At 62.2% G+C, this 57,058-nt stretch carries 54 protein-coding genes (1 of these 54 cut by a window edge); 8 read left to right on the forward strand and 46 right to left on the reverse strand.

The genetic code is table 11. From position 1 onward, the window contains the following. Positions 1-3,619, forward strand: a 3,619-nt coding sequence (locus VLJ37_08855) for a sigma 54-interacting transcriptional regulator (GenBank protein HSA59778.1), incomplete at its 5' end; no start/stop codon positions are given. A 16-nt stretch (positions 3,620-3,635) separates the two neighbouring features. On the opposite strand, the gene VLJ37_08860 is transcribed toward VLJ37_08855, so the two are convergent. The 7 genes from VLJ37_08860 to VLJ37_08890 form a co-directional block, all read right to left on the reverse strand. Beyond that, positions 3,636-4,427 carry a hypothetical protein gene (locus tag VLJ37_08860; GenBank protein ID HSA59779.1) on the reverse strand — a complete coding sequence of 264 codons (792 nt, stop codon included), beginning with the start codon at positions 4,425-4,427 and terminating at the stop codon, positions 3,636-3,638. Beyond that, positions 4,424-5,287 (reverse strand): hypothetical protein, encoded by an 864-nt coding sequence (locus VLJ37_08865; protein ID HSA59780.1) that lies wholly within the window; start codon positions 5,285-5,287, stop codon positions 4,424-4,426. The genes VLJ37_08860 and VLJ37_08865 overlap by 4 nt, the downstream gene beginning before the upstream one ends. A 113-nt stretch (positions 5,288-5,400) precedes the next feature. Beyond that, on the reverse strand, positions 5,401-6,753 hold the full coding sequence (locus tag VLJ37_08870) for a hypothetical protein (GenBank protein HSA59781.1): 1,353 nt from the start codon (positions 6,751-6,753) through the stop codon (positions 5,401-5,403). Between the two features lie 167 nt (positions 6,754-6,920). Continuing rightward, on the reverse strand, positions 6,921-8,057 hold the full coding sequence (gene ispG, locus VLJ37_08875; protein HSA59782.1) for a (E)-4-hydroxy-3-methylbut-2-enyl-diphosphate synthase: 1,137 nt from the start codon (positions 8,055-8,057) through the stop codon (positions 6,921-6,923). Between the two features lie 37 nt (positions 8,058-8,094). Beyond that, positions 8,095-9,297 carry a hypothetical protein gene (locus VLJ37_08880; protein HSA59783.1) on the reverse strand — a complete coding sequence of 401 codons (1,203 nt, stop codon included), beginning with the start codon at positions 9,295-9,297 and terminating at the stop codon, positions 8,095-8,097. Positions 9,298-9,310: 13 nt separating this feature from the next. Further along, positions 9,311-9,919, reverse strand: a complete 609-nt coding sequence (locus tag VLJ37_08885) for a hypothetical protein (GenBank protein HSA59784.1) — start codon at positions 9,917-9,919, stop codon at positions 9,311-9,313. 48 nt (positions 9,920-9,967) lie between these two features. Then, positions 9,968-11,332, reverse strand: a complete 1,365-nt coding sequence (locus VLJ37_08890) for a hypothetical protein (GenBank protein ID HSA59785.1) — start codon at positions 11,330-11,332, stop codon at positions 9,968-9,970. Between the two features lie 90 nt (positions 11,333-11,422). On the opposite strand from VLJ37_08890, the gene ychF reads away from it, so the two are divergent. Beyond that, positions 11,423-12,517: a redox-regulated ATPase YchF gene (ychF, locus tag VLJ37_08895; protein ID HSA59786.1), complete on the forward strand. Its 1,095-nt coding sequence runs from the start codon at positions 11,423-11,425 to the stop codon at positions 12,515-12,517. On the opposite strand, the gene VLJ37_08900 is transcribed toward ychF, so the two are convergent. After that, positions 12,507-13,958 carry a hypothetical protein gene (locus VLJ37_08900; GenBank protein ID HSA59787.1) on the reverse strand — a complete coding sequence of 484 codons (1,452 nt, stop codon included), beginning with the start codon at positions 13,956-13,958 and terminating at the stop codon, positions 12,507-12,509. The two genes, ychF and VLJ37_08900, sit on opposite strands and share 11 nt — an antisense overlap. 119 nt (positions 13,959-14,077) lie before the next feature. On the opposite strand from VLJ37_08900, the gene VLJ37_08905 reads away from it, so the two are divergent. Continuing rightward, the gene (locus VLJ37_08905) at positions 14,078-15,280 is read left to right on the forward strand and encodes a response regulator (GenBank protein HSA59788.1); all 1,203 of its coding nucleotides are present in this window, start codon (positions 14,078-14,080) and stop codon (positions 15,278-15,280) included. On the opposite strand, the gene VLJ37_08910 is transcribed toward VLJ37_08905, so the two are convergent. The 8 genes from VLJ37_08910 to VLJ37_08945 are packed head-to-tail and all read right to left on the reverse strand — an operon-like array spanning position 15,277 to position 23,625. Next, on the reverse strand, positions 15,277-15,789 hold the full coding sequence (locus VLJ37_08910; protein HSA59789.1) for a hypothetical protein: 513 nt from the start codon (positions 15,787-15,789) through the stop codon (positions 15,277-15,279). The genes VLJ37_08905 and VLJ37_08910 overlap by 4 nt on opposite strands. 16 nt (positions 15,790-15,805) lie before the next feature. Then, positions 15,806-16,789 carry an oligopeptide/dipeptide ABC transporter ATP-binding protein gene (locus VLJ37_08915; protein ID HSA59790.1) on the reverse strand — a complete coding sequence of 328 codons (984 nt, stop codon included), beginning with the start codon at positions 16,787-16,789 and terminating at the stop codon, positions 15,806-15,808. Continuing rightward, complete coding sequence (locus VLJ37_08920) at positions 16,786-17,754, reverse strand: ABC transporter ATP-binding protein (protein HSA59791.1); 969 nt, start codon at positions 17,752-17,754, stop codon at positions 16,786-16,788. The genes VLJ37_08915 and VLJ37_08920 overlap by 4 nt, the downstream gene beginning before the upstream one ends. Then, a complete protein-coding gene (locus VLJ37_08925) occupies positions 17,754-18,590 on the reverse strand; it encodes an ABC transporter permease (protein ID HSA59792.1) in 837 nt (278 codons plus the stop codon). Before VLJ37_08925 ends, VLJ37_08920 begins: the two co-directional genes overlap by 1 nt. After that, entirely contained in the window at positions 18,587-19,591 is a 1,005-nt protein-coding gene (locus tag VLJ37_08930; GenBank protein ID HSA59793.1) for an ABC transporter permease, read from the reverse strand. The genes VLJ37_08925 and VLJ37_08930 overlap by 4 nt, the downstream gene beginning before the upstream one ends. Next, a complete protein-coding gene (locus VLJ37_08935; protein ID HSA59794.1) occupies positions 19,588-21,198 on the reverse strand; it encodes a peptide-binding protein in 1,611 nt (536 codons plus the stop codon). Before VLJ37_08935 ends, VLJ37_08930 begins: the two co-directional genes overlap by 4 nt. Further along, a complete protein-coding gene (locus VLJ37_08940; protein HSA59795.1) occupies positions 21,176-21,970 on the reverse strand; it encodes a hypothetical protein in 795 nt (264 codons plus the stop codon). The genes VLJ37_08935 and VLJ37_08940 overlap by 23 nt, the downstream gene beginning before the upstream one ends. Then, positions 21,967-23,625 carry a tetratricopeptide repeat protein gene (locus VLJ37_08945; GenBank protein ID HSA59796.1) on the reverse strand — a complete coding sequence of 553 codons (1,659 nt, stop codon included), beginning with the start codon at positions 23,623-23,625 and terminating at the stop codon, positions 21,967-21,969. Before VLJ37_08945 ends, VLJ37_08940 begins: the two co-directional genes overlap by 4 nt. A 60-nt stretch (positions 23,626-23,685) precedes the next feature. Between VLJ37_08945 and VLJ37_08950 the strand changes: the two genes are divergently transcribed. Continuing rightward, positions 23,686-24,663, forward strand: coding sequence for a biosynthetic peptidoglycan transglycosylase (locus VLJ37_08950; protein ID HSA59797.1), 978 nt, complete (start codon positions 23,686-23,688; stop codon positions 24,661-24,663). Here VLJ37_08950 and VLJ37_08955 read toward each other — a convergent pair. The 10 genes from VLJ37_08955 to rpsP all read right to left on the reverse strand — a co-directional run bounded on the left by VLJ37_08955 (position 24,620) and on the right by rpsP (position 31,952). After that, entirely contained in the window at positions 24,620-25,366 is a 747-nt protein-coding gene (locus tag VLJ37_08955; GenBank protein HSA59798.1) for a TlyA family RNA methyltransferase, read from the reverse strand. The two genes, VLJ37_08950 and VLJ37_08955, sit on opposite strands and share 44 nt — an antisense overlap. Beyond that, positions 25,363-26,568 (reverse strand): RuBisCO large subunit C-terminal-like domain-containing protein, encoded by a 1,206-nt coding sequence (locus tag VLJ37_08960; protein HSA59799.1) that lies wholly within the window; start codon positions 26,566-26,568, stop codon positions 25,363-25,365. Before VLJ37_08960 ends, VLJ37_08955 begins: the two co-directional genes overlap by 4 nt. Then, positions 26,565-26,990 carry a secondary thiamine-phosphate synthase enzyme YjbQ gene (locus VLJ37_08965; GenBank protein ID HSA59800.1) on the reverse strand — a complete coding sequence of 142 codons (426 nt, stop codon included), beginning with the start codon at positions 26,988-26,990 and terminating at the stop codon, positions 26,565-26,567. Before VLJ37_08965 ends, VLJ37_08960 begins: the two co-directional genes overlap by 4 nt. Further along, a complete protein-coding gene (locus tag VLJ37_08970) occupies positions 26,990-27,895 on the reverse strand; it encodes a farnesyl diphosphate synthase (GenBank protein HSA59801.1) in 906 nt (301 codons plus the stop codon). Before VLJ37_08970 ends, VLJ37_08965 begins: the two co-directional genes overlap by 1 nt. Further along, the gene (locus tag VLJ37_08975) at positions 27,892-28,116 is read right to left on the reverse strand and encodes an exodeoxyribonuclease VII small subunit (protein ID HSA59802.1); all 225 of its coding nucleotides are present in this window, start codon (positions 28,114-28,116) and stop codon (positions 27,892-27,894) included. The genes VLJ37_08970 and VLJ37_08975 overlap by 4 nt, the downstream gene beginning before the upstream one ends. Beyond that, positions 28,097-29,296, reverse strand: coding sequence for an exodeoxyribonuclease VII large subunit (gene xseA, locus VLJ37_08980; protein HSA59803.1), 1,200 nt, complete (start codon positions 29,294-29,296; stop codon positions 28,097-28,099). Before xseA ends, VLJ37_08975 begins: the two co-directional genes overlap by 20 nt. A gap of 9 nt (positions 29,297-29,305) precedes the next feature. Then, entirely contained in the window at positions 29,306-30,667 is a 1,362-nt protein-coding gene (locus VLJ37_08985; GenBank protein ID HSA59804.1) for a patatin-like phospholipase family protein, read from the reverse strand. A gap of 70 nt (positions 30,668-30,737) precedes the next feature. After that, a complete protein-coding gene (gene trmD / locus VLJ37_08990; protein HSA59805.1) occupies positions 30,738-31,421 on the reverse strand; it encodes a tRNA (guanosine(37)-N1)-methyltransferase TrmD in 684 nt (227 codons plus the stop codon). 8 nt (positions 31,422-31,429) lie between these two features. Beyond that, a complete protein-coding gene (locus VLJ37_08995; protein ID HSA59806.1) occupies positions 31,430-31,675 on the reverse strand; it encodes a KH domain-containing protein in 246 nt (81 codons plus the stop codon). A gap of 31 nt (positions 31,676-31,706) precedes the next feature. Then, positions 31,707-31,952, reverse strand: a complete 246-nt coding sequence (gene rpsP, locus VLJ37_09000; GenBank protein ID HSA59807.1) for a 30S ribosomal protein S16 — start codon at positions 31,950-31,952, stop codon at positions 31,707-31,709. A gap of 184 nt (positions 31,953-32,136) precedes the next feature. Between rpsP and VLJ37_09005 the strand changes: the two genes are divergently transcribed. Then, complete coding sequence (locus VLJ37_09005) at positions 32,137-33,048, forward strand: formyltetrahydrofolate deformylase (protein ID HSA59808.1); 912 nt, start codon at positions 32,137-32,139, stop codon at positions 33,046-33,048. A gap of 20 nt (positions 33,049-33,068) precedes the next feature. Here the strand turns inward: VLJ37_09005 and VLJ37_09010 are convergent, their stop codons facing one another. The 9 genes from VLJ37_09010 to VLJ37_09050 form a co-directional block, all read right to left on the reverse strand. Further along, entirely contained in the window at positions 33,069-33,722 is a 654-nt protein-coding gene (locus tag VLJ37_09010; GenBank protein ID HSA59809.1) for a hypothetical protein, read from the reverse strand. A gap of 12 nt (positions 33,723-33,734) precedes the next feature. Beyond that, positions 33,735-34,415, reverse strand: a complete 681-nt coding sequence (gene rsmI / locus VLJ37_09015; protein ID HSA59810.1) for a 16S rRNA (cytidine(1402)-2'-O)-methyltransferase — start codon at positions 34,413-34,415, stop codon at positions 33,735-33,737. After that, a complete protein-coding gene (locus tag VLJ37_09020; GenBank protein ID HSA59811.1) occupies positions 34,415-36,031 on the reverse strand; it encodes an NAD+ synthase in 1,617 nt (538 codons plus the stop codon). Before VLJ37_09020 ends, rsmI begins: the two co-directional genes overlap by 1 nt. Positions 36,032-36,096: 65 nt before the next feature. Continuing rightward, on the reverse strand, positions 36,097-37,086 hold the full coding sequence (locus tag VLJ37_09025) for a CaiB/BaiF CoA-transferase family protein (protein ID HSA59812.1): 990 nt from the start codon (positions 37,084-37,086) through the stop codon (positions 36,097-36,099). A gap of 1 nt (position 37,087) precedes the next feature. After that, positions 37,088-37,405 carry an SCP2 sterol-binding domain-containing protein gene (locus VLJ37_09030; protein ID HSA59813.1) on the reverse strand — a complete coding sequence of 106 codons (318 nt, stop codon included), beginning with the start codon at positions 37,403-37,405 and terminating at the stop codon, positions 37,088-37,090. After that, positions 37,402-37,674 carry a DUF2752 domain-containing protein gene (locus tag VLJ37_09035; protein ID HSA59814.1) on the reverse strand — a complete coding sequence of 91 codons (273 nt, stop codon included), beginning with the start codon at positions 37,672-37,674 and terminating at the stop codon, positions 37,402-37,404. The genes VLJ37_09030 and VLJ37_09035 overlap by 4 nt, the downstream gene beginning before the upstream one ends. A 57-nt stretch (positions 37,675-37,731) precedes the next feature. Further along, on the reverse strand, positions 37,732-38,112 hold the full coding sequence (locus VLJ37_09040) for a DUF4870 domain-containing protein (GenBank protein ID HSA59815.1): 381 nt from the start codon (positions 38,110-38,112) through the stop codon (positions 37,732-37,734). 23 nt (positions 38,113-38,135) lie between these two features. Next, on the reverse strand, positions 38,136-39,824 hold the full coding sequence (locus VLJ37_09045; protein HSA59816.1) for an AMP-dependent synthetase/ligase: 1,689 nt from the start codon (positions 39,822-39,824) through the stop codon (positions 38,136-38,138). Between the two features lie 59 nt (positions 39,825-39,883). Continuing rightward, positions 39,884-40,270, reverse strand: coding sequence for a YraN family protein (locus VLJ37_09050; GenBank protein HSA59817.1), 387 nt, complete (start codon positions 40,268-40,270; stop codon positions 39,884-39,886). A 54-nt stretch (positions 40,271-40,324) separates the two neighbouring features. Here VLJ37_09050 and rpmB point away from each other — a divergent pair, with 54 nt between their 5' ends. After that, on the forward strand, positions 40,325-40,516 hold the full coding sequence (rpmB, locus tag VLJ37_09055; protein HSA59818.1) for a 50S ribosomal protein L28: 192 nt from the start codon (positions 40,325-40,327) through the stop codon (positions 40,514-40,516). Between the two features lie 33 nt (positions 40,517-40,549). On the opposite strand, the gene VLJ37_09060 is transcribed toward rpmB, so the two are convergent. The 10 genes from VLJ37_09060 to VLJ37_09105 all read right to left on the reverse strand — a co-directional run bounded on the left by VLJ37_09060 (position 40,550) and on the right by VLJ37_09105 (position 52,143). Further along, a complete protein-coding gene (locus tag VLJ37_09060; GenBank protein ID HSA59819.1) occupies positions 40,550-42,718 on the reverse strand; it encodes a bifunctional (p)ppGpp synthetase/guanosine-3',5'-bis(diphosphate) 3'-pyrophosphohydrolase in 2,169 nt (722 codons plus the stop codon). After that, entirely contained in the window at positions 42,693-43,265 is a 573-nt protein-coding gene (gmk, locus tag VLJ37_09065) for a guanylate kinase (protein ID HSA59820.1), read from the reverse strand. The genes VLJ37_09060 and gmk overlap by 26 nt, the downstream gene beginning before the upstream one ends. Then, positions 43,255-44,109 carry a YicC/YloC family endoribonuclease gene (locus VLJ37_09070; GenBank protein ID HSA59821.1) on the reverse strand — a complete coding sequence of 285 codons (855 nt, stop codon included), beginning with the start codon at positions 44,107-44,109 and terminating at the stop codon, positions 43,255-43,257. The genes gmk and VLJ37_09070 overlap by 11 nt, the downstream gene beginning before the upstream one ends. Before the next feature lie 5 nt (positions 44,110-44,114). Further along, positions 44,115-44,771, reverse strand: a complete 657-nt coding sequence (locus VLJ37_09075) for an FHA domain-containing protein (GenBank protein HSA59822.1) — start codon at positions 44,769-44,771, stop codon at positions 44,115-44,117. A 39-nt stretch (positions 44,772-44,810) separates the two neighbouring features. Then, a complete protein-coding gene (locus VLJ37_09080) occupies positions 44,811-45,350 on the reverse strand; it encodes an OmpH family outer membrane protein (GenBank protein ID HSA59823.1) in 540 nt (179 codons plus the stop codon). A 73-nt stretch (positions 45,351-45,423) separates the two neighbouring features. Beyond that, on the reverse strand, positions 45,424-47,697 hold the full coding sequence (bamA, locus tag VLJ37_09085) for an outer membrane protein assembly factor BamA (protein HSA59824.1): 2,274 nt from the start codon (positions 47,695-47,697) through the stop codon (positions 45,424-45,426). Beyond that, positions 47,694-48,374, reverse strand: a complete 681-nt coding sequence (locus VLJ37_09090) for an ABC transporter ATP-binding protein (protein HSA59825.1) — start codon at positions 48,372-48,374, stop codon at positions 47,694-47,696. Before VLJ37_09090 ends, bamA begins: the two co-directional genes overlap by 4 nt. Before the next feature lie 2 nt (positions 48,375-48,376). After that, positions 48,377-49,591, reverse strand: coding sequence for an ABC transporter permease (locus VLJ37_09095; GenBank protein HSA59826.1), 1,215 nt, complete (start codon positions 49,589-49,591; stop codon positions 48,377-48,379). A gap of 6 nt (positions 49,592-49,597) precedes the next feature. Continuing rightward, positions 49,598-50,791 (reverse strand): FtsX-like permease family protein, encoded by a 1,194-nt coding sequence (locus VLJ37_09100; protein HSA59827.1) that lies wholly within the window; start codon positions 50,789-50,791, stop codon positions 49,598-49,600. Then, the gene (locus VLJ37_09105; protein ID HSA59828.1) at positions 50,791-52,143 is read right to left on the reverse strand and encodes a lysine--tRNA ligase; all 1,353 of its coding nucleotides are present in this window, start codon (positions 52,141-52,143) and stop codon (positions 50,791-50,793) included. The genes VLJ37_09100 and VLJ37_09105 overlap by 1 nt, the downstream gene beginning before the upstream one ends. A 183-nt stretch (positions 52,144-52,326) precedes the next feature. Between VLJ37_09105 and VLJ37_09110 the strand changes: the two genes are divergently transcribed. Continuing rightward, entirely contained in the window at positions 52,327-54,273 is a 1,947-nt protein-coding gene (locus VLJ37_09110; protein ID HSA59829.1) for a long-chain fatty acid--CoA ligase, read from the forward strand. A 17-nt stretch (positions 54,274-54,290) separates the two neighbouring features. Here the strand turns inward: VLJ37_09110 and VLJ37_09115 are convergent, their stop codons facing one another. Next, positions 54,291-55,310, reverse strand: coding sequence for a cytochrome c peroxidase (locus VLJ37_09115; protein ID HSA59830.1), 1,020 nt, complete (start codon positions 55,308-55,310; stop codon positions 54,291-54,293). Positions 55,311-55,463: 153 nt separating this feature from the next. Here VLJ37_09115 and VLJ37_09120 point away from each other — a divergent pair, with 153 nt between their 5' ends. Then, a protein-coding gene (locus VLJ37_09120) for an FAD-binding protein (protein HSA59831.1) crosses the window boundary here: on the forward strand, positions 55,464-57,058 show its 5' portion. 925 nt of this gene lie beyond the right edge of the window; only the first 1,595 of its 2,520 coding nucleotides appear in the window; its start codon is at positions 55,464-55,466; its stop codon lies beyond the right edge, outside the window.

Here is a 57,058-nt window from a genome sequence, read left to right on the forward strand (position 1 = left end):
GTCGGAGACGTTCGACGCCTGGAAGGGCCGCGAAGCGCCGGAGGCGTGCGTGATTCACTTGGCGGACCTCCACGAATGGCCCGCCGCCCTCCTTCCGCTCCTTCAGATCGAGGTCCATCGCGCCGCGCGCCGGGGCCGCCCCCTCTTCTTCCTGGCCGAATTCGACTCGGACCTCCTCCAAAATCCACTGAAGACCGTCGCCTTCGATGAGATCCGCCTCGCGGACTTCTCGGCCGCGCAGACCCGCGACTTGATCCGCGCGGCCACGGCCGATTTGGACAGGCCCGTTCCCGAGGCCGTCGCCCAAGACATCGCCTCAGGCTCCGGGGGCCGCCCCCTGCTGGCGTTGGAACAGCTCCGATCCTACCTCGTCGATCCCGGCCGGCCCTTTCACGCCTCCAAGGACATGGCGCAAGCCGCCGCCGTCCGCGTCGAGGAGATCCCGCCCGCGTCGCGCGCCCTCTTCGCCCGTCTCGTCACGCACCCCGAGCCGGCGGAGACGGCGGATCTCGGCGTCACGTCGCCGGCGGGGCCGGAATGGGACCTGCAGGAAAGGGGCCTGGCGACGGCCAAGGCGGGGCGTCTCGCGCTGACGCACCCGGCCCTGCGCGAGGCCTACGCCGCGGCCCTCGAAACCTCCGAAAGGACGGAGGCCCACCGCGCGTGGCTTCGGATCCTTCTCAAGCAATATGGAGACAAGCCGGTCATCGCCGCGGAGGCGGCGCTCATCACCCATCATGCCCTGGGCTGCGGCGAGGACTCCGTCGCCTACGCCTGGGGCCTGGAGGCGATGGATTACCACGCGGGACGCGGCAACGCCGCACGCGCCCTCCGGCTCTCCGACGAACTCCTTCGCCGCGCCAAGGACGACGTCCAGACCTACACCCTGGAGGCCTACCGGGCCCCGCTCTTCTACCGCCTGGGCAGGTTCCAAGACGCGCTCGCGTCCTACGACCGTTGGTACGCCTTGAAGCCGGACGACGGAACCGGTGTGGAGACCGTCAAACACCTCCTCTTTACGGGGCAGACGCTCTCGGCCTGGGGCCGTCCTGACGAGGCGCGCGCGCGGCTGAATTCCTGCCTCGAGGCGGGCGACGGCCTCAGGCACGTCCGGCACCGGCCGTATCATGCGCGCGCCCACATCGCCCTGGCCACGCTCGACGAGAAATCCCATCAAGAGGAGAGGGCGAAGGAGCACCTGCAGGCGGCCATCCCCCTCGCCGAAGGCCAGCCCCTCCTGCTCGCGGAGATCGAGCAGAAGCTCGGGCAGAGGGCCCATGCCGAGAATCGCCTCGACGAGGCCGTCCGGCACCTCGAGCGTTCCCGGACCGAATGCCGCGAGGCGGGAAACCCGCAGGTCGAGGCCATCACCGTGAACGTCATGGCCATGATCGACCGGGAGCGCGGCCGGCTGAAGATGGCGTTGGAAACGATCGGGGAGGCGATCGCCCTCGCGGAAAAGGGCGGCGAGATCCTCCAAATCGCCCGGTACCGGCAGAACCGGGCCCTGATCCGGATGAATCTGGCCCTCTACGGACCCGCCCTCGAGGAGATGGAGGACGTCCAAGACGTCTTCGAGGCCTTGGGGGAGGATCAGGACCGCCGGCAGGCCCGACTCCACCGCGAGGAACTGAGCCGCCTGCTGGGCGAGACGGAGCGCACGGAAAAGGACCCGCCGTTCTCATCGGAGGAAGGACGGAGGATTGCGCAGGCCCTTGCTGCCTGGAACGGCCGCGAGCCCTCCGAATCCGACCTGGCCGGACTCCTCGAGGCCGTGGAAGGCCTGGAGGCCCCCGAGGAGCGCATCGGCCTGCTGGAAGCCGCCTCGAACGACGTCTCTCGCCGGGGATGGGAAGGACTGGCGCAACTGTTCCGGCACGCGGCGGGCGCCGAACTGAAAAAGATTCACGACAACCTACCGGAGGAACTCCAAATGGACTTCGAAAACAAACGAGACGTCAAGACCCTCGATGCCGCCTTGAGCGGCCTCTTCAAGGCCAAGGCGGATCCGGGGCGGTCGATCCCCGATGCGCGCTTCCGCCAATTCTGCGAGATCAACCGGAAGATCGCCCTTCAGAACGATCTGAAACGGATCCTGGACGAGGTCATCGACGCCGCAATCCAGATCAGCGGGGCGGAACGGGGCTTCGTCCTCTTGAAAAACCCCAAATCGAAGGCCGCCCCCCTGCCCGGCTTCGAGGTCAAGGCCGCCCGGAATTTGAACCAGAAGGCGATCGAGGCCGGCGATTTCGAGTTGTCCCTTTCCCTCGTCAAACAGGCCCTGGACCGGGGCACGCACGTCCTGACCGACGACGCCCTCGCCGACCCCCGGTTTCAGGAAAAGAAGAGCGTGATGGACTACCGGCTCCGGTCGGTCCTCGTGCTCCCTCTCGAGCAGGAGGGCTCGGTCTTCGGAGTGATCTATCTCGACCACCGCTATCAACCGGACCGGTTTTCGGAGGAGGACCTAAGCCTTCTGCTCGCCCTCGCCTCCCAGGCCTCCATCGCCGTCCAAAAGGCCCGGATGATCGAGGAGCTCACCGCCTCCCGCGACCGGCTCGCCGGCCAGGTGAAGGAGCAGGAGGTGAAGATCGAGCACCTCTCGGAGGCCCTCACCCAGAAGAGGGAAAACCTCCGCTACGGCTACGAAGAAATCATCGGCCGTTCGCCTCCGATGATGACGGTCTTCAAGCTCCTCGACAACGTCACGGAAACGACGATCCCCGTCTGGATCCACGGGGAATCGGGCACGGGCAAGGAGCTCATCGCCCGTTCGCTTCACTTCAACAGCCCGCGCAAAAACGGCCCGTTCGTCGCGGAGAACGTGAGCGCCATTCCCGAAACGCTCCTGGAGAGCGAGCTCTTCGGCCACAAGAAGGGCTCCTTCACGCACGCCGACCGCGACCGGGTCGGACTCTTCGAACAGGCCAGCGGCGGGACTCTCTTTTTGGACGAAGTCGCCGACATGTCGCTCGCCATGCAGGCCAAGCTCCTGCGCGTCCTGCAAGAGGGGGAGGTCCGGCCCGTCGGATCTTCCAAGACGGTGAAGATCAACGTCCGTCTCGTCACGGCCTCCAACAAGGATCTCCGCCGGCTCGTGAGCGAGGGCAAATTCCGCCAGGACCTCTTTTTCCGGATCAACGGGCTGACCATCGACCTGCCGCCGCTCCGGACGCGAAAGGACGACATCCCCCTCCTCGCCCGCCACATCCTCAAAAAGGTGTCGAAGGAATTCAACCTCCCGGCGAGCGAGCTCTCGGACAAGGCGACCCAGATCCTCATGAAGCACGACTGGCCGGGCAACGTCCGGGAACTGGAGGCGGCGCTGCGCAACGCCCTCCTCTTCGCCAAGGGGCGTCCCATCGCGGCGGAACACTTGAATCTCCAGCCACGGCCGGTGGGGTCCTACGGGTCGTCATCCCCAGCTCCACGCGAAGCCCCGGCAACGGAGGAAGATATGGCTCACCGGCAACTGGTCGTGGAGACGTTGCGGCGCCACCAGTTGAACAAGGAAGAGGCGGCGAAGGACCTGAAAGTCAGTCTCAGGACCCTCTACACGTGGATGGAAAAACACGGCATCCCGAAGAAGAAGGCGATGCTGGCGAGGTATGTGGGTTAGAGAACGAGGGCCCGCCTCATTCCCTTGTCCTCGCGTCAATCGCCCCTCTCTCGGGTTTCACCGGCCCCATCATCATCCGGACATCGAAACAGTCGGGCGGGACCGCGGGGCCGACATCGATCAAGCCGTCTTCGACCTCGGCCCCTCCCGAAGGCAACGGGACGACCTCCGACGGGAGCTCCTGACCCAGATTGGGGGCGACCGAGATCCCATCAAGATAATAATGAAGATCGGCCGGGTCCGAGGTCAGGAAGGTGAAATCGACATAATCAAAGAGGGGCTCTTGCGGCGTCTTCACGCCTTCTTGCTCCTGCGGCGACTGCTGGAAGCCGATCACCAGGATATGGTACCCCGTATCGGACGCGTCCTTCTTATAATAGACGTGAAGTTCGTACATTCTTGCCTGAAAGGCGGCGTACCTTCTCTTTTTGATGTGCCCCCAGACATGGACACTCGTCTTGCCGCCCGGCATCCTGCAGTCCCGGGAGATCTCCCCCTCGAGAAACGGGAAGTAGGCGTTCGGCACTTCATGGATCGGCGCCGCCGTTCCGGCCGGCATGGGATTCGGGCCGGAAGAAGCGACAACAGGTGAGGGATTGTTCGGCAAGGCGTCCGCCGAGCGGTCTTCCGCCGCGTCCGCCGAGCCGTCTCCCTGAGACGTATCTCCCGCCTTCGCATCGCCCGCCGCCCCCATGACGGCTGTACCGGGAACGATCCCTCCCCTTTGGGCGCCCTGCGGGAGGCAGGCGGTCCATAAGGAGCAGCAAAAGAGCAAGAAGAGCGACTTATTCCTGAAGTTCGTTTTCATCGGCCCATCATTTCCATCTTCGGCTCGAAGCAAGACGGGAGCGGATCGGGGCCGGTGGTATCCGCCAGCCTGTTGAGGAGCTTGTGAGGCTGATGGAGGTCGAGGCCATCCGTGCATTCCAGGCTTTGACAGGATTGTGGGCTCGGGCTGGGTTGATATCCGTACCAGCCGAACGCGACAAACCGCAGCGAATCGGCATCCGAGGTGGCCACGTCCGTATCGAAATAGACGACAGGCTCGGAGTTTTGCGGGTCGACCACGGGAGCCCGGGCCACGAGGCCCGGTTTGCCCTCAGGTCTGGGCGGCGAGCTGAGAAAAGGAAGATCCTTGTAGTAAAGGGCGTCCGATCCCCGAGCGTAAATCAAGCGCAGGTGAGTCCCCATCGGAACTATGAGGGACTTGCTCGCTTGCTCGGCGTCGATGGTCGCGGGATCAATATTGAATCCAATGATCATGCCGGCGCGTCCGCGCAGGTGCACCACCTGGATGCCCGCAGGGGTCGCGCACGTGGCCGTCTTTTCGCCGGTCACGAGAGTCAATTGATTCCCCGTCGGATCATGGGTGGGCACCGCGTCCCCTGCCTGCATGGGCGACAGGACGCTTTCATAGGTAATCGATCCCCTAGGTCCTGACGACGCATCCGCGAATTTCCCCGAGGGGGACGGTCCTTCGACGCCGGGTTCCTCAACATCCCCTCCCCCGGAATCCGGGGCCCCGCCATCGGCCGACCGGACGTCCGCATTCGCCGGCCCCAGGACCCCGCCCCCCGCAGGGGCACCCGTGGGCACCGCCTGAGGCAGGCAGGCCGCCCCGGACAGGACAAAAAAGGCTGTTAAAACAAGCCTTAAGACGGTTTCCATCCTTGCGTTCATTTTAGCCTACCCTGAGCGGAGTTCCTATTTTCTATTTTCGGCGGATGACCCGTCGCAAGTTACCGATTTTCTTCTATTGTCCACGGTCGTGGACGGTCCCCTCAGTCGGTCCCTGGGGACAGGCTAGGCACCCTCGACCTCCGGTAGAGATTCTGAATCTCTTTCATCGGACCGGGCAAAGCCCGCCAAATGGTTTCGGCGGGCCGGAGGGGTTGTTTCAGAATACGCGACTCGGGACAGAGGGAGACCGAGCTGATCCTCTTGAGGGCGGCGGAATCTTCCGCATCGGTCAGGAAGAGATTCCCGTCATCGTCCAAGGCGAGACCCATGGGCCTGGCAAGGATCGCATCCAGCGGCGGCAACCTCCCGTCTTCGACGGCCCGGGTGCCCCCTCCGGCGATGGTGGAGATGCGTCCGTTCTTGTCGATCTTTCGAATGAGACCGTTCCCCGTGTCGGCGATAAAGACGTTGCCGTAACCGTCGGCGGCGACATCCGACGGACCCGACAGGGCCGCGTCCACAGCCGGACCCCCGTCGCCTGAATATCCCGTGACGCCCGTGCCGGCCACCGTGGTCATCACGCCGTCCGTGTCCACCTTGCGGACCCGATCCCCGAAGAATTCGGCGATGTAGAGGTTTCCATCCGGGTCGAGGGCCAGCCCCCCGCCCAGGTCCAGCCCGATGGACCTGGCCACGATTCCGCCGGCGGCCGAGGTCGTCCCATCCGACACGATTGTCGACGTATTTCCCGATGAGTCGATTTTCAAGATGCGGCACGGGACGTGAAGGGGAAGAGATGACGACTCATGAGAAGGCGCCTCATACCTCACGTCGCAGACGGAGACGAAAAGGTCCCCCGACTTGTCCGCCACCAAGTCGACGGCCGCCGGTATGTTGTGGACCGAGGCGTCGGTCGTGTCGAATTCCTTGACGTCCCGTGCAAGGATCGGGACACCCTTGGCGACCACGGCGCCGACCGCAGAGGCGCCCCATTTCAGGATTTCATAGCCGCCCTTGATGTGATAGCCGCCGCCCGGGAGGGGGGTTCTGTCGAAGATCAGGCCGGTCATGTAAAGATAACCCGCCGCACCGTTGGCGATGCCGATCGAAACGGGCGCCGTGTCAAAATTCCCGACGTAGAAGGGTGTGATCTTCTCGCCGCCGTTCGCCTTGCCGCCCGCGGCGTCCGGTCTCGCCGCGTAGACGGATTCGTTTTCATAATCGCTGAAGGACACCGTTCCCCCGGAATCCACGGCAATCCCCATCGGAAACGGGTTTTCGAGACCCAACTGTTCCACTCCCACGACCTCCGATACGGAGCATGTCTTGGCCGCGTTCATCTTGAGAGAGGCCGCGCCGAAGACGTTTCTTGGGACCACTTTCCTCGATTCGGCGCCGAGAGATGCAGACCCAAAAACGGCGATCGCGAGAGCAAAAACGGCCTTCTTCTTCATAGAGCCCCCATTCGAAATGATCTGAGCTGCAAAGCATATACCAGGGGAGATTCTAGGGTTGAGTGCAATAATCTTGAATTATTCCATCCGGTTCCAGATTTATCTATTCTTAAAAATCGCTTGGAAAGCCCTCTCAAAATGAGAATTTTATCATTTTGAGTCTGCGATCATGAACGGGACTTTTGTGTGATGAGGGCATCCAGCTCGGTCTTGAGGCGGGGGAGGATGTCTTCGTAGGAGTACTTGCCGAGTTCCTCTTCCTTCTTCTTCAGATTGACGAAGGTCGGGGCGCACCAAAGCCCCAGGTCGGCGTCGTCGGTCTCGCCGGGGCCGTTCACGCGGCAGCCCATGACGGCGATCGTCACCTGATATTCCTTCGCGTACTGGGCCATCTCCTTCACCTTCATCGCGAGCTCCACGAACTTTTCGTTCTCGACGCGCGAACAAGACGGACAGGAGATGATGTTCAGCTTCTTTTCTCCAAAGTCCGGCACGGAGCGGAAGCGGCCTTCCTCGATGTCCTTGAGGATCGCCCTTCCAACGGCGATCTCCTCGCCCTTGTCGTCGAAGGGCACGGTGAGGGAGACGCGAAGCGTATCACCGATGCCGCGGGAGACCAGTTGTTCGAAGGCGATCCGCGTCTTGATGATCCCCTCGGGCGGCAGCCCCGCTTCCGTGACCCCCAGATGGAGGGGGACGTCCGGCCGCATCTCGTGAAAGCGGCGGTTGATATCGATCACCTTCTTGGGATCGGAATCCTTCAGGGAAACGAGGTAGTTCTTAAAACCCAGGTCGTCCAAGATCTGGCAATGCTCGGCGGCCGAATGCAGGATGGCCTCCTCGTCGTTGTCCCCGAACTTCTCCTGCCATTCCGGATCGATCGACCCGCAGTTCACGCCCACGCGCAGGGCGCATCCGTGCTTGGACGCCTGCTCGGCGATCCAGGCCACCTTGTCGCGCTTGCTCTTCTGCCGTTCGTGATGATGCAGATGTCCGGGGTTGTAACGGATCTTTTGGACGATGGGCGCGAGCTTCTCGGCCAGGCGGTAGCTCTCCTGGAGGTCGACGACCAGCGGCTTGTCGGTCTCGCCCCGAAGTTTCCGGAGGGCGTCCACGTCCTTGTCGCTGTCGATCGCGATGCGGATCAAATCGGCGCCGGCCTTTTCCAGAATGCGGATCTGCCGGAGGGTCCCCTCCAGGTCCTGGGTGCGCGTGGCCGCCATGCTCTGGACGGCGATCGGGTTCCTTCCGCCGATCTTGACGCGGCCGACGGTGATTTCGCGGGTTTTTCGCTCGGGTAACACGGTTCAGAAGCTAGCGGCTATGCCGGGAAAAGGCAAGTCATCGCACCAACGAGCACCCGCCGGCCGACGACCCGACGCCCCCGCCGGACCCGGGCGCGCAGTCCTCGCCCGCCTGGCAATCCACGTTCACCTCGGCCCCGGCCGATTCCGTAAAGGTGTCCGTGGACGTGAACGAGGCGAACTGGGGCGGCGCGGGCTCGCCGGAACTGCCGCGGCAGGGCGTGTAGCCGGAGGCCCCGGTCGCCGACACGTCGATGGGTTCGAAGTCGATCGTGTACGTCGCGCCCGGCGTCAGGCCCAAGATGACGAATTCGCCGTTGGCGGTGCCCGGCGGGTCGAAGTCGCCGGAGAGGGCCGAAATCGCGTCGTTTTTGGGATCCGCGACGTTCCGGGCGACCAGGTTCGCGCACTGGAGCTCCGCGCTCCCGCTCGCGTTGAAGACCGTGCCCGTGATCGACCAGGTGGTCGAAGCGAAGTTCGAGGCGGGATAAAGCTGGGCGAGCCCCGCGCGGTCGTCCTTTTCGGGCGTCTTGAAATTGGCCCCGTTGCCGATGAGGAAGCGCGGATACATGGTCGTGATGAGGTTGTCGTTGGAGGAGTCGCTGTCGGTCGCTTCCTCAAGATTGACCTGCGAATGGTCCAGCCCCAGGAAGTGCCCCATCTCGTGCACGATAAACGAGGTAAAGTCGTCGTCCGTGAAACTCAAACCGGCCGACCCGCAGCCGGGCTGGATTTCCACTCCGTTCAGGCAGGCGGCGTTGAAGACCGCCTCGCCTTTGATCGCATTGCCGGAAGCGGGGTCCGATCCGATGATGGAGGCGAAACCCAAGGTGGTGAACTTCGCCGCGGCGCCGAAGAAGTCGGAGACGATCGCGCCGTCCTCGTCGATCACGAGCGGATTGGTTCCGTCGCCGAGCGGACCGCCGGGGCAGGCCGAAGCGTCGAAGACAAAGTCGCAGACGTTCGAGTCATCCACCGACCCGCCCAGGTCGCGCAAATCAAATGAGACGTTCGCCTCGGAAATGCCGTCCCACTGGGAGAGGGCCTCGTCGACCAGGGGCTCCACGTTCTTGCCGCGCACGTCCAGATCCGACTCGAGGTCCACGCGCACGGGCATGGCCGGCCACTTGACCGCGCGTCCCGAGTCGGTCACGTTCCGCGGGCCGATGGCCCAGGAAGAGATAGAGAGGGAAAGCAGAACAACCACCAAGAACGCCACCATCCGTCGTTGCGCCGTCATACAGAGATCCCCTTTATTGAGATGCCAGTTTCTTCACGAGAGAGATGAAATCGGAATAAGGAAGTTCGCCGCCGTTGACCGACATCATCTTGCGGTCCGCGGCCGTCAAGGACATCGTCTTCAGGCGGGGGCTTTTATCGGCTCCGATGAAGAGCCCTCGATTGCCCGCCCCATTGGCGACGGTCTTGAGGCCCGCCTTGTCCGTCACCGCGAATTTGCCCTGGGCGAGTCCCACGGGGGCGGTGATCCCGGAATCCCCCGCGGCGCTCAGAAAAACGATCGCCTCTTCGCCGACTTGGTATTGCGGAAGGTCGCGCTCCAGCCCCTGGATCTTAACGCCCTCCTTCATGCCGAAGTCCTCGCCCCCGTCGACCGTCCCCAATTGGCGGAACGTGACCGTCTTGGAGGGTTCGCCCTTGAGCGTGTCGATCACGTCGAAGGTGACCTTCTGAACCCTTTGTCCCTTGAAATCGGCGTCCGCGTCGATGCTGACGCAGCGGCCGACGAAGACTTTTTCCGACAGGGCGGTCAATTGTTCGAGATTAAGCTGGAGCACGGTCAGGCCCGAGGCCGAGCCCGAGACGAAGAGCCCCGCCACGGCCAACCAAAGGAATTTCTTCATGAAGACCTCCGAATGACCGGGTCATGTTAAGGAAGGGCCGCCGCGAAGTCAATCAACCCATCGAACCAGCGCGCATCCCCCGCCGCTTCCGCCGTCAGCCCCGCCGGTCGACCCGCCCGTCGCCGTACCGCCTCCCGTCGTTCCGGCCGCCACGGACTCCGGATGGTAGCGCGCCAGGGCAAAGTCCTCCTGCCCTCCGACGTCCGCGTAGCCTCCGACGACGATGAATCCGTCCGTTTGGATCGCGACCGCCGTCGCCGCGTCCGAGCCGCCGTCGAAATCCGTCGTCACAAGCCCGCCCTCTTGAAAGGAAACATCCAGAGCCCCGCCGGACGCGTAACGCGCCAGTCCGAAATCCGCTTGCGAGTAGCCGGCCGCCAGGATGCGGCCCCCGGCGTCGACGGCAACGGCGTGCGCTGAATCCCCATGGCTGGCGGCAAAACCCGTCAGAACGCGTCCTGCGGAACCGAAGCCGGCATCCAAACCCCCGTCCGCGTCGAACCGGGCCAGCGCGAACTCCTTGACCAAGTTCACGTCCGCGTCACCCGCCAGCAGGATCTTTCCATCGGGCTGCACCACCATGGCGAAGGCGGATTCAATGAGGCCACCGAAGGTCAATGTCACCTTGCCGTCCAAGCCCAGAGGATCGAAGCTCGTGTCGAGGCCCCCGTTGGGCTGGTAGCGGGCCACGGCGAAATCGAAGTTGGAAAATCCGGCGACGACGATCTTCTGGTCGGCGGGTTGAATGGCGACGGAGGACGCACCGTCCTCGCTTCCTGCGGAAAAATTGGTGATGACCCGGCCGTCGAGGTCGAAATTCAGGTCCGGCTTGCCGTCCGGCTGGTACCGCGCCACGGCAAAGTCCGGGTCCGACATCGCCGCCTGGGTGAAGCCGACGACGACGATGTTCAGATCCGCCTGCAAGGCGATGCCGCTGGCAAAGTCGGCCCCTCCGAAATCCGTCGTCACCTTGCCGGTCAGGTTGAAGGACGTGTCGGGTGCGCCGTTGGAGAGGAACCGCGCCAGGGCGAAGTCGGAACTTGCGGCGCCCAAGCTTGAGCCCGCCGCCAGGATCTTTCCATCGGGCTGGAGGACGACGGCATCCGCCTCGTCCCGGCCGCCGAAATCGAGGGACGTCTTGCCGCCGCTCCCGAAGGTCGCATCGAGCGATCCATCCGGGTTGTAGCGAGCCAGGGCAAAATCGGTATTGCCGCTGAGGCTCGCGAACCCGACCGCGACGATCTTTCCATCCGGTTGGAGGGCGATGGCATTGATATGATCGGCGCCGCCGCTGAGATCGGTCGTCGCCTTGCCGCCGCTCCCGAACGAGGCATCGAGGTCACCCGCAACGACCTGGGCGAAAGAAACCGCCGGGACAAGAAGGAGAATCGCGGCGAATAGCCCCGTTTTCACGTCGGCATCATGACTCTTTCACGCGCTTCGAGCAATGACCTTGTGTTCCTTCGAAAATATCCTGTAATCATTTGAATACGGAGACTTGAAATGGGCTTTCAATGCGGCATCGTCGGGCTTCCCAACGTCGGCAAGTCCACCATCTTCAACGCCTTGACCGCCGCGGGCGCGGCGGCGGCGAACTATCCGTTCTGCACGATCGAACCGAATATCGGCGTCGTCGCATTGCCCGATGAGCGCCTGGACAAGATCGCGGCGATCTTCAAGCCCGAAAAGGTCGTCCCGACCTCCGTCGAGTTCGTCGACATCGCAGGTCTCGTCAAAGGCGCGTCGAAGGGAGAGGGGCTCGGGAACCAGTTCCTCGGCCACATCCGGAGCGTGGACGCCATCGCGCACGTCGTCCGTTGTTTTGACGACCCCGACGTCGTGCACGTCCACGGCGGCGTCGATCCGCTGCGCGACATCGAGGTCATCGACACGGAACTCGCTCTCGCCGACCTGGATTCCGTCACCAAGGCGATTGCCAAGGTCGAGAAAAGGGCCAAGGCCGGAGACGCGGACTCCGTCCGTCTCCTGGAGATCTACAAAAAGCTCGAAAAACACCTGAACGAGGGCAAGCCGGCCCGGTCACTCGGCCTGACTGAAGAGGACAAGGCCCTGGTGAAGGACCTCTTCTTATTGACGAACAAGCCTGTCCTTTACGTCGCGAACGTGGCCGAATCCGAGATCAAGAAGTCCTCCCCCGCCATCGATGTCTTGAAGGCCCACGCCGCCAAGGAGGGCGCCGAGTTGGTGGTCTTGAGCGGCAAGATCGAGGCGGAGATCGCCGAACTGTCGCTGGACGAGAGAAAGGCCTTTCTCCAGGATCTGGGCCTGAAGGAGTCCGGTCTCGATCAGATGGCGCGCGCCGGCTACAAACTCCTGGGCCTCGCCACCTACTTCACGGCGGGCCCCAAGGAGGTCCGAGCCTGGACGATCCCTCATGGCACCAAGGCCCCGCAGGCGGCCGGCGTCATCCATTCGGATTTCGAGAAGGGGTTCATCCGCGCCGAGTGCTACCACTACGAGGACCTGATCGCCCTGGGCTCCGAAGCGAAGGTGAAAGAGGCCGGCAAGATGCGGCTCGAGGGCAAGGATTACGTCGTGAAGGACGGGGACGTGCTGTTCTTCCGCTTCAACGTTTGACCAAGATCTCCTGCCAGAGGATCCATTCCCAAACGATCTCGACCGCCTCGCCCAAGGTGGTGAGCGACACGTTGTCCTTCGTGGCCTCCCACGACTTGTAGCGGCATTTTTTCAGGAGCCGTTCTTTGAACGCGGCGACATCCTCCGCGGAGGCTCGGGGGTCCAGGGCGTATCCCCTGAACCGCGCGGCCTCGAGGAAGGTCTCCCAGAGATCCTTCCCAAAATTCGCCTCGTCCGACAGCGGCCCCGCGGCCACCCCGGCCTCCCGGGAGTAAGAGAGGCCCTGGTAGCGCTTGGCGGCGCCCGCCGCCTCGTCCAGCATCGCCTTCGCCGGCGGACACGGGCGTTCCTTCCGGATGAAGATCATTTCGACGCAAATGCCGCTGACCAGCGCGGTCATGGGATCCGACATCGACCGGTGAAGGAGGGAATGGTTCTCCCGCAAATACCGGATCTCGTCGCCTCTCGGCGTCTCGGACACGAAACCCAGGAAGAGGTCCCGCGACTCGACGAAAAACGCCTCACCTCCGGGGACCAGGGAGTCGACGATCTGCTCCCAGACCCTCCTCTGGTCGACCGCGTGCGAGCTTCCGAAAAAGGAGAGAGCGAGGTCGTAGCCCTGGGGCAGCCGGTGGGTGTCGAGGTTCCCCAAGTAAACGGACGAGAAGGCCGGCCGGTTCTCCGGGGGAATCACGTCCGTCAATGAAAACGTGTCGATCGCGACCCTTTCGCCGAACAGGGCCTTGAGCTCCGCCTCCATCCGGCCGTATCCGGGTCCGATCGTCAGGATCCTCAACGGTTGCGAGCGATCGGGGGCCGCCGAGGAGAGACGCTCCCTCACCTTCTCTTCGATTCCGCCGAAAGGCGTGGCTCTTGAGAAACCGGAACACTCCTTCAAACCCCGGCCGAGGAGGTAAGGCGCGTCGATGGTCAGGCGCCCATGATCGAAATCGGAGATGCGCCTTTCCATCTTCCGGATCAGGCGGTCCGGCGTCAGTTCGAGAACGGCATTGCGAACGCCAGGACCTTGAGGCTCCGGCGGGCCTAGAAAGGCGAAGAAAGAGGCCCCGCGGAGGAGACCGACGGTGGGGATCCTTTCCAGGAGGACACGCCGCATTTCGAGTGGCCTTCCGGGAAGGTTCCAGAAGAATTGGACGTCGTTCTCCTGATAGACCGCGAGGGCCGGGACGATTCCAGGCGTGTCGGTCAGGACACAGGCCCCGTGACGCTCGACGACCCGCAGCTGGTGAAAGATCCTGCCGTCCGCGCTCAAAAAAAGACTGCCCCCAAGGGGCGGGTCAAACCGCGCAAGATCGGCCAGCCACAGATTCTCCGCCCCGCTGGTGACATGAAAAAGACGGGCCCCCTCGAGAAGGCTGGCCGCGTCCAAAATCGCACCGGAGGCCGGGATTCGCTGGATCAGTGAGCAGAGACCAGTCATCGACCCGTTACTTCGCACCGGGCATCGAAAGGTTGCCCCGAACTTCGAGCGACGGTGGCGGACCTGAGACGATACAATTCGAGGCAACTTTTTTGCCCGGGTGGCGAAGCCAATGGACAATGAATCCCCTCACTTCCCTCATCGGCCGGCTTCCCACCTCCGTCCCCTGCGTCCTACCTTCCCATTACACGGCGGGCGCCGACGTCCAGATCTGGAATCTCGGGTCCGCGCAGGAGATCCACCTGGCACGCATGCCGGAATCGCCGGTCGAGATCGCCTCCGCCCTCGGTCCTGACAAGCTGTTTTTGAGCGGGGACGGACGGAACTTTCACCAGCTCCGGGTGAGCTTGGCGGCACCGCAAGCCCTCTTGACGGCAACCCCCCGTTTCATCCCCATGGCCTTCACGGCCGAAAGTTCGGGGATGAGGCTTCTCTGCAATCTCCCCGACGACAGCGAGCGATTGGTGGACCTGGTCGCGTCGCATTGGCGGCCGGGGCATTTCCTTCAGGACGCCGCATTTTATCTCTTTTCGGAGGACGAGGAGACGCCGGCCCTCGAAGGGGCCCTCCGGCGCTGGTGGGCTGGGAACGTGGAGGAAACTTCTCCCGGCCGCGAAACGGTCGACGCGGCGGCCTTCACCGCGTTCGTCCGTGGACTGGGCCATATCGTCAACAACGCAAACGCGGTCATTGCCTCCCATGCCGAATACCTCATGGCCCGGGAAAATGCCGACGAGGGCTTGCTGGCCATCCGATCCGCATCCCACCGCATCACGAGGCTGATCCACAGGCTCCAACAAAGGTTCCACGGGGACGCGGTCGTGATTCCCGATCCCCTGACGGTCCTGAAGGAATACGAAGTCCTGGAGGAGATCCTGCGCGAGTGGGCCGTGGAGGCCGCGAAACCCGCCGCCCCCGTGCCGGCGATGTCGTCCCCGGCCGTGTCGACCTCCCTCCTCGTCATCGAGGACGATGAGGATTTGGGCGACATCCAGGTCCTCTCCTTGGAAACCCGCGGGTTCCCCGACGTCCGTCTCGCGCGGACGCCGACGGAGGCCATGAGAATTTTCGACGCGAACCCGGCCCTGACGGCCGTCCTAAGCGATTACAATCTTCAGGCGGACCGGACGGGTCTGGACCTGGCGCGGGAGATGCGCAGGAAACGCCCCGGAGTGAAGATCCTCATCGCCACGGGCGAGGCGGACAACGTGAAGGCCCTGATGTCGGAGGACGAATGCAACGAGATCGAGATCCTCCGCAAGCCGACCGATGAAGACGATCTGGAGGACCGCCTTCGCCGCCTTCTGGGCCTTAAAAGCTAATACTCCTTCTCGAGAATGAACTCCTGCTGCCAGGCCGCATTGTAGTAGTGGATTTCGCGGAAGTACTCGAGGTTGGCCTTTTGGGGAATCAGCAGATCGAAGGTCACGCTGTAGTTGATCGGGACGATCTCCGGGTAATCGATCAAGGCCCTCATCTTGTCCGGGATCTCGCGCCACAGGACGGGGTCTTTGACCCTGAGCGTGTTGAACGCCGCGTAGCGCTGGCCCTTCTCTCCCACCACGACCCATTTGTCCCTCTTCGCGTCCATGATCACGTTCCTCAAGGACATGTTCTTCACGATGACGGGGAGGAGCTTGTAGCCGGCGATCAGGCCGTCGAGCCGTGGATCGTAGTTCGCGTCGATGGAAAGCGAAAACGAGGTCAGGACCCGCCCCGCCACTCCCTCCACCTTGGGGGGCTTTTTGGGTTTGGCCGACCGGATGGGAAAACAAGCGGCGCATGCGAGAAGTACCGAAACGGCGGCGATCAGGCGGATTGACTTGGCCATAGTTTGTCCTCGCTCCCTAGATTGTGTTGATCTTTTCCACAAGATGACACGCCGCCCAATGATTTTTTTTCCACTCTTTGAGTTCAGGCTCCTCGGTCTTGCACCGCGCCTCCGCGAACGGGCACCGGGTATGAAAAGAACACCCCGGCGGAGGGTTCATGGGCGACGGGATTTCTCCCGGTAAAACGATGTGTTTGGCCTTCCGGCGCCGTGGATCCGGCACGGGCACTGCGGCGATCAAGGCCTGCGAGTAGGGATGCAACGGACGGTCCATCGCCTCGCGCGGACCGGTTTCGACGATCTTGCCCAGATACATCACGGCGACCCGGTGGCTTAAGTATTTCACCATCTTGAGGTCGTGCGAGATGAAGAGATAGCTCATGCCGTACTTCTGCTGGAGGTCTTGGAGCAGGTTCACGATCTGCGCGGACACGGAGACGTCCAGCGCCGAGACGGGCTCATCGGCGACGATGAGCCTCGGTTTCAAGGCGATCGCACGCGCGATGCCGATCCTCTGCCGCTGGCCGCCCGAAAACTCGTGCGGGTAGCGGTCGTAGGCGTCCCGCGCTAGGCCCACTTGCTCGAAGAGGTCGCCGACGCGGGACCGTTTGTCCCGGCGCGAGACCTGCCGGTGGATCACCAAGGGCTCGGCGACGATCTCTCCCGCCTTCATGCGCGGATTCAGGGAGGAGTAAGGGTCCTGAAAGATCATCTGGATCTTCCGCCTGTGGGGGCGCAGCCCCCTTCCTTTAAGCTTCGCGATGTCTATTTGCTCGAATACGATCCCTCCGGCATCCGGCTCGATGAGACGCGCCACCATCCGCGCGACGGTTGTTTTTCCGCAGCCGGATTCCCCCACGAGCCCCAGGGTCTCGCCCGCCCCGATGGAAAAACTCACCCCGGAAACCGCATGAACAAAGGCCTTCGCGCGCGAAAAAACGCCGCCCCTCACGGGAAAGAGCTTGATCAGGCCGACCGTCTTCAAGAGTTCCTGGCTCATGACCCCCCGTAGGGATAAAAGCAGCGCGCCCCGTTTTCCAAGGGCGGCTCCTCCGACCGGCACCGCGCCTGGACCCGTTCGCAACGGTCTTGATAGGCGCAGCCCCGCGGCAATCTCGAAAGGTCGGGGACCGAACCCGGGATCGTCTGCAGCCGCCCCTTCGTCTCCAGCGTGGGCAAGGCATGGAGCAGGGCCCTGGTATAAGGATGGCGTGGCTTGGCGAAGAGATCCGCGGTCGCCCCCTCCTCCACCACGCGGCCGGCGTACATGACGGCCACGCGATCCACCGTCTCGGCGATGATCCCCAGGTCGTGCGTGATCAGGATGACCGCCATCCCGAGCCGTTCCCGCAATTCCCGCAGGAGATCCAAGACCTGGGCCTGGATCGTCACGTCCAGGGCCGTCGTCGGCTCGTCCGCGATCAGCAGCGCGGGCCGGCACGAGAGCGCCATGGCGATCATCGCCCGCTGGCGCATGCCGCCCGAGAGCTCGTGCGGATAGGCCCGGGCCGCGCGCTCGGGGTCCGGCACGCGCACGAGCGAAAGGGACTCGAAGACCTTGTCCCGCCGCTCGGCCTTGGAAAGACCTTTTTGATGAAGCGCCACCGCCTCCTCGATCTGGTCGCCGATCGTAAAGACGGGGTTCAGGCTCGTCATGGGCTCTTGAAAGATCATCGCAATCACGCCGCCGCGGACGTCGCGCAAATTTTCGACGGGCAGGGACAAGAGGTCGGCCGCCTCCCCCTTCTGCCGCAGAAGGACCTTTCCCCCCACGATCCGTCCCGGTTCGGAGACGAGCCGGAGCACGGACATCGCCGTCACCGACTTGCCGCTCCCCGACTCGCCGACGATCCCGAGCGTCCCGCCTTCCGGAACCTCGAGGCTCACGCCGTCGACCGCCTTCACCACGCCGGCGGACGTGAAGAAGTGGGTCTTCAGGCCTTCGATTTTCAATAACGCATTCATCAAATCTTCATCCGCGGATCGATCGCGTCCCGCAAGCCTTCTCCTACCAAATTGTAGGCGGTAATGCTTATGAAAATGGCGAGCCCGGGGAAAAACGCCAGCCACCAGGCGATGTCCATGAAGTCCCGCGACTGCGAGAGGATCTCGCCCCAGGACGGCGTCGGCGGCTGGACGCCGAACCCCAAAAACGACAGGCTCGATTCGATAAGAATCGACGACGCGACGCCGAAGGTGGCCGAGACGAAGACGGGCGCCAGGCTGTTGGGCAGGATGTGGCGGAAGATGATCCGGGCGTTCCCCGCCCCGACGATCTTGCCCGCCATCACGAAGTCCTGCTTCCTCAGTTTGAGAAACTCGCCCCGCACGAGGCGGGCGATGCCCGGCCAGCTCGTGAGCCCGATCACGATCATGATGTTGACGAGCGACGGACCGATGAACGCGAGCACGGCGAGGATGAGGAAAAAGGTCGGAAAGCAGATCATGACCTCGATGGCGCGCGAAACGACGACGTCCACCCAGCCTCCGAAGTAACCCGCCAAGGCCCCCAAGAGGACGCCGATGGCGACGTAGAGGGCGACGGAGATCAGCCCCACCGTCAGCGAGATGCGGGTGCCGAAAACCATCCGGGCCCAGATATCCCTCCCCTCCTCGTCCGTGCCCAGCCAGTGGGCCGCGGAGGGCGGCTTGAGAATCGAGCCCAGGTCGTAGGCGGTCGGGGAATGGGCGCTGAGGTGGGGCGCGAGGGCCGCGACGGCGAAGAGAACGAGGACGAACGCGAGGCCCGCGACGGCCATCCTGTTTTTGGAGAACTGCTGCCAGATGAATCTAAGGTTCATATTTTTTCGAAGCTGATCCTCGGATCCACGAACACATATAAAATATCGCTGATCAGGAGACTCACGAGCGTCAGGAGCGCCTCGATCGCCGCGATCGCCATCACGGTCGGATAATCGCGGGACAAGACCGCCTCGAAGCCCAGATTGCCCATGCCCGGGATCGAAAAGATCTGCTCCACGATGACGCTCCCGCCGATCATCGCGGGGAGGAGCGTGCCCACCAGCGTGATGAACGGGATGAGGGCGTTCCGGAGGGCGTGCTTGAAGACGACCGTCCGCTCCGGAACCCCCTTGGCGCGCGCCGTCCGGATGTAGTCCTGGCGGATCACCTCCAGGATCTGGGCCCGGGAGAACCGCGAGAGAAAGGCGAGCCCCCCATACGTCAAGACGGTCACCGGAAGGACGAGGTGCCAGACCACGTCCCCGATCCGGCCCCACCACGGGAGCTGTCCGTGCCCGATGGCGGTGAGCCCCACGATGGGGAAGAGATCCAGGTAATCGCCTCCGCCCAAATAAATGATGAGAAGCATGGCGACCCAGAAGGACGGGAGCGAGTACAGGAGAAAAAGACCGAGCGTCATCACGCGGTCCCAAAGGCTCGACGGATGCAAGGCGGAGTAGATCCCCAACGGGACCGAGATGAGATAGACGATGAGGATCGAGAGGACGTTCAGAAGGAGCGTCACGGGCAGGGCGTCCTTGATCTTGTCCAGGACCGGCCGGTGGTCCTTGTAGGAGTCCCCGAAGTCGAGCGTCACGATCCGCTTGAGCCAGCGCCCGTACTGGACGTGGAACGGCTGGTCGAGGCCGTAGAGTTTTTTCGTCGCCTCGATGACCTCCCGCGACACCGACTCCGCCTTGATCCCCTCCCCGCCCAGCTGCTGGATCTTGAGGGAGACGGGATTGCCGGGCGCGAGCTGGATGATGAGGAACGTGACGAGCGTGATCCCCAGGAAGGTCGGGATGATGAGCAAGAACCGTTTAAGAAGATAAGTCGTCATGGCTCGGCGACAAACCCCTTATTCACCTTCCACTCCAGCGTGTCCATCCCCGCCGGGTAGACCTTCACGTTTTCGAAACGCTTGTGCAGGGCCACGAGGTTCGGGCTGCTGAAGAGAAAGGTGTAGGGCTGGGACTCCGCGATGATCGCGTGGAGGCGCCGGTACATCGCCTCCCGCTTGTCCCGGTCGAACTCGACCCGGCCCTCCTCGATCAGGCGGTCCGCTTCTTCGTTTTGGAACCCCACGAAGTTGGACCCCTTCTCCGTCTGGGTGGAATGCCAGACTTGATAAGGGTCCTGGTCGATGCCGAAGGTCCAGGAGAGGGTCACCGCGTCGAACTGACGATCGTCCAGGTTCTTGATGAACACGGCCCATTCGATCTTTCGGATCTCCATGTCGATCCCGACCTTCTTCAGGTCTTCCTTCAAGATGCTCGCGAGCCGCTCGGCGAACCGCCGCCCGGAGGGGATCAGGAACTCGAACCGGAACGCCCTGCCGTCCTTGTCCAGAAGTCCGTCCCCGTCGGTGTCTTTCCATCCGGCCCCGGCGAGGAGTTTTCTCGCGGCCTCCGGATCATAAGGAAGGGGCGAAATGGCCTGGTCGTAGGATTTCGACTCAAAATAAAAAGGGCCGGAGACGACGCGGCCCAGCCCGAAATTGAGCTCCTCCAAAATGGCGTACCGGTTGACCAGCATCGTCATCGCCTTTCGGACGCGCGCGTCGGAAAAGAACGGGCGCCGCATGTTCCAGCCGATGAAGCTGTAGCTCGGCGTATAGAACTGGTACTTGTTGAAGAGCTTCTTGAAATGCGGCGTGTCCGTCTGCCTCACCCACTGGATGGGCCGGAGTCCCGCGAAGTCGAGCTCGCCCTTCTTCAAGATCTGCAGGGCCACCGTGTCTTCGGCGACGATCTCGAAGCTGATCTTCTTGATGTCCGGCACTTTCGCGATTTCCGGGCCCACGGAACGGCCCCAATATTCCTCGTTCCGCTCGAGAACGATCTTCTTGCCGGTCTCCCAGGAGACGAATTTGTAAGGGCCGTTGCCCACCGGGGCGCGATTCAGATGATGTTTGTTAAAGTCCTCGCCGTTGTCGAAGAGATGCTTGGGAACGATCGGAATCCCGCCGGAGAATTCGAGGGCCAGAAAATACGGCTTCTTGTAGGTGAAGCGGACCGTGAGGTCGTCGATCTTCTCGACCTTTTCGAGGTCCTGGTAATAGACGCGCAGGTGCGGGGCGTCGACCTTCGGGTCCATGATGCGTTCGTAGGAGTAGACGACGTCGTCCGCTGTGACCGGATGACCGTCCTGCCAACGGATGCCGGGCCTGATGTAGAACGTAAACTTGAGCTTGTCGGGCGAGACCTCCCAGCGCTCGGCCATCTTGGGCTTCCACTCGAGCGTCTGGTTGTCGCGCTCGATCAGCGAGTCGTAGAGGAAGCCCTCGATCCGCGAGGCGTAGGCGTCGGTCGAGGTGATGGGGTTCAGCAGGTCCGGCTCGGCGCCCAGGTGCCAGACGAGGGTCTCGGGGTCCTTGGGCACCGTCACGGCACAGGCGCCGAAGCCGATCAGGATGACAAAAATGTTAATCCGAAACAGGTTCCGCATCTTTGGGTATCTTCAATTCAAACAGTTTCGCGTCGATCTTCGGATTGATCTCGATCTCCTTGAAACCGACCTCGATCCGGGCCTTGGGAGCGCCCGCCGCCGTCTCCCAGAACCGCGCGGTCATCCGGTCGGCGAACCAGAACGGGCGGTCCTCATGCACATAGGCCGTAAACGCCACGCGGTAAACGGGCCGGTCCCGCCCGTCCGTCACCGTGTACTCGAGGGGGAGGCAACTGCCGTCCTGACACTCCACGATGGCCGTCAGGCCGCCGCCCGTGACGACGTAGCGCCCGCCCTTCCCCATGCGGACGATCAACCCATCATCGCCGCCTCCGAGCGGCACTTCACCGAGGAGGATTCCGACGACCGTCTCCGGAGGAAGACCCACCAGAAGATAACGTCCGAAGGTCTCGGGTGTGGCCGCGCCCTCGAAGTAACGCCGGTCCACGGGCCAAACGATCCTCAGCGTCCGGCCGTCGGTGGCCATCTGCGACTGATACAGCCCGAAGTCGGCCAATCCGTCGATCCGCAACCGGTCCGGTCCCTGCACCGCAAAGGCCGTCTCGCCGCGCGTTCCAAAAAGCGCAGACCCGTAGCGAACCGTCGCCAAGCCCCTGAGCGAATGGAGCGACTCGTTCCGCTCGCGCAGGGAGGCCAGGACCCGGGTGCGAACGTCTTCGGACACGGGTCCGCCGCGCGGGACGGCGCCGCGCGTGCCCGCGCATCCGCTCCAGCAGAGGACCAGCAGCGGCAGCCACGCCCAGCGCTTCACGCGCCCAGCCCCGAAATCTTTTGCCTCACCCTTTCCAGTTCCTTCGCCGCCTCCGCGTCGTCCTTTCCCTTCTTTTGAAGGAGGGCCGCAGCCTCCCGAAAATACTTGAGCGCCTTGCCGCGATCGCCCTTCTTCAACCAGACGTCTCCCAGGTGTTCGGTGATGGTCGGTTCATTCGGCACCATCCCGTAGGCCCGCTGGATGGCGGAAAGCGCCAGCTCCCACTCCCCGCGGCGGAAATGCACCCAGCCCAGACTGTCGGTGATGAATCCGTCGCCCGGTTTGAGCGCGACGGCCTTTTTCAAGAGCTCCAGGGCCTCGTCCAGGTTCTCGCCCCGGTCGGCGTAGGAGTAGCCCAGGTAGTTCAGGGCGCTGGCGTTCTGCGGGTTGAGCTTCAACACTTCGCGCATCGCGCTCACCATGTCGGGAAAGCGGCCGGCCTTGTCGTAAGCCATCCCCAGGTTGTACCAGAGGGACTCCTTCTCCGGGCTCTTCTTCAGGCCGCGGCGGAGGACGTCGATCGCGGGGCCGTATTCCCCCCGGTCGCGGTGGATCTCCGCCAGGTACTCGTAGAACGGCCCGACGGCGGGCTTCCGCCGGATGGCGTCCTCCATGATCTCCTGGGCGCCCGCGGCGTCGCCCTTGCGGAGCTTCAAGAAGGCCATGTGCAACCGGGCGTCCTTGTAGAAGGTCGAAGCCGGCAGGATTTTTTCGAACTCCGCCCTCGCCTCGTCGTCGTGCTTGAGGTTCTCCTCGATGACGCCCATGTAATAGATGATGCGCTCGTCGCCGGGATATTCGCGGAGCACGTCCCGGAATTTCTCGACGGCGCGATCGTACTGTTTCTGCTCGTAGTAAATGATGGCAGTCTTGAGCTTCAAGTTGGCGTCGCCGGGCGCGAGCGATTCGAGCCGGCCGAAGGTTTCCAGCGCCTTTTTCTCGTCCTTCCTCTCGACGTAAATCTCCGCCAGGGCGGAAAGGGCCTTGACGTTGGACGGGTCGATCTCGATCACACGCTCATAGGCGGCGACGGCTTTCGCCGCGTTCTTGATGAAGTTCTGATAGAGCCATGCCTCGTAAAAGACGGGCAGGACGTTGTCCGCGTCCTGTCTCTGCCAGGACTGGGTGAGGCTCAGGGCCGCGCCCGGTTGTTTGTCGGCCACGTAGGTCTCGATCAGCAGCACGTTGGCCTCCTCCGAGGGAGGCAACACGGGATCCGGGCGGAGGGCCTTCTTGTAGGCGCTGATGGCCTCCGCGCGCCGGTCTTGGGATTGGCAAATCTTGCCGAGCAGGACGTTGGCGTCCCGGTCGTCCGGGTCGAACGCCAGCGACTGCCGGACGTCCTCTTCGGCCTTCTTCAAGTCCCCCAGGGCGGCCTCGAGAAAGGCCTTCTTGTACCAAAGCCGGGGCGAGTCGGGGTCCTTTTCGATGGACTCTTCGACGTAGGCGAGCGCCTTGGCGGGACGGTTCCGCCGGGTCTCCATCTCCGCGAGGAGGTAATAATAGGACGCGTCCCTGCCCTTGGGGGCGGCGGCCTCCTTGCGCGATCCCCTCGGGCCGGTCGACGCGCAGCCCGACACGGCGCCGGTCGCCAAGATCGCCAAGATCGCAAAGACCGCCGCGCGGCGTCGCGCTTTGAGAACGAAATCCCCCACCGCCGCAAAGTAACCATAAAAACGGATGATGACAACGACGGTTTGAGCTAGACAAACGGGGTGACGCTCAGGCGGCTCCGGAACGCGGCCCTCCTTTTCGCCGTCCTCGGCGCGGTGATCTTCCCGCTCTGGCTCTGGCTCGCGTCACCCGATCCGTCGGCCCTGGTCCACGCCGATCCCGAAACGACGGGCTTCATCCGGCAACGATGCCCCCAGGGTGGCCCCGGTTGCTCGCCGCGCTGGACGCCCCTCAAGGACATGTCTCCATTCATCCCCCAGGCCGTCGTGCTGGCCGAGGACATCCGGTTCTTCCGCCACGGAGGGCTGGATCTCCAGAACCTCTGGACCGCCTTGACGATCAACTGGAGGAAAGGAACCGTCGTCTGGGGCGGGAGCACCATCACGCAACAGTTGGCGAAGAACCTTTACCTGGGCCCCGAAAAAACGGCGGCGCGGAAGTTCCGGGAGATCGTCCTGACGCTCAAACTCGAAAGAAGCCTCTCGAAGGACCGGATTCTGGAGATCTACCTGAACGTCGCTCAATGGGGTCCCTCGCTCTTCGGGATCGCGAACGCCTCGGAACGTTATTTCGGCAAGACCCCGGCGGAACTGGGACCGCTGGAGGCGAGCTACCTGGCCTCCATCCTCCCCAACCCCGAACACGCCGAGGAGCCGGCCTGGAGGGATAAATTCAGGGAGGCGGGAGTCCGCCTTTTCGACACGCTCTTCAACGACCATCTCTCTTCGATCCGGGAACCACGCCGGCGGGAAACCTGCCGGGACCGTCTGGCGGCGGCAGACGCTCAGCAGCTGGATTACTTGATCGCCAAGGCTTTTGACCGATTCCCCCGGGCCTTAAGGAAGGACGGCGGGGAGGCGATCCCCTTCGAGACTTTTTCCAAGATTCTCTCGCCCGACGAATGGGCGTTGGCGCAGGGCCTTCTCCGCCCCGAAGACCGCGTGTCCGGCGACAGGGCCCTCCTGGCCCTGGTGGTCATCCGTCAGAACGGCCACTGTGCGGACGCCCCAGAAGAATGAGGCATTCGCGATTTCCCTTGGCCCCCTCGATGGGCGACCAGACGCGGCCGGCGGGCGCGAGGCCCAGGGAGGATGCCTCCTTTTCCACCTTCGCCACGGCCTTTTCGCGCAGCTCCTCCGAGCGGACGACGCCCTTCCCCGCCTCTTGGGGCGAGAGCTCGAACTGGGGTTTGACCAGGGCAACGATCCGGCCGCCGACCTTCAGACTCGCCCTGGCCTTGGGCAAGATCTTGGAGAGCGAGATGAACGAGACGTCAATCACGGCCAGATCGACGGGCTCCGGAATGAGCGAAGGGTCGATGTGGCGGAAATTCGTCCTCTCGAAAAGGACGACGCGCGGATCGCGGCGGATCTTGTCGTGGATCTGCCCGTAACCGACGTCGACGGCGTAGACCCTTTTCGCCCCGCGCTGGAGGAGGCAGTCCGTAAACCCGCCGGTCGAGGCGCCGACGTCGAGGCAAACGAGCCCCGAGGCGTCGATCGCGAATTCCTTCAGGGCGTGATCGAGCTTCAAGCCCCCGCGGCCGACGAAGGGGAGTTTCTGCTTCACCTCGATCGCTTCGTCCTCGGAAAGAAGCTGGCCGGATTTTTCGATGCGTCCCCTGGGGGAAGAGACCTCGCCGGCAAGGATCAGGGCCTGGGCCTCATTGCGTGAACCCGCCAATCCCTTCTTCACCAGAAGCTGATCGGCGCGAATCTTCATTTTTTGATCTTGGACCAGGCCTCGCGGAGCGCCGCGGCCCCCGCCGCGGGTCCCTGCGGGTGGCCAAAGACGCCGCGGCCGCAGATGAAGCCGAAGTCAGCGTGGCCGATCTTGGAAAATACCTTCGGCAACGTCTCGGGGGTATCGCTCCCCCCCGGGATCGGGAGGGCCGGAAGGATCGGTCCCCAGGGCTTGAGGCAGGCCTCGATGTTGGCCAGGACCTCCCCGTCCGCGCATCCCATCCTCTCGCCGAAACCCGCGAGGCCGATGATGTCGGCCCCTGCGATCCTTTGAAGCTTGGCCGCAACGAGCGAGCTGACGCCGAAGTTCGGTACCCGCGAAAAGACAGCGGTGCCGGTGAAATGGCTCATGACCGGGACCCTGGCGATCCGCCGTAGGGCCCGCAGGGCGCTGACGCCGGTCATGATCGCGTTGATCATCACCGCGTTGGCCCCGCTTTCGACCGCCTCGTCATGGAGGCGCCAGATGGAATCGACCTCGTCGGTGATGTTGGCGATGTAGATCTTCTTTTCCCCCGTCTCCTTCTCGGCCCGGACCCTCGCCTCGGAGGTCCGGCGCACCCGTTCGGACAGAGGCGACCAGTCCGCGTCCGCGAGCATCTCGTCGTCCTTGGCGATGTCGAGCCCGCCCTTCCAACCCTGATAGGCGATTTCGGCGAATCCGGAGGGCTTGAGCCCGATGTTGGGCTTGACCACGCCGACGAAAAAAGGCCGGCCGGACGCGCCGGACATCCGGCGGAGTCCCGGAAGACCGAACTGCGGGCCTTCAAATTGCTTCAGGAACGACTCCGGGAATTCGAAGTCCGTCCATTTGATGAAGTGAATCCCGGGGCAGTAAAAAGGCCCCTCCCCCGCGGCCGCGGAGAGGAAATTGGGGATGCGGGGACCAAAATTGCGGTGGGGGTGGGCGATGGTGACCTCGTAGGATTTCGCCGTAGCGGCGTCAGGCCTGACGCCCCCACATTCGGTCAACGAGACCACCTTCGCCCCGTGCAACGCCCGAAAATCCTCGTCCCTCCCCGGCCTCGCCCATTGGGCCGTGCTTTGCTCGCAGCACAGGCTGGCGGCGGCGAGCCTGGGGTCGACGCCGGTTTCGAAGACGTATTTGAGAAGGACGTAGTCCTCGAGTTTCAGATCGCGGCGCTCGGCGAAGAATCCGGGGATGTCGCTCTCGGAGATCATGCGGAAAAGACCGTGAGGTGGATTTTGCGCGTGGGCCGGGGCCCGTCGAGCTCGACGGCGAAAACGGACTGCCACGTGCCGAGCTGGAGCTCGCCGCCGGCGATCACGAGCGTCAACTCGCTGGGAATCACGAGCGACAGCAAATGGCTGTGCGCGTTCGGCCGGCCGTCGACCGCGTGCCGGTTGTGCTCGTAGTCGGCCTGGGCGGGGACGAGTTTTTCCAGGAATCGGATCATGTCCCTCTCCAAAAACTCGCACTTTTCGTTGATCACGACGCCCATCGTCGTGTGCCGGCTGGCCGCGATCAAGAGCCCGTCCCGGACGCCACTTTCGGCGGTGAATCGGCGGACCGCCTCCGTCAGATCATGGATCTGCAGGGGGCGTTCGCTTTTGAGGGTGATGGCGGTTTGCTTCAGGGGCATCACGACTTCCGGTTGACGATGAAACGGGCCAACTCGCGCAAGGGGTCGGCCCGCTGATCGAATCCCTTCAAGGCATCGACGGCCTTCTGCATGGCCTCTTGGGCGAGACGCTTGGATTCGGGGAGTCCCAACATCGACGGATACGTCGACTTCTCCTTCCGGGCGTCGCCGCCGGTCGCCTTGCCCATCTCCTCGGCCCCGCCCTCGACGTCCAGGATGTCGTCCGCGATCTGAAAGGCGAGACCGACGTTTTCACCGTAGGCCCGCATGGCGGCCAGCTTCGCGGCGTCTGCTCCGGCCAGCTTGGCCCCGGACGTGACCGACACCAAAATCAGGCAACCGGTCTTGTGACGGTGCACCGTCTCAAGCTCCTGGCGGCTGATCTTCTTCTTCTCGGACTCAAGGTCCAGGACCTGGCCGCCCGCCATGCCCCGCGCCCCGGAGGCCTCGGCGATGTCCCCCGAGATCTCCAGGAGCACCGCGGGATCGGCACCCCCGGCGGACGCCCGGGCGATCATCAGAAAGGCTTCGGTCAGCAGCGAATCGCCGGCCAGGATCGCCATGGCCTCGCCGAAGACCTTGTGGTTGGTCGGCCTCCCGCGGCGCAGGTCGTCGTTGTCCATCGCCGGCAAGTCGTCGTGGATGAGCGAGTAGGTGTGAATGAGTTCCAACGCGGAGGCGACCGCAAGGGCCGCGGGATCGTCGGCCGGCCCTCCGCAGGCCTCGTGGGCGGCCAGGCAGAGAACGGGACGGACGCGTTTTCCTCCGGCGAGAAGGCTGTACCTCATGGCCTCGTAAACGTGCCCGAACTTGGGCTGATCGTCCGCCGAGAGCCTAAAATGCGCGTCCATAAAGGCATCGGTCTTCTTCCGCTTCTCATCCATGTAGGCCTTCAAGGCGATCACTCTTCCACCTCGAAATCCTTGGTCTTCCCGTCCTTCGTGAGGATTTCGACCTTCTTTTGGGCCTCGTTCAAACGCCTTTCGCACGACTTGACGAGCGCCATGCCCTCTTCAAAGACCTTGAGCGAATCCTCCAAGGGCAGATCGCCGTCCTCAAGCTTCTGGACCAGGTCCTCGAGCCTCTGGAGGGACGCCTCGAACTTTTCAGGTTTTGCCGTTGCCACGAGGCCGGGACGCTACTGCAGACAGATCGCCCTCGTAAAGGCGGATTTTGAGGCGGTCGCCGTCCCGGACCTCCCCGGCGCGGCGCAGCGGATGCGAGCCCCCCTCGGGTGTCACCACCGCGTACCCGCGCTCCAAGATCGCCAGGGGATTGAGCGAGGCCAGGTGCTTCTGAACGCCCTTGAGCCCCTCCCGCGCCATCTCAATCCGGTGCTCCACGAGGCCCGTCAGGCGCTCCCGCGAATGGTCGAGCCGCAGGAGAAGCTCGGCGAGCCGCCGGCCGGGGTCGCGGAAGAAGGCCTCCCATCTCTTGAGATGCAGCCTCAAGTTTTCGATCGTCTGGTCGATCGACTGCCTGAGGCGCCGGCCTTTCGCTTCCAGCCCCTCCAAGAGGTCTTCCTTGACGGGCACCGCGAGTTCCGCCGCCGCGGAGGGCGTCGGGGCGCGCATGTCCGCCGTGAAATCGGCGATGGTGAAGTCCGTCTCGTGGCCGACGGCGGAGATGACGGGAATGGGACACTCCGCGATCGCCCTCGCGACGGCCTCCTCATTAAACGCCCACAAATCCTCCATGGACCCGCCCCCGCGGGCGACGATCAGGACGTCCACGTCCCCTCGCGCCCCCATCCGGCGGACGGCCGCGGCGATTTCGGACGCCGCCCCGTCTCCTTGAACGGAAACCGGGTCGAGAAGGATCCGGACGTTGGGACACCGGCGCGTCAGGACGTGGATCATGTCGCGGATGACCGCTCCCGTGGGCGACGTGACGATGCCGATCCTCGAAGGCAGAAACGGGATCGGCCTCTTGCGGGCCTCGTCGAAGAGGCCTTCGTCTTCGAGCTTCTTCTTCAACTGTTCGAAGGCGAGCTGAAGGGCACCCGCGCCCTTCGGCTCCAGGTGGTCGAGAATGACTTGATACTCGCCGCGAGGCTCATAGACGCTGACCCGGCCGAAGGCGAGCACGTGCAGGCCGTTTTCGGGGCGGAACTTGAGTTTCAGGTTCGACCCGCGGAACATCACGGCGCGGATCTGCGATTGCTCGTCTTTCAGGCTGAAATAGAAGTGCCCGGAGGAGGCGGGCTTGAAATTGGAGATCTCCCCCTCGATCCAGACGTCGGAGAATTGATCCTCGAGGAGGGCCTTGATGCCCCGCGTGATCTCGGAAACGGAATAGACTTGCATGACTCGACTTTAAGCGACGAGACGGAGACGGCGCTTGGGCGGCCGCTCCTTCTCCAGAACGCCCATGATCATGGCGTCGTCGGAGGTCGACTTCGTCATCTGGGAGAAGTCCTGGTCCACAACGTCCCTCGTCATCTGGATGCCGTAACTCGCCATGATCCTCGAGACCTCGTCAAAGCGCCCCTCGATCGTGTTCTTGACGGAGGCGAATCCGTGCCGCGCCGCGCGGGCGCGGTTCCAGAAGGAAAACGGGTTCATCTCGAAAAAGGTCGAGTCGTCTTCCTTGGGCTCGATCAGGATGATGTCGCCCTTGAAGCTGCGATCCAGGATCATTTGATCGATGAAATACCGGATGCGCGTGTGGAAGATCGTCCGGAAGACCTGGTTGAAGATCATGAGAAGCCCGCTGTCCGAGATCCGCCGGTTCTTGGTCACGTACTTGTCCTCCTCGCGAAGGTATTCGAAGACCAGCCGGTTCGAGTACGGGCGGAAAGGGTTGTAGCAGACGACGAGATCGGCGCCCTTGCGGATGGCCAAGTCCATATTGGTCGTCCGTTTGACCGCCCCGTCGATGTAGTCGACTCCCTTGATGCGCGCGGGCTTGTAAAGCATGGGCAGGGCCGAGGAGGCTTGAACCGCCTGTGAGATCGTCACGTCGTTCATCTCGTCCGGCCCCATGATGACGCGATCCGCGGTATCCAGATCCGTCGTGATAATGTAGAGAGACTTGCCCCGCACGCGCTTCAAGACCTTGAAATTATTCGTCAGATGGTTCCGCTCGAAATTCTTGCGGACGTACTTCTCGAGGCTGTTGCCGTTGAAAAGGCCGGTCGGAAAGGCCTCCGTGATGGAAGGCATGGCGCGCTTGGAATAGATGATCTTGGCCATGGGGCTCACGAAGTGCTCGAAGTTGGAGTAGTTCGGCTCCGAGCAGAAACGCAGAAAACCTTCCTTGAGCGGCTGCCAGAGCCGCGGCAGGGCCGCGATCGAATCGTACAAGATGCCGGGGATGTAGGTCGCCCGACGGTAGAGGTACGAGAGGGGCCGCTCCAGGAATTCGAAAAAATTCGGCCAATACACGTGGAAGGGCGAGAGCTGTTCGAAGTGTTCGGACGTCCCGTCGAGGATCTTAAGGATCTCCTCGGGGCTGACGCCGGAGGCGAGATGGGCGTTGATGAAGGCGCCGGCCGAGACGCCGACGTAGGTGTCAAAGTCCGTCACCTTGCGGTTGACGAGGAAGTCGTTCAGGGCCTTGAGACCGCCGACCTTGAAGGTGCCGCCGGTGATGGCGCCGCCCGCGAGCACGAGGGCGACCTTCGCGTGGGGCTTCTTGCGGGTCAGATCGCTCTTTTGGATGATCGTAATGCCCAAGAAACACCTCCCGCGTTATGTCCCAAAGCGAAACACACGATGACGCACCATGTAAAGGGGAAAAGCTCAGCTATTTTTTGAGAAGGTCCGGCCGTTTTTTCCGAGTGCGCTCAAGGGCCATCTCGCGTCTCCATGCCTCGATCTTGGCGTGATCGCCGGACAGGAGGACCTCCGGGACCTTGTGACCCCGGAATTCAGGAGGACGCGTGTATTGGGGATATTCCAACAACGACGCGGAAAACGATTCGTTCTTGAGGGATCCTTCCTCCCCCAGGACTCCGGGGATCAGCCGGGACACGGCATCCACGAAGACCATCGCCGCGAACTCGCCGCCGGTCAGAATGTAGTCCCCGATGGACACCTCCTCGTCGATGAAATGTTCGATGACACGCTCGTCAACGCCTTCGTAGCGTCCGCACAGGAGCACCAATTGGTCGTACTCGAGATAAGCGGCGAGGTGCTCCTGGTTGAGGGGGCGGCCTTGCGGCGAGAAATAAATACGGCGGACCTTTTTGCCGGGAACGGCCGCCGCCTCGATGGCCGCGACGGCAGGCCCCGGCTTCATCACCATGCCGGGTCCGCCGCCGTAGGGGATGTCATCGGTCCTTCGATGCTTGTCCTCCGTAAAGTCGCGGATGTCCCTCAGGCGAATCGAGATCAATCCGGCCTCCTGGGCGCGCTTCAGGATGGAATGGGAAAAGGGCGAATCGAAAAGCGACGGGAATAGCGTGAGGATGTCGAACTGTAGGGGCACGGCGCGCCCTACTCGAGGATTTCCAGAACGGAGCGTTTACGGAGTTTTGTGGAGACGGCCCCCAGGATCGTCCGCATCGACTGGGCGGTGCGGCCCTGCTTGCCGATGACCTTGCCCAGGTCTTCCTTGGCCACTTTAAGCTCGATGACCGTGGTCTGTTCGCCGTCGATTTCGGCCACCACCACTTGATCGGGAAAGTCCACCAAGGCCTTTGCCATGTACTCGACCAGGTCTTTCAGAGGCGTTGTCGACATGACGACCTCCTTACGAGCAGCAGCTCTTTGGTCAACCCTGCGCCGGTGCGTTCTTCAAAATCTGCCTGACCACATCCGAAGGCTTTGCGCCCTTCTTCATCCAAAGCTCGACCTTGGCCTTGTCGATGGTCGCCTTCTCGACGCCCTTGGCGGGGTCGTAATGGCCGACGACCTCGAGGAACTTTCCGTCCCGCGAGGACGACAGGCTTGCGACGACAATCCTGTAAAAGGGTTTCTTCTTGGCCCCGAACCGGGCGAGTCTGATCTTGGTTTCCATAGCCTCTCTTCTCTTCCGATGTCGCTTACGTCCAACACCCACATCCACGGGGCAGCGGCGCTTAAGCGAAGGATATTGCCATGTTATGAAGTCGCTCCCCAAACTGTCAAGAAGGAATCCGGCCAGGAGACCCCTCGTTTTTTATGATGCAAATATCCGGAATTATGATACTTTTTGAATCCTGATGGCCGCTTCCCACACCAAGAAACTTGCCAAGGTCCGCGTCGCGGGGCCCGACCACAAGGGCATCATCGCGACCGTGACCATGCACCTCTTCAAGAACGGCTTGAACATCGAAGACATCGACCAGCGCATCCTGGAAGGCTATCTCGTCATGAACATGGTGGTGGACCTGAAGGACGCAAAGTCGTCGGTCGCCGTCCTGCGCGAGAGCCTCAAGGCCGTCGGCAGGAAGATCGGGATGGACATCACGCTCACGCCGGAGGCCGAGCGGAAGGTCAAACACGTGGCCCTGCTCGTCACCCGCGAGCCTCACTGCCTCCAAACGCTGCTCAAGGACATGAAGTCGGGCACGATCCGCGGCCGCCCCGTCGTCGTCCTTGCCAATCGTCCGGATTTGGAAGGGCTGGCGAAAAAATACGGCGCCCCGTTCTTTTGTTATCCGGCGGACAAGAAAAAAGACCACGAGCGCTTCGTTCTGGACAAGCTGGCGGAGTACGACGTCGATCTGATCGTTCTGGCCCGCTACATGCAGATTCTCTCGCCGGAATTCTGTTTCCGCTACGAAGGCAAGATCATCAACATCCATCCTTCTCTCTTGCCCTCTTTCCCCGGGGCGCGCCCCTATTCCCAGGCCTACGACAAGGGTGTCGAGGTCGTCGGCGTCACCGCCCACTTCGTGACGACCGATCTGGATCAGGGCCCGATCATCTGCCAGGATGCCTTCAGGGTGGACAAGCACAAGCACACGCTCGAGGAGATCGTCGCGCGCGGCAAGGCGATCGAGGCGAAGACCCTGGCCCGCGCGGTCAAACTCTACTGCGACGGCCGTCTCGCCCTCCGCCGCGGCAAGGTCATCGACAGCCGGCGGCTGCACCAGTTCGAAGAAAAATTAAAAGAGTTCTATGGATCGTAGGGGCGAACCTCGTGTTCGCCTTACGGCTGAGGCGGCGGCTGTTCGGCCGACCCGTAGGACAGGATCAGGTTCGTCTTGTCGCCTTCCCTGTTCGCCGAGACGGTCAACGCCGTGGTCCCCTTCTTGAAGATCCCCGAATAGCTCGTGTCGGACGGGGGCACCGCGATGGCCGACTGCCAGCCGCCCGTGACGAGCTCCCTCTGATAGAAGTTCGAGACGTCGGTCACGGAGGACGAACTCTCGAGCGTCACCATCGTCATCGCTCCCAGGATCATGCTGCCCGTCACTTGAGAGGGTGAAAAAACCGGGATGTCCGACGGAAAACCGTCCGGAAGTTTTTGATCGGTCTTGATGGCGATCTGTTGGCCGGTTTTTTCGTCCTTGAGGACGAGCCCGTTGTCCGTGATGTTGACCTTTGTATCCCCCATTCCGGCCTGTTTCATCCCCGTCTCCATGATCTTCTCGATGCCGTGCTTTATGCCCTCTTCGGTGGCATATTCCCCCGCCTTGGAGGTTAGAAAACCGGCGAGGATCCTGAGGCCGATGCCGACGACCGTGAGGCCGACAACGCCCAGGATCGCGATGACGATCAGAAACTTGGCCCAGCCGGGGATTTTTTTCTTTTGGACCGTTTGCGTCTGCGTTTCCGGTGTCTGAGGATTTTGATTTGCCATCGGGCCTCCTTGTTACGGTTCGCGGCAACCCTCGACCAAGAGGATCCACTCCCCTTTGTCGATCAGCTCCGCCTCTCGGTCGAGCATCTCTCCGATCGTCCCCCGGAAGAATCCCTCGTGGACCTTGGTCAGTTCGTGGGCGAGGACGCAGCGGCGGTCTCCGAACGCTTCCCGGAGGATCTTAAGCGTCTTCTTAACACGAAACGGGGATTCGTAAAAGATGAGGGTTGAGGGGTCTCGGGCGACGGATTCCAGGACCCTCCGCTTCTTGCCGTCCTTCTGCGGAAGAAAACCGATGAACAGAAACCGGTCCGTGGGGAGTCCCGAGGCGCAGAGGGCCGCGACGGCGGCGGAGGGGCCGGGAATCGGGACGACGGCGATCCCCTTTTCGAGCGCGCCGGCGACCAAGTTGTAGCCGGGGTCGGAGATGCCCGGCGTACCGGCGTCGGAGACCAGGGCGATGTTTTTTCCCTCCTCAAGTTGGCGGATCAAAAAATCGCCCTTCGCGAACTTGTTGTGCTCGAAGTAGCTCGTGGTGGGCGCCGTGACCCCGTAGTGGTTCAGGAGTTTTTTCGTGTGGCGCGTGTCCTCGCAGGCGATGAGATCCGCCTCCTTTAAAACCCGGATCGCGCGGATCGTGATGTCTTCTAGATTGCCGATGGGAGTGGCGACGATGTAGAGGGTTCCGGGCACTAGATCTTCCTGGCAATCGGATACCTTCTACCGATCCCGAACGCCTTCGAGGTCACCTTGATTCCGGGCGCCGCCTGGCGGCGCTTGTATTCGTTCAGCTTGATCCAGCGGACGACCTTGGCCACGACGTCCGCGTCGAAGCCCAACGCGACGATCTCCTCATCGGACTTGTTCTCCTCGATCGCGGCCTTCAGAATGCCGTCCAGAATGTCATACGGCGGGAGCGTATCCTGGTCGGACTGATTCGGCTTGAGTTCCGCCGACGGCGGCTTGGTAAAGACCGCTTCCGGAATGACGGGCTTGAAGGAATTGGCGAAGCGGGCCACCTCATAGACCATCGTCTTGGGGACGTCCGCGATCGCCGCCAATCCGCCGCTCATGTCGCCGTAAAGGGTGCAGTAACCCACCGAGAGCTCGGACTTGTTCCCCGTCGAGAGCACGAGCCAACGATGACGGTTGGACAAGGCCATGAGGACGTTCCCGCGGATGCGCGCCTGGATATTTTCGTCCGCCAAGTCGGGCGGGTCCTGCGGACGGCGATGAAAGAGCCGGCGATAGGCGCCATACACGTCGGCGATTGGGTGCTCCTCGATCCTGATTCCCAGATTCTTCGCCAGGGCCCGGGAGTCGATCAGACTCCCCTCGCTGGAATACGGCGAAGGCATCAGCACACCGACGACGTTTTCCGGGCCCAGCGCGGCTGATGCGATCACCGCGGTGAGTGACGAATCGATCCCGCCGGACAATCCCAACACGACCTTTTCGAAGCCGCATTTCCTCACGTAGTCGCGGACGCCCAGGACGAGGGTTTGATAGACCGTCTCGACGTCGCGGATTTCGGGAACCGCCGGGGATGCGCGCAAGGCGTCCGTATCGACGACCAGCAGGTCCTCTTCATAGGCCTTGGCTTCGGCGACGATCTCCCCGCGGTCGTTGACCGCCAGGCTCCGGCCGTCGAAGACCAGCTCGTCGTTTCCGCCCACCAGGTTGACGTAAAAGATCGGCGTGCCGTGTTTGAGGGCGAGCGCTTGCAGCATGTCGCGCCGGAGTTGGGACTTGCCGAGCGTGTACGGCGACGCGGAGAGGTTCAAAAGGAGCTTGGCCCCCTTCCCCACCTGCTCCTCGATCGGGTCTCGCGGGTACAGCCTCTTTTCCCAAAAGAGCTTGTCGTTCCAAGCATCCTCGCAGATGGAAACGCCGACGTTTTTCCACAAACCGATCTCGGTCCCGGGCTGAAAGTACCGTCCTTCGTCGAAGACGTCGTAGGTCGGCAGCAGAGTCTTGAAATAGCGTGCGGCCACTTTCCCGTCCCTGCAATGCGCCGCCGCGTTGAAGAGGGGCTTGCCGCCGGGCTTGGAATTGCGTTCGACGTACCCGACCGCGATCTCGATCCCCTTCGCCTCCCGGGCGACGGCCTCCAGTGCCCGCAGGTTTTTCTCGACGAAGTCCGGAATTTCCACGAGGTCGCGGGGCGGATAGCCGGTAAGCGTCATTTCGGGGAAGGCGATCAGCCCCGCCCCGGCCTTCTTCGCGCGGCCGACGAATTCCCCGACCTTGCGGACGGTTCCGTCGAAATCGCCGATCGTCGTGTTGATCTGGGCTAGGGCGATTTTCATGGTTTACGACTCTCGTCTCCAACCATTCCCGCTCCCACCCGTCTTCGACGGGTACCCGGGCTTGGTCATGCGACTATCCCTAGCGCCTTCAGGGCGCGAATCTCTTTGGAGGTATAGCGCAGTTTGCGAAGGATGGACACCGTGTGCGTCCCCAGCGGTGGGAAAGGCTTTTCCGGCCGCGGCCGTTCCGGCTCCTCGCAAACGGGAAAGAGGCAGATGTCTTCGCGCTCACCCAGCGCCTTCCATTCGGCCGAGGGCCTCGCGCGGAAGACGGCTGCCAGCTCCTCGCGCGAGACGGACTCGTCCTTGCCGACCAGGGCGCAGAATTTCTTCCAGAATTTCGGCTCCAGGGCTCCCAGAGTCACCCATCCGCCATCCGAGGTTTCATAGTGACCGTAGCAGGCCAGGCGGCCGTCGAGCGGCGTGGGTCCCGCATAGAGCCGGGCCATGGAGGACGCCGCGGCGTGCATGGAGACGTCGAGATGGGCTCCCTTGCGGGGGCGCGAGGCCAGCGCCGCCGCAACGGCCATGGCCGCCTCATACCCCGTCGCCAGATCGACGACTTGGAAATCCGGAATCACGAACCCGCCCGACGGCCGGCGGATTCGCGCGAGCAATCCCGACAAGCCCAGAAAATTCAGATCGTGGCCGGCCAACCGCGCCGAGCGGCCTTTCTGGCCAAAGCCGGTGATGGAGCACAGAATGACCTGGGGACGGATTTTTCTGAGGCGGGCGTAACCCAAACCCAATTTGTCCAAAACGCCGGGACGGAAACTCTCGATCACGACGTCGGCCGAACGCACAAGTTTCTTAAGAATCCCGCGGCCTTCAGGGGCCTTGAGATCGAGTCCCAGGCTTTCTTTTCCGGCATTGATGACGCCGACTTGATCCCCCAGCAGGGCCGGAGCTCCGGGGACAGCCCTGTAATAATCCCCCACGCCCGGCTGCTCGATCTTGACGACACGGGCACCCCGCTCCGCAAGCAAAAGGGAGGCATACCCTCCCGGCAGGAGCCGGGAGAGGTCGAGAACCGTGACGCCCCTAAGAGGTTTCAAATTAGATGATGGTGGCAAGTTTGAGGGCGAGCCCCATGTTACCCGCGACCTTCAACTTGCCGGTCATGAAGGCCATTTGGGGATTCAACGCCCCGGTCACGAGCTTGACGAAGTTCTCGTCCTCCATCGTCACCGTGCAGTTGGGGCTGGCGGAGGCTCCTTCCGTCACTTTGCCGCCCGGGGCCGTGAGATCGACCGTCCAAGTGCCACCCGTAGGGCCCTTGATGTCAAATTGGTAGATCGCGTTGATGCTGGAAACCTTGTCGGCCTTTCCCTGAAGGCTCGCGGGAAGCTTTTCGAAATATTCCTTGGGGGTCATGGATGTCCTCCTGACGCGAAGATATTTCCCGCCACGCCACCGGCGTCAATCGAAAACATGATCCGGGCCGCCCATTGGACGGCGAGAAGGGCGAGAAAAATCTCGCCCGCGTAACGCCGCCGCCGGAAGGCAAGAAAGAGGATGAAGGCGGGCCAGACGGGGAAAAAGAAAAAGGCCCTCCCCACGTCGCCGTGGAGGAGGGCCCAGAGACAATGCAACAAACCGCACCCCGGACACGGGATGCCGAAAATCAGTTTGACGGCGCACATGAAACCTCTCCCTACCCTCTCCTTGATAAAGAGAGGGCGGCCGCAGGCCGGGCGAGGTTACGCCAACCCGGCCTTCTTTTCCGCGAAATCGCCGATATACGGGATCTTCCAGCGCTCGCCCTGATAGGCCTTCACCAGGCAGATGATCCACAGGACGAAGACGGCGAGGCCCAAGACCGGCACCAGGATGCTCATGATCACGCCCAGAAAGCTCGCGATCGAGCCCAGGATCATCGTCAGGATGTTCAGGGCGACCACCACGACGATCCAGCCGACGCCGAAAGTGGTTCCCTGCCAGGCGTGGAACTGGACGTCCTTGTTTTCCTTCTCCATCAGCATGAAGACGATGCTCGTGATCGGCATGCAGATATAGCACAGCATGCTCGCGATGTTGGGCGCGAGTCCCGTTCCCTTCCCTCCGGCTCCTGCTTGGGTCATAAACCCCTCCTTTGAGTGTTTGATTACAAGTAGAGTCTGTCTAGCACGTCCCCGTATTTTTCGACCACTTTTTTTCTCTTGAGCTTCAAGGTCGGCGTGAGCTCGCCGCCTTCCTGTGAAAAATCCTGATCGAGGATCGCGAACTTCTTGATCGTCTCGTAGGACGCGAGTCGCTTGTTCGTTTCTTCGACGGCGCGGCGGATCAGCCGGTGAACCTCCGGATGCCTCCCGGGACTCCTGTGGCCGTTGAGACGCACTCCCCGCCGTTCCATCCACCGGCCAACGGCCTCCCGATTGAGGGTCACCAGGGCCGACAAAAACTTCCGGCGGTCGCCATGGACCATGGCCTGGCTGATGTAGGGCGTCGTCTTCAGCAGGTTCTCGATGTTCTGCGGCGCGATGTTCTTCCCCGCCGCGGTAATGATGAGGTCCTTCTTACGGTCGGTGATCTTGAGGAAACCATCGCGATCGAATTCGCCCACGTCCCCGGTCTTGAACCATCCGTCCTTCGTGAACACCTTCCGCGTCGCCGCCGGGTCCCCGTAATACCCCCGAAAGACCAGCGGGGATTTGACGAGGATCTCGCCGTCCCCCGCGATCTTGATCCGCGTGCCGGGGACGGGACGGCCGACCGTCCCGAAGCGGTAATCCCTTTGCGTGTTGATGCAGATCCCCGCCGTCGTCTCCGTCAATCCGTAGCCTTCGAAGATCCGGACGCCGTGCCGATCGAAGAAGAGGGCGAGATCCTGCGAAAGGGGCGCCCCGCCCGAAACCGCGTACCGCAACCGCCCGCCGAAAAGACCGCGGATCTTGCGCGACAGGAGGAACGGAGCCGTCCCGAGGAGGATCCGTTTGGCGCGCGAGGCGTCTTTCAACGTGGCTTGGATTTTTTCGCGAAATTTTTCAAAGACCCTGGGAACCGAGGCCGTAAAATGCGGACGGATGGTTTTGAGATCCTCGGGAACCGCATCCAGCCCGCGCGCGTACGCCTGCTCGAATCCCGAGGCCAGTTGCCAGAATTGAAGGGCACGGGCGAAAATATGCGCGAGGGGCAGAAAAAAGAGGGCCGTGTCCCCGCGGCCCAGGTCGAAGGCATATTGGAACGCCTCCACTTCCTTCAGGAAACTTCCGTGGGTGATGACGGCCCCCTTGGGATCTCCGGTGGTTCCCGAGGTGTAGACGATCGTCGCGGTCGTGCCGGACCCGATCCCCCGAAAACCCTCTTGCCAAGCCTCTTCGTGACCGTCGCGCCCGAAGAGAAGAACGCGGTCGAGGGTCAGGGCACTCCCGGCCGGCGATCCCTCCATCAGGACGAGGGTCTGGAGCCGCTGAAGGCGTTTTCGAAAGGGCGCGATCTTTCGAAACTGTCCCCGATCCTCCACGAAGACCGCCTTTGCGCCCGAATTGTTTAGAATGAAGGCGACCTGTTCCGGGGTCGACGAGGGATAGATGGGGACGGAAACGGCCCCGAGCGAAAGGACGGCGAGATCGGCGAGGCTCCATTCCGCCCGAGTCCCGGCGAGGATCGCCACACGGTCGCACTTTTCGACGCCGATGACTTTCAGCCCCAATGCCAGATCACGGACGCGCTCCCAAACCTCCAGCCACGACCACCGGACCCAACGCCCGCGATGGTAAAGTCTCCAGCACGTCCGATGACGAAGCCGGGCGACGCTCGCCTGAAAATCCAGAACGAGATTCTTGGATGCCATGAAGGGCGGAATATAGAGTCTTTTCCAGTAGTTGTCACGAAAAAAGACAGTCAGTCATTCTAGTAGCCCCAGGCGAGTTCGAAGGCGTTGGGGATCCATTCGAACCGGGGCGAAGGACCGGAGAAATCAATCCCGAGAACGGCGAAGCCGGCGTTGACGTCGCGGTGCCTCCGGGTCGCCAGGTAATGTTGGGCCACCTTCGAGATGTGTCTCTGTTTGGGAAGGGTCACCAGTTCGCGCGGCGAAACGGCCTCCACGGAGCGGCGGGTCTTGACCTCCACAAAGGTGATCGTCCCGCCTCGGGCGACGATGAGGTCCACCTCGCCCAGGCGGCAGCGGAAATTCCTTTCGAGGATCCGGTAACCCAGGGTTCGAAGGTAAGAGGCCGCCAAGGACTCTCCGTCACGTCCCAAACCCTTATCATCGCGCTGGAAATCCCCTTGCATCGGGCACATCCTCCTGCTAGCAACGCCCCTTCATTAAGGATTTTCGGAGGTTTTATGGCCCGCAGTTGCTTTTATTGCGAAAAGAAAAGGCTGGTCGGAAACAACGTCAGCCACGCGAACAACAAGACCAAGAAGAAGTCCTTTCCCAATATTCAGAGCGTCCGGGTCATCGTGAAGAACGCCGTCATGCGGGTCAACGCCTGCACACGGTGCATCCGGTCGGGTGTGGTTCAAAAGGCCGCGTAATTAGGGCGAACACGAGGTTCGCCCCTACAATCGTCAGTCCCTCACCCGCTCCACCGAAATCACGCCCTTCACCTTCTCCAGCGACTTCATCAGCTGGTGCAGGTGCTTCAGGTCCTTGATCCCCACCTCAAAGGTATTCATCGACTTTTGATCGCCGATCGCCCGGCAGGTGGCCTGGCTGATGTTGACCCCTTCCGACGAGATCGACTGGCTGATGTCGGCCAAGAGACCCGGCTTGTCGACGCAGACGACGCGGATTTTCGTGGCCGTCGGGAGCTTGGTCTTGAGGTTCCAACTCGCGTCGACCCGCCGCGCCTGGTCGGAGGCCAGGACCTTGCTGCAGTTCGTGGAATGGATTGTCACGCCGCGCCCGCGGGTGATGAATCCGATGATGCTGTCGCCGGGAATCGGATTGCAGCACTTGGCCAACGTCACCAGCATGTCGTCATAGCCGCTCACGCGGACGACGCCGGAGCTCTTCTCGAACGCCTTGCGGAAGATGCGGCCGATCGCCGAGGACTTCTTGGCGGCCTCCGGACGGGTGTTTTCCAGCTCCTCCAGCTTTTCCTTGGACAACACCGCCGTGAGGAGCTGGCCGACGGAAATCCTTCCGTAGCCGATCAGCGCGAACAGATGCCCCACGCTCTTGATCCCGCGTTCGCGCGCGAAGGCGTCATAGGCCTCGCCCGCGATCACCTTGGATTCCTTCAGGCCCAGTTTCTCGATCTCTCCCTGCACGAGCTCCTTGCCCAGCGCGACCGCCTTTTCGCGCTGTTCCTCGCGGATAAACTGGCGGATCTTGGCCTTGGCGCGGGAGGTTTGGACGGATTTGAGCCAGTCCTTGGAAGGGCTGTGATCGGATTGGGTCATGACTTCCACGGTGTCACCGCTCTTGAGCTGGTAGCGGAGAGGGACCATCTTGCCGTTCACCCGGGCCCCGACGCAGCGGTGACCCACCTCCGTGTGAATGGCGTAGGCAAAATCGATGGGCGTCGATCCCGTCGGCAACTCGCGGATGTCGCCCTTGGGCGTGAAGACGTAGACGTCCGTCGCAAAGAGGTCCAGCTTGACCGTGTCGAGATACTCGGCCGGATCCGAGAGCTCCTTCTGCCACTCCAGGAACTGCCGGATCCAGCGGAACTTCATTTCGTCCTTCATGTCGATCTCGCCGCTCTCCTTGTAACGCCAGTGGGAGGCGATGCCCCATTCCGCGATCTGGTGCATCTCTTTGGTGCGGATCTGGAACTCCACCCGCTGGCCGCGCGGGATGATCACCGTCGTGTGGAGCGATTGGTAATTATTCACCTTCGGCATGCCAATGTAGTCCTTGAACCGACCGGGCACCGGCTTCCAAAGGGAGTGGATGAGTCCCAGCGACTCGTAGCACTGGGGCAAGGTCTGCACGATGACCCGGAAAGCAATCAGGTCGTAGACCTGCTCGAACTCGATCTTCTGGTCCTCCATCTTCTTGTAGATGCTGTAAAGATGCTTGGTCCGGGCCTGGATGTCCGCCTTGAGGCCGTATTCGGCCATCTTGCCCGACAGGGCTTCCCGAACGTCCTCGATGAACCGCCCGCTCTTTTTTTCGACCTCTTCCACCTTTTCCTGGAGGGTCCTGTAAAAGTCGGGCTTGAGGAACTTGAGACAGAGGTTTTCCAGCTCGATCCTCACCTCCTGCATGCCGAGACGGCCCGCGATGGGGGCGTAGATGTCGATGGTCTCCTGCGCGATCTTGATCTGCTTTTCCTCCGGGAGAAATTGGAGGGTCCGCATGTTATGGAGCCGGTCGGCGAGCTTCACCAAGATGACGCGGATGTCCTCCGCCATCGCCATGAACATCTTGCGGAAGTTCTCGGCCTGGCGCTGCTCCTTGGACGCGAAACTGATCTTCGAAAGTTTCGTCACGCCGTCGACCAGGTGCGCGATCGTCTTTCCGAAGATGGATTCGATCTCATCGACGGTTGTCAGCGTATCCTCGACCGTGTCGTGGAGGAGGCCCGTGGCGATCGACGGAGGGTCCAAACGCATCTGGGCCAGGATGTGGGAGACCTCCAAGGGATGGATCAGGTAGGGCTCGCCCGAACGGCGCGTCTGCCCCTGATGGACCTTGGCGGAAAAGACGTAGGCTTTCTTGATGAGGTCGAGATCCGAGTCGGGGTTGTACCGATGAACCTCTTCAAGGATGTCTTCTAACCTTATCAACGATGGCCCTCAATTCCTGGTAAGCACGATCGACGTTATCGTTGATAATAACATAATCGAACTTGTCCCGCTCGGCCATCTCGCGTTTTGCGTTGTCCAGTCGGCGCTTCAGGGCCTCGGGGGCCTCGGTCCGACGGGCCTTGAGACGGTCCTCCAACGCCTCCAGCGAGGGGGGCAGGAGGAAGATGAGGCAGGCGTCGGGATACGCCCTGCGGAGACTCATGGCGCCGCGGATGTCGATGTCCAGAACCGTGTCCAGACCCAGGGCGCGGCGCTCGACCAACGGGCCCTTGGGCGTCCCGTAGAACGACGAATGGACTTCCTCCCATTCAAAGAAGAGATCCTTTTGAACCATTTCCCGGAAGGTCTCGTCGTCGAGGAAGACGTAATCGACCCCGTCACGTTCGCCGGACCGCGGGGGGCGCGTGGTGCAGGAGACGGAGCGGGCGATGTCGGGAAAATCCGCCAGGAGCCGGTTGAGCAAGGTCGTTTTGCCCGCCCCCGAGGGAGCGGAGACGACAAAAATGCGGCCCGGCTTACTCGACATTTTGGATTTGCTCTCGGATGCGTTCCAGCTCGCTCTTAAACTCGATCACCTGGTGGGCCAGTTTCACGCCCTGCGACTTGGAGCCGATCGTGTTGATCTCCCGGCCCATCTCCTGGGCGAGGAAGTCGAACTTCCGCCCGATGGGCTCGCTTAAGCGCGTAAACCGTTCGAACTCATGAAGATGGCTCCGAAGACGAACAATTTCCTCGGTCACGTCCGCGCGTTCCGCCATGATCGCCGTCTCCTGCAACACGCGACCCTCCTCCATGGTCCCCGGCCCCTTGTATCGCTCTTCGAGTTTCCTGCGGTAGCTGTCGCCGCGCTTGAGGGCCTCCTTTTCGATGACCTGGAGGAGCTTGAACAAGTGCCTGGCCCGGCCCTCGAACCATTTCCGCAGACGCAAGCCCTCGCGGGACCTCATCGTCCGGAGACTGTCCAAGGCCCGGTCCACAAGAGCCATCAGGGGCTTACGGAGGGCCTCGATGTCCTCCGAGCCGGCGTGGGCGAACAGGATCCCGCGGCAGGTGAGGATGTCCGAGATCGAAACGGGACCCGAGATCCCCACCTCCTTTTGGAGGCGCTTCAAGACGCGGTAGGAGCGCTTGGCCAGTTCGATCTCGGCCTGCTCCCGGTCGACGCTCTCCTCCCGGAGGAAGAGCTCAAACTTGCCGCGGGCAAAACGCTCGCGCACGCGCCGGGCCACCTCGGGGTCGAAGATGGCGAAACGGCCCGGCGAACGGAAGCTGACCTCGCAGAAACGGTGGTTGACGGAACGCGCCTCGACCACGAGGCGAAAGCGCCCGACTTTCCCTTGAGCGACGCCGAACCCGGTCATTGAATACATGAAAATTAAGCCTCGAATCGGATCTTGGTACCACCGACGGTGATCAGATCGCCCTTCTTGAGGATCTTCGATTCCACCTCGGCGCCGTTGACGAACGTGCCGTTCTTGCTCACGAGGTCCAGGATGCCGACCAACCCCGATTCGTCGTAGAAGAGCATGGCATGGAGCCGGGAAATGGCCGTGTCCTTGAGTTGGACGTCGTTCTCCCGGACGAAACCGCCCAGGCTCTCCGTCCCCGCCGCCTTGGGCCGGGGACCGGACTTGGCGCCGTCGCTCTTGTGGAACTGCTTGCTCAGGTACTGCATGACGACCTTCTTCGAGGCGTCGTCCAGGCTCACCGCGGCGTCCACGGCGAAGATCTTGGTCCGCTCGGCGTCGTCCAAGGATCGCCCCAAGGCCCGGCAGGTGCCCTTCTCCAGGTCGATCCGGTCGCCCTTGTTCTTGCCCTCGACGATCAGGAACACGGCCTTTTCGCCCGATGGGACCCTGACGGGGGCTTCGCCACCTTTTTCAGATCTCATAGGAAACGCCTCCTCGATGAGCATCACGGGAATGCCGTCCCGGATGGGATAGACGATGCGGCAGGATTCGCAGATCAGGCCCTTTTCATCGCCGGCGAGCGTCAGATCCGCCTTGCACTTGGGGCAAGCGAGTATCGACAAGATGTCATTGTCGAGCCGGCGAGCGGGCATCAGAAATTTTTACTCCATCTTGATGGGACCGGTAAAGCGCTGATTGTACATGCCGATCAGGCGCGACGTCAGATCGTCCTTGGTCTTGGCATAGAGGACGGCGTCCTGGGAGGTTTCGACGATCATCGTGTAGCCTTCCTTCTGTCCGACCTCCGCTGTGATCGTCTTCAGGTTCTGCAGGATCTGGTTCGTCATCTTGGCTTCCTTCGAGACGAGTTCGCCGCGATAGGTCTCCATGTTTTTCTGAAGCTCCGTGAGCTTATCGTAGAATTCCTTTTGCTTGGCGGCCATCGCGTCCTTGGAAAGGACCGAGCCCTGCTTCTGGGCCTCTTCCTGCAGCTTCTTTAACGCATCCTGCTGGAGGGCCAATTTCTTCTGCTTGGCGTCGAACTCGGCCTTGAGGGACGCCTTGGCGCGCTTGCCCTGCTCGACCTCGTTCAAGGCCTGCTGGAAGTTCACGCCGCCGATCTTGACTTCCTGCGCTTGAACCGCGGACGCTGCGCCCAGTACGAGGGAGAACACGGTCACCATCGCGAAAATTTTCTTCATGGCTGAAATCCTCCTTAAATGATTCCGCATCTTTTATACGGGCAAAAAAGCGAACGCAAGAAGGTTTGCTTCGTCAGAAAAAGCTCCCAATGGTGAAATTAAACACGATGGGGTCCTCGCCGGGGTCGCGGCCGAAGGGGATGCCCCATTCGAAACGAAGGGGGCCGAGAGGAGAGTTCCAGCGGAGACCGAAGCCAAAGTCCGAACGGAGGCGGTTCAGGGCGAAATTCTGGTCCTCCGCGAAGGAGTTGCCCGCGTCGACGAAGGTGACCATCCGGAAACCGGCCGGCTCGTAGATGGGAAACTCGAGCTCGAAGTTGAATTGAACCATCTTGTTGCCGCCGTACACGAAACGGTTGTCGCCGCCGGCGACCGAGTTCGGAATCTGCACGGACGGGCCCACGGACCTGAGCGTATAGCCTCGCAGGGAGTTGACGCCGCCCATGAAGAAGCGCTCGAAGAGGGGCACGGGCAGGCTGTTCAAGCTCGATATTTGAGCGATCGTCATGTTGATCTTGCCCACGAGCCCTTTCCAGATGGGCTGGTAATAACGGAAGTTCTCGGTCCAACGGAGGAACTCGTTGTCGCCGCCCAATCCCGCGTACTCGACCGACGAGCTCGCGTACATGCCCTTCGTGGGGAAGATCCGGTTGTTCCGCGTGTCGCGGGCCAACGTCACCGAGGCGCTGGACGTGAGACCGGAAAGGTTTTGGTTGAACACCGCGGGCACGGTGGTGCGGAAGTCGCCGACGTCGACGTCCTCGATCTGGTAGCCCAGGCGGATGCTCGACCACTCGAAGAGCCGGTGCCCGAGGCTGAGCGATCCGCCGAATGAGCGGCGGTCGAAGTCCGTGAAGACGTTGACCGTGCGGAAGCCCGAGACGGAGAGAAGCCAGTCGGAGTCGAGGAAGTGCGCGTCCTCAAAAGAGAGGACGAAGAGCTGCCGCTTGGACGAGAGCTCGGTCGAAAATTGGCCGCTGATGCCGTAGCCCAAGAAGTTCTGTTTCGCGATGGACGCCGTAAAGATGAAATTCTCCGCCGAGGAGAAACCGGCGCCGATGGAAAACGTGCCCGTGGGCTTCTCCTTCACGGTAATATTGATGTTGATCCGGTCGTCCGCCGACCCGCGGGGCGTCGCGAAGTTGACCTCCTCGAAATAGCCCAGGGCCTGCAGCCTCTGTTGCGACTGGCGGAGCCGCGTCTCGTTGTAGAGGGAGTTCTCCGTCAGGAGGACCTCGCGGCGGAGCACCTTGTCGCGCGTGATTGTGTTGCCGGAGATGTTGATACGTTCGACGTAGACCCTGGGCCCCTTCTGCACCAAGTAGGTGACGTCGGCGGTCAGGTCCTCGTCGTGCGGCTGGATCTGCGGGTTGATATTGGCGAAGGCGTAGCCCTGGTCGCCGTAGATCTGCGAAAGGGTCTGCAGGTCTTCCTCGACCGCCTTGCGCTCGTAGACCCGGCCGCCCTTCAGCTTGAACTTGCTCCGGAGCTCCTCCTTCGTCGTCAGGATATCGCCTTCGATATCGACGTTCCGGACCTTGTACTTTTCGCCTTCCTCGATATGGAAGGTCACGGTGAGCCACTTGCGGTCCCGCGAGAGGTAGACCTGCGGCGGACTCACCTTCACCTTCAGATAGCCGTTGTTCTGGTAGTGGTAGACCAAAAAGGCCGTGTCCCTCTTTATCTGCTCGTCCTGATACTTGCCGCTGGACGACAGCCACGAGAGGTAGCCCTTCTCCTTGCTGCGGATCTTCTTGCGCAGCTCCTTGTCGGAGAAAACCTTGTTGCCGATGAAGTTGATGCGCTTGATCCGGACCGGTTCTCCCTCGCGGATGTTGAAGACGAGCTCGTCTCCGGCGGCGTTCCCGGGAATCTTTCTAAACTCGGGCGTCACCTCCGCCAGGTGGTAGCCTTCCGAGACGTAATGTTCCTGAATTTTGCGGATGGAGCTGTCCAGGCGGGCGGCGTCGGTCGATCCGAACGGTTTGACGTCGATCAGCTCGCGCAGCTTTTCCTCCTTCACCTTCTTGTTGCCGACAAAGCTGATCTTGGCGATCTGCGAGCGCTCCGAAACGATATAGACGAGCCTGACGCCCCCTCCGGCGGCGGCTTTTTCCACTCGGACGTCGTCGAAGACCCCGAGGCGGTAGAGCGCCTGAATGTCCTTGCGCACCCGGTCCGGAGAATAGGCCATGCCGACCTTGCTCTCGACCGTGGCGAGGATCGTGGCCTCCTCCACGCGCTGATTGCCCTGCGAGCGGATCTCGCGGATCGTCTGCGCTCCGGCCGGCGCCGAGGCCAAAAGGACCGTGGACGCGAGCATCGCCGCCGCGAAGATCCTCTTCATGCCGCGCCCCCGACCCGACCGCCCTCGATGCGGATCTTTTCCGGAAACCGGCCCGCCACGGCGGCGTTGTGGGTGACCAGCACGAGGGCCGTCCCACGCTCCCGGTGCAGGTCCAGCAAGAGATCGACCAGCTTGCGTCCGTTCTCCTCATCGAGATTGCCCGTCGGCTCGTCGGCGAAGAGCACGCGCGGCTCCCCCACCATCGCCCGCGCAACCGCGACGCGCTGCTGTTCGCCGCCCGAAAGCTCCGCGGGCCGGTGCTCCGCGCGTGCGCCGAGACCCAGCCGGTCGAGACACACGAGCGCCTTGCCCGAAGCCTCGGTCCGCGAAACGCCCCTCACGAGGAGGGGCATCATGACGTTCTCCAGGGCCGTGAATTCGGGCAGGAGGTGATGGAATTGAAAGACGAATCCGACGGTCTTGTTGCGGAATTCCGAGAGACGCTCGTCGTCGCGGGCGTAGAGATTTTCTCCCTCGAAGAGGACTTCCCCCGAATCCGGCCGGTCAAGCGCGCTGAGGACGTGCAGGAGCGTACTCTTGCCCGTGCCCGACGCGCCGACGATCGCCGTCAGGCTCGCGGGACCGATGGACAGATCGACCCCCTTCAGCACCGGGGTCTCGATCGCGTCGATCCAATAGGACTTTCGAAGGTTCTTGGCCTGAATCAAAGGCTGCATCTTCACGCTTCCAGCAACGAACGCACCACGTTCAACCGAGAAACCCGAGCGAGGGTGAGCGCGCTCGCGCCCAGGACGATCAGGAGCGACGACGCCGCCACTCCCGCGAGGACCGTACCCGACCAGACGACCGGCACGCTCCTCACGAAGTAGACCTCCGGCGCGAGCGCAATGGGCTTCCACAGGTCCAGAAACAAAAGCACGCCCGAACCCAACGCAAGGCCCGCGGCGACGCCGGCGCACCCTATCAAAAGACCGTCGAAAAGAAACACTTTTCGTATCCGCCTCCAGGAGAGTCCCAGGGCGCGCAACAGGGCGACTTCCCCGCGCTTTTCCAAAAACAGCATCGCGAGCGTTCCGACGACATTCAGCGCCGAGACGGCGACCAAGACCCCCAAAATGACGCCGAAGACCAGCCGCTCCATCTCCAACGCCCGGAAGACGTTCTCGTTCAGCTCCCGCCAGGTCATGACGACGTACGGATAGTCGAAACGTTCGCGGAGCCTTTCCCCCCAAACGCCGGCGCGATCGGGGTCCTTGAGCCAGAGTTCGAGCCCGGACACCTTGCCGTCCGTCTGAAAAAACCCCTTCGCCGTCTCCAGATCCAGAAGCGCAAAGGTTGCATCGTACTCGTACAAGCCCGACTCGAAGGTTCCGGCCACGAAGAATTTCTTCACGTTTTTCACGCCCATCGCCTCGGGCTTGAGTCCTTGGGGGAAAAGGACCCTCAAGACGCCCCGCGTGAGTCCCAGATCCTGGGCGAGCGTCTTGCCCAGGACGATCTCTGGAAGTCTTTCGGGATTCTCCGCCGGCGCCGCGGGCGTCCGCCGGATGTCGACGCGCGAAAACCGGATGTACCGGTCGAAGTCGACGCCCTTGAGCACCAGCCCCTTGACCTGCGGGCCCGAGACCGCCAGCCCTTCCCGGTAGATGAACGGCACGACGCCGGCCACTTCCTCGCTGGATCCGGCCGACGCCGCCTCGCGCTCCACCTCCGCCTCGTCGCTGATCTCGTCCGCTTTTTGGAGGATGACGTGGGCGTTCATGCCCAAGATCGCGCGCCGGTATTCCGCCTGGAAACCGGTCAGGACGGAGAAGGCGACCCAAAGGGCACCGACGCCGAATCCCAGACCCAGGACGGCGATCCACGCCGCCGCCGAGAGAAAACGGCCGCGCCGCTTGGAAAAGAGAAACCGGCGGGCGAGAGAAAATTCCAAACTCATTTATTCATACCTCAGCGCCTCGACCGGCGAGACCCGGCCGGCCTGACGCGCGGGATAGAGCGCCGCCAGAAAGGTGACGAAGGGCACGAGCAAAAGGACCGTCACGACGTCCGACGGCTCGACCGCGACCGGCAGATGCTCGATGTAGTAGCTCGCCGGAAGCGGGACGGGATACTTCGTGAGGAGCCACGCGGCCAACAGCCCCAGTGCGCCGCCCGACGCCGTCCCGATGAAACCGATCGCGGCGCTCTTCCATAAAAAAATGCGCCGCACTCGGGCCGCGGAGAGCCCGACGGCCCGGAGCACCGCCATGTCCTTGGTCTTGTCGAGCACGGTGAGCGAGACCAGGCCGTAGATATTGAAGGCGGCGATCAGGAGGAGCATGCCCAGAAGCAGAAACATCCCGATCTTTTCCAGTTTGGTCGCCGCGAAGAGCTTGGGATTCGCCTCCCGCCACGTTTCGACGCGGAGGTTCTTCAAGCCCTTGGCCTCCAGGACGGCGCGCACGGCGTCGGCGGCGTCGCGCGGCTCCACCCACACCTCGAGCCCCGTGCGCGCCTGCTCGCCGAAGAGGCGCAAGGCCTGCGCGTAGGGGGCGAGCGCGTACTTGCTGTCGTAGTCGTAGAATCCGGAGTGAAAGATCCCCGTGAGCTTCAAGAGTCGGACGCGGGGCATCACCTCTCCCGAAGGCCCCACGTCGCCCAGGGGAAAGATGATCCTCAGTTCCTCCGGAAAATCGGGATGCGCGTGCAGGGCCGCCGCCAACTCGTCTCCCAGGACGACGCTGTCCTCCCCGAACGCCTCCGAGGCGTAGTACCGCCCCAGACGGGCCTCGTCCGGGGCTTCCCCCAGCCCGCGAAGACGCAATCCCAGGACGCCGCCCTCCTCCGTCTGCGCCACGGCCTCGCCCTCCGCAAAGGGCACGAGCTTGCGGATGCGCGGGTCGGCCGCCCGGAAGTCCTCCATGCGCTCCGACAGGTCCTCGCCCGTCGTGCTCAAGACCGTCAGCGGGGCGCGGAAATTGAGGATGCGGCTGCGGAAGTCCCTCTCGAAACCGTTCATGACGGAGAGGACGAAAATGAGGGAGAAGACGCCGACGCCCACGGACAGGAGCGAAATCGACAGGATCAGGGAGACAAACGGCGGCTTGTGCCGCGTGGAGAGGTAGCGGCGGGCGATGAAGGTTTCGAACATTAGGCGGTCGGCCTCATCAGCGGAAACAGGATGACATCCCGGATCGACGGCTGGTCGGTCAGGATCATCACGAGCCGGTCGATGCCGATCCCCTCGCCCGCCGTCGGCGGGAGGCCGTGCTCCAGGGCCCGGATGTAATCCTCGTCGTACGGCATCGCCTCCTCGTCGCCCTTCTTGCGGGCCTCCACCTGCTGGAGGAAGCGTTCCTTCTGGTCCAGGGGATCGTTCAACTCGGAGAAGGCGTTGGCGATCTCCATGCCCGCCACGTAGAGCTCGAACCGGTCGACCACCTCCGGATTCTGGTCGTTCTTCCGCGCCAGCGGCGACTCCGAGAGAGGGAACGGCAGCACGAACGTGGGCTGCACGAGGCTCGACTCGCCCTCGCGGATCATCTCGGGGTAGGTGATCCGTCGGAACGGGGCCTCGAAGGAGATCTCCCTGCCCTGGTAGGGAAACGCCTTCTTGCCGTGGATCAACAGCGCCAGTTCCCCGAACAACGCCTCCGTCTCCCGGATCAGGTCCTCGTGGGTCGCGTAGGATTGGTAGAACTCGAGCATGGTGAATTCCGGATTGTGCTGGGTGGAGACGCCTTCGTTCCTAAAGTTGCGGTTGATCTCGAAGACGCGCTCGAGGCCTCCCACCACCAGCCTCTTCAAATGGAGCTCCGGCGCGATGCGCAGGTAAAGGTCGCGGTCGAGGACGTTGTGATGGGTCACGAACGGCCGAGCCGCCGCCCCGCCGGCGAGCGGATGCATCATCGGCGTCTCCACCTCGACGAAGTCCCGCCGGGTGAAATACTCGCGGATCGCCTGGATGATCTTCGAGCGCTTGAGGAAGACCTCCTTGACCCCGTCGTTCGAGATCAGGTCGAGATAGCGCTGGCGGTAGCGGGTCTCGACGTCCGTCAGCCCGTGCCATTTTTCCGGGAGCGGCCGGAGCGACTTGCCGGCGAGACGGATTTTTTCGGCGCGCAGGGTCAATTCGTTCGTCTTGGTGCGGAAGAGTTTTCCCTCGGCGTAGAGAAAGTCGCCCAGGTCGATCTTCTTGAAGAGGTCGAAGTCTTTGGGACTCAGCGTCTTTTCCTCGATGAAGACCTGAAAGAGGCCGCCCCGGTCCTTGAGCTTGGCGAAGGCCGCCTTGCCGAAGGAGCGCAGCAACATCACGCGCCCGGCGACCGAAAACTTCTTGTCGATCTTCTCGACCTCTTCCTTGGGAAGTGCGTCGTAGTCCGCGAGGAGCTCCCGGGAGGTGTGGCTCACCCGGAGCCCGTTCGGATACGGGGCGATGCCCTGCTTTTTCAATTCCTGGAGCTTGGAGAGCCTGAGCTCGTATTCCCCTTCGGGCTGAGACATTTCAAATCCTCAAAAAGACGATGGTTTTTGACACAGCACGCTCGCCGAAGTCAACGAATCTCCCCATTTTTCCCCTTGCCTTTCCCTCCGTGCGTTCGCATAACCATCGTTCACCACACCCTTCGGGTGCGATTCAGGGTATCTATTTTTTTAAGGATCTAAAACGTGCTCTCGGCGGCCCTCATGAAAAACAGAGACCACTGGAAGGAATCCCTGCTCAACTATTTCCTCTCGGACCTCGGGATGGACTTGAATCAGACCATCTCGCTCCCCCGGGTCTTCCTCCGCTGCGCGTCGCATTACCATTCGAAACCGGCCGTAATGGAAAAGAGGAACGGGCGTTACGCGCCGGTGGCGTACTCCGAGATCCTCGACCAGGCGAGCGACTTCGCCCAGGCCCTGATCGACCTGGGATTCAAGGCGCACGACCGCTTCGCCCTCTTTCTCAAGAACTCGCCCGCGTGGCCGGTCGCCGATTTCGGCACGATGTTCGCGGGCGGCGCGACGGTGCCCATCTACGAGACCCTGATCGCTCACGCCGTCCGGCACATCTTGAAGGACTCGGGGGCCGTGGGCGTGGTCCTCGAGGACAAGAACCAGTTCGAAAAGGTGAAGTCGGTCTGGGCCGAGGTGCCCTCGCTCGAATTCGTGGTGGTGCGCAGGCCCGAGGGCGTCGCCCTCAAGAAGGATAAGGTCCTCTCGCTGGAGGATTTTCTCAAGCGGGGCGCCGAGGCGCGGAGGAAGAAACCCGACGCCATCGAGAAGCGGCTGGATCTCGTCAGGCGCGACGACGTCGCGAGCATCGTCTACACGAGCGGAACCACCGGCGACCCCAAGGGCGTCATGCTCACGCACCGGAACTTCCTCTCCAACGTCTACGGCGTGGCCTCGGTCACCGACGTGAACGCGAGGGACATCATGCTTTCGATCCTCCCCCTCTCGCACGTCTTCGAGCGCACGATCGGCTATTACGTCCCCCTCCTCTTCGGCGCGACGGTCGCCTACGCCGAATCGATCGACACGGTTTCGCAAAACCTGACGGAAGTGAAGCCCACCATCATGTGCGCCGTGCCCCGGCTCTTCGAAAAGATCTACACGCGCATGTTGAAGAAGATCGACGAATCGAACCCGGTCAAGAAAAGGCTCTTTCAATGGGCCGTCGAGGTGGGCCGCCAGGTTTGGGCCTCCCAGGACCGGATGCACCGCAAGCAGGCCGCCGACCGGCGCCAGCGCCACCGGCCCGAGGAACGTTTCCGGGACAACGGCCTCAAGATCTTCAACCCCGCCCTCAAGGTCTCCTACGCCCTGGCCGAAAAGCTCGTGTACAGCAAGCTGCGCGCCTCCATGGGCGGGCGGCTCCGCTTCTTCGTCTCCGGCGGGGCGGCCCTGAACCCGGAGGTCATCACCTTCTTCCGGAACCTGAACATCGCCATCTACGAGGGGTACGGCATGACCGAGTCCAGCCCGGTCATCAGCTTCAATTACGCCAACAAGTTCAAGCCGGGGACGGTGGGCAAGCTCCTCCCGCACGTGCAGGTGAAGCTCTCGCCCGAGGGCGAGATCCTGGCGAAGGGGCCGAACGTGATGAAGGGCTACTTCAACAATCCGAAGGCGACCGCGGAGGCGATCGACGCCGACGGCTGGCTGCACACGGGCGACGTGGGCGTCTTCGACGAGGACAACTATCTGAAGATCACGGACCGCATCAAAGAGATCATCGTGATGAGCAACGGCAAGAACGTCGCGCCCCTGCCGATCGAGAACATGCTGACCCAGTCCCCGATCGTCGCCAACGCGATGGCGATCGGAAACAACCGCAAATACATCACGGCCCTGATCTTTCCCGCCGAGGCCGAGCTGCAGGTCCTGGCCAAGAGCCTGGGCGTCACGGCCAAGAATTTCGAGGAGCTGTGCCGGAACAAGAAGATCGTCGAGAGGTTCGTGAAGATCGTCGAGGACGTCAACCGCGACCTCTCGCGCTACGAGCAGGTGAAGAAATTCGAGATCGTCCCCCACGAGCTGACCGTCGACGGCGGCGAGATCACGCCGACCTTGAAACTCAAGCGCCGGATTTTGGACAAGAAGTTCGGCGAACTCATCGAGAAGATGTATCCGGCGGGTGAGGGCTGAATGAATCGAAGTGGGGCTTAACGAAAAGGATTCGAATAATTTTTATTTTGGAGCAGGGCCTTGTCCGTCATGAGATTCAGATAAATCAGGATTTTCTTCTTTGCTTCCGGGCTCAGATTCAGCTTCTTCGGCTGTTCGTTCGCTTCGCGCAACGCGGGACTCAACCCGCCGAAATCCTTAACGCCGTGATCATAGTGATCGAGAACTTCCTCCAAGGTATCAAATCTCCCATCGTGCATGTAGGGAGGCGTTAGAGCGATGTTTCGCAAGGTCGGCGCCTTAAATTGCCCCTGTTCCAAACCATTATTGGCCATGCGGTAACCTCCGTAGAGGCCCGTGGCGTTTCCATGCCGATCGACGCCTCTGTGGCACTTGGCGCACAGATTCAAGGTGTCTTTGGTAATCTTATCGGCCTTGGTCAACCGGAATTCGAGGAATTCCGGGGAAATTTCATCCTCTCTTTTTAACCCGACATCGACTCTCTCGATTTCATCCAGCGGCGCCTCGAAAGAGACGATGCTGGCGACGAACTGTCCGATCGCCCTCCCGATTCTCTCCTCGGTGATCTCCGTATTCCCGAAGGCCAGGCCGAACATAGCCGGATAAACCGGATGCCGCTTCAGTTCCTCGATCAGGCCGGTCATCGGCTGGTCAAGCTCCTTCGGCTCTTGTATGGGAATGACCGCCTGGGCCTCCAGACTGGGCGCGCGGCCGTCCCAGAAAAAGTTCCGGCTCCAGGCCAAATTCGCCAAAGCCATCGTGTTTCGCCCCATATTCTGCCCGTGAATGCCGGGGCTGAATCGCTTGCGATCGGCGAATCCCAGGGACTGCACGTGGCAGGAACTGCACGACATCGTATTGTCCCCGGAAATGATCGGGTCGTAAAAGAGCCAGCGCCCCAGCTGGACCCCGGCCTTGGTCAGCGGATTTTTTGGATTTTGCGGAAACTCCGGCGAGCCGGGTGGCAATTCGACGAGGTGAGGCGCTTGGGGGTCTCTGTTCCGCAATGTCTCATAGAGCTCCTGCTGCTTTGCCAATGGGACGGGCGGGGATATTTCTCCCCGTTCTGGAGAGGCACATCCAAAAAATAGGGCCGCCAGCGATGTCATCGCGACCGTCAGGGCGAAAATGCGCATTCTTTTGACTCAATGTAACCCAAGGGTTACACGTTCACCAGACTCAAGATTCAAATGACGCGTCACTTTAACAAGGCACTGGACCGCCTCGAGGGCCGACCCTATCATCCCGCTCCCTTGTTTTTCATCGTCCTCGCCGTCGGCGTAGGACGCACGGTGGAGGAGATCTATCTCGCCCGCCTGGGCTTGGGCTTGAGCATCCTCTCGCATTACACGGCGTTTTACCTTGCCACTTTCCTGGGATTCACCCTGATCGCGTCGACTCTCCTGGGGGAAAGCTGGAAAAAGGTCTCCCGGTCCGTCGTCTTTGGAATCCTTGTCGGGCTATTGCCCCCGCTCATCGACGTCTTTTGGCTTGGCCCCGGTAATTTCCGGTATTTCTATCTGGACCGCTTTTACCCCACGCTCCACGGCGCCGGAAATTCGTACAGCGAAGCTATCGCCGCCTGGTCCGCCCTCGTCGCCTTTGCCGTCTATCTATTCCTGCGTTCCCGGTCGCCGTGGCGCACCTTGCTCGGGGCGGCCCTGGGCTATCTCTTCTTGATCGCGACCGTCACCCTGTATCCGAAGTTTGGGAACGCGGTCTTCGGCTCCCTCAAGGAAGGGTCAGCCCGGGGCTTCGGGTACCTCTTCCTGTCCTTCGTCCTCTACGTGGCCCTGAACTTCCGGAACTTCCTTCCTTCGCTGAAACGCGTCAATCACAGCCTACCCTGGGTCGCACTGGTCTTTCTGGGGGCGGCGCTTGCGGGGGACATCGGAAACATCCGCCCCATGACCTGGCTGCAGGCGTTGATCGTCCTCCTGATCCATCAGGGTGTCGTGGCCGCGAACGACTATTACGACCGGGATTCGGACGCCCTCAATCAACGCGTCACCCGCATCGATCGGGACGACCTGATCGCCGTCCATGGCTTGATCGTCTGGCTCGCGTTGACCGTCTGCTTTGCGGCGCCGAAACTGGGCTATCTCTATCTCCTCTACCTCCTTTTCACAGCCGCCTATCACCACCCTTTGACCCGGCTGAAACGGATCTTTCCGATCAATTACGCGATCGAAGGCCTGGTCGCATCGCTGGCGCTTCTGATCGGCATGGCAAGCACCGGACGTTATGAATTGACCGGAATGGAGTTGGCCTATGCCGGAGCCGCGTTCATCGGTTTCGCCGCCTCCTCTCCCTTCAAGGACTACAAAGATGTCCCCGGCGACGAGGCAACGGGGACCCGCACTTTGTACGTTGTTTTATCCGGCCGAGGATGGTCGTTAGCCGCGACCCATCGGCTCGTCTCCTGCATCGTGCTCAGCTTTCTGATGGGGCCGTTGTTCGTGCTCTACGGGAAAGGCGTCCCGATCCTGCACATCGCGCTTATTCTTGGGGCCTTTGTCCTCCCCACTTTTTTCAGCCTGCGGGGCAAGGAAAAGAAGTCGACGGTCGAACGCACGGCCTGGCTGATCACCGGCTACCTGATCGTCTCCGTCATCGCACTGCACCTCGCCACCCCTGCGTCACCGCCGTCCACAGTCTCGGGACCGCTCAAGGACTTCGGCCAACTCAGGCTGAGCGCCGATACGTACGAATCCTCCCATCCGTCCTCTCTCGAGGAGGTCGTGGCACTCGTCCGCAAAGCCAACCAGTCAAGAACCCCCATCCG

This window comes from bacterium, assembly GCA_035454885.1.
Lineage (GTDB): Bacteria > UBA10199 > UBA10199 > JACPAL01.

What these genes read in the sequence shown, in the direction of transcription:
- ychF (HSA59786.1), top strand. Translation starts at nt 11,423, where the DNA reads ATGGGCTTTCAATGCGGCATCGTCGGGCTTCCCAACGTCGGCAAGTCC.
- VLJ37_09050 (HSA59817.1), bottom strand. Translation starts at nt 40,270, where the DNA reads ATGCAAGGGGATTTCCAGCGCGATGATAAGGGTTTGGGACGTGACGGA.
- VLJ37_08920 (HSA59791.1), bottom strand. Translation starts at nt 17,754, where the DNA reads ATGAATGCGTTATTGAAAATCGAAGGCCTGAAGACCCACTTCTTCACG.
- VLJ37_09110 (HSA59829.1), top strand. Translation starts at nt 52,327, where the DNA reads ATGAAAAACAGAGACCACTGGAAGGAATCCCTGCTCAACTATTTCCTC.
- VLJ37_08905 (HSA59788.1), top strand. Translation starts at nt 14,078, where the DNA reads ATGAATCCCCTCACTTCCCTCATCGGCCGGCTTCCCACCTCCGTCCCC.
- VLJ37_09030 (HSA59813.1), bottom strand. Translation starts at nt 37,405, where the DNA reads ATGACCCCCAAGGAATATTTCGAAAAGCTTCCCGCGAGCCTTCAGGGA.
- rpsP (HSA59807.1), bottom strand. Translation starts at nt 31,952, where the DNA reads ATGGAAACCAAGATCAGACTCGCCCGGTTCGGGGCCAAGAAGAAACCC.
- bamA (HSA59824.1), bottom strand. Translation starts at nt 47,697, where the DNA reads ATGAAGAGGATCTTCGCGGCGGCGATGCTCGCGTCCACGGTCCTTTTG.
- VLJ37_09020 (HSA59811.1), bottom strand. Translation starts at nt 36,031, where the DNA reads ATGAAAATCGCCCTAGCCCAGATCAACACGACGATCGGCGATTTCGAC.
- VLJ37_08900 (HSA59787.1), bottom strand. Translation starts at nt 13,958, where the DNA reads ATGACTGGTCTCTGCTCACTGATCCAGCGAATCCCGGCCTCCGGTGCG.
- xseA (HSA59803.1), bottom strand. Translation starts at nt 29,296, where the DNA reads ATGCAAGTCTATTCCGTTTCCGAGATCACGCGGGGCATCAAGGCCCTC.
- VLJ37_08965 (HSA59800.1), bottom strand. Translation starts at nt 26,990, where the DNA reads ATGCCCCTGAAGCAAACCGCCATCACCCTCAAAAGCGAACGCCCCCTG.
- VLJ37_09105 (HSA59828.1), bottom strand. Translation starts at nt 52,143, where the DNA reads ATGTCTCAGCCCGAAGGGGAATACGAGCTCAGGCTCTCCAAGCTCCAG.
- VLJ37_09040 (HSA59815.1), bottom strand. Translation starts at nt 38,112, where the DNA reads ATGACCCAAGCAGGAGCCGGAGGGAAGGGAACGGGACTCGCGCCCAAC.
- VLJ37_08865 (HSA59780.1), bottom strand. Translation starts at nt 5,287, where the DNA reads ATGGAAACCGTCTTAAGGCTTGTTTTAACAGCCTTTTTTGTCCTGTCC.
- VLJ37_09045 (HSA59816.1), bottom strand. Translation starts at nt 39,824, where the DNA reads ATGGCATCCAAGAATCTCGTTCTGGATTTTCAGGCGAGCGTCGCCCGG.
- VLJ37_08955 (HSA59798.1), bottom strand. Translation starts at nt 25,366, where the DNA reads ATGAAGATTCGCGCCGATCAGCTTCTGGTGAAGAAGGGATTGGCGGGT.
- VLJ37_08860 (HSA59779.1), bottom strand. Translation starts at nt 4,427, where the DNA reads ATGAAAACGAACTTCAGGAATAAGTCGCTCTTCTTGCTCTTTTGCTGC.
- VLJ37_08870 (HSA59781.1), bottom strand. Translation starts at nt 6,753, where the DNA reads ATGAAGAAGAAGGCCGTTTTTGCTCTCGCGATCGCCGTTTTTGGGTCT.
- VLJ37_08930 (HSA59793.1), bottom strand. Translation starts at nt 19,591, where the DNA reads ATGACGACTTATCTTCTTAAACGGTTCTTGCTCATCATCCCGACCTTC.
- VLJ37_09005 (HSA59808.1), top strand. Translation starts at nt 32,137, where the DNA reads ATGGCCGCTTCCCACACCAAGAAACTTGCCAAGGTCCGCGTCGCGGGG.
- VLJ37_09100 (HSA59827.1), bottom strand. Translation starts at nt 50,791, where the DNA reads ATGTTCGAAACCTTCATCGCCCGCCGCTACCTCTCCACGCGGCACAAG.
- VLJ37_08960 (HSA59799.1), bottom strand. Translation starts at nt 26,568, where the DNA reads ATGATCTCCGAGAGCGACATCCCCGGATTCTTCGCCGAGCGCCGCGAT.
- gmk (HSA59820.1), bottom strand. Translation starts at nt 43,265, where the DNA reads ATGTCGAGTAAGCCGGGCCGCATTTTTGTCGTCTCCGCTCCCTCGGGG.
- VLJ37_09080 (HSA59823.1), bottom strand. Translation starts at nt 45,350, where the DNA reads ATGAAGAAAATTTTCGCGATGGTGACCGTGTTCTCCCTCGTACTGGGC.
- VLJ37_08880 (HSA59783.1), bottom strand. Translation starts at nt 9,297, where the DNA reads ATGACGGCGCAACGACGGATGGTGGCGTTCTTGGTGGTTGTTCTGCTT.
- VLJ37_09090 (HSA59825.1), bottom strand. Translation starts at nt 48,374, where the DNA reads ATGCAGCCTTTGATTCAGGCCAAGAACCTTCGAAAGTCCTATTGGATC.
- rpmB (HSA59818.1), top strand. Translation starts at nt 40,325, where the DNA reads ATGGCCCGCAGTTGCTTTTATTGCGAAAAGAAAAGGCTGGTCGGAAAC.
- VLJ37_08910 (HSA59789.1), bottom strand. Translation starts at nt 15,789, where the DNA reads ATGGCCAAGTCAATCCGCCTGATCGCCGCCGTTTCGGTACTTCTCGCA.
- VLJ37_08925 (HSA59792.1), bottom strand. Translation starts at nt 18,590, where the DNA reads ATGAACCTTAGATTCATCTGGCAGCAGTTCTCCAAAAACAGGATGGCC.
- VLJ37_09035 (HSA59814.1), bottom strand. Translation starts at nt 37,674, where the DNA reads ATGTGCGCCGTCAAACTGATTTTCGGCATCCCGTGTCCGGGGTGCGGT.
- VLJ37_08915 (HSA59790.1), bottom strand. Translation starts at nt 16,789, where the DNA reads ATGAGCCAGGAACTCTTGAAGACGGTCGGCCTGATCAAGCTCTTTCCC.
- VLJ37_08995 (HSA59806.1), bottom strand. Translation starts at nt 31,675, where the DNA reads ATGTCGACAACGCCTCTGAAAGACCTGGTCGAGTACATGGCAAAGGCC.
- VLJ37_09010 (HSA59809.1), bottom strand. Translation starts at nt 33,722, where the DNA reads ATGGCAAATCAAAATCCTCAGACACCGGAAACGCAGACGCAAACGGTC.
- VLJ37_09070 (HSA59821.1), bottom strand. Translation starts at nt 44,109, where the DNA reads ATGTATTCAATGACCGGGTTCGGCGTCGCTCAAGGGAAAGTCGGGCGC.
- VLJ37_08885 (HSA59784.1), bottom strand. Translation starts at nt 9,919, where the DNA reads ATGAAGAAATTCCTTTGGTTGGCCGTGGCGGGGCTCTTCGTCTCGGGC.
- VLJ37_08935 (HSA59794.1), bottom strand. Translation starts at nt 21,198, where the DNA reads ATGCGGAACCTGTTTCGGATTAACATTTTTGTCATCCTGATCGGCTTC.